The organism is Plantactinospora sonchi (assembly GCF_036422035.1).
Classification (GTDB): Bacteria; Actinomycetota; Actinomycetes; order Mycobacteriales; family Micromonosporaceae; genus Plantactinospora; species Plantactinospora sonchi.
This window is the reverse complement of record NZ_JAZGQK010000023.1, coordinates 1-57,012: the sequence shown is the minus strand read 5'-3', so window position 1 is coordinate 57,012 and position 57,012 is coordinate 1. Positions and strand designations below refer to the sequence as shown.

At 72.3% G+C, this 57,012-nt stretch carries 53 protein-coding genes (1 of these 53 only partly in view); 28 read left to right on the top strand and 25 right to left on the bottom strand.

Features of this window, described 5'->3' with window-relative positions; translation table 11 throughout:
- The 8 genes from V1633_RS25195 to V1633_RS25160 form a co-directional block, all read right to left on the bottom strand.
- Window positions 1-1,045 carry the 5' portion of an MFS transporter gene (locus tag V1633_RS25195; protein WP_331216875.1) on the bottom strand. Its footprint begins 146 nt before the window's first position, so the window shows 1,045 of its 1,191 coding nt (coding positions 1-1,045); the start codon lies at window positions 1,043-1,045; the stop codon falls past the left edge of the window.
- A gap of 460 nt (window positions 1,046-1,505) precedes the next feature.
- Window positions 1,506-2,288 carry an alpha/beta fold hydrolase gene (locus V1633_RS25190; RefSeq protein WP_331216874.1) on the bottom strand — a complete coding sequence of 261 codons (783 nt, stop codon included), beginning with the start codon at window positions 2,286-2,288 and terminating at the stop codon, window positions 1,506-1,508.
- Between the two features lie 183 nt (window positions 2,289-2,471).
- Window positions 2,472-3,647: a carbohydrate-binding protein gene (locus V1633_RS25185; RefSeq protein WP_331216873.1), complete on the bottom strand. Its 1,176-nt coding sequence runs from the start codon at window positions 3,645-3,647 to the stop codon at window positions 2,472-2,474.
- Between the two features lie 185 nt (window positions 3,648-3,832).
- Window positions 3,833-4,726, bottom strand: a complete 894-nt coding sequence (locus V1633_RS25180) for a carbohydrate ABC transporter permease (RefSeq protein WP_331216872.1) — start codon at window positions 4,724-4,726, stop codon at window positions 3,833-3,835.
- Window positions 4,723-5,649 (bottom strand): carbohydrate ABC transporter permease, encoded by a 927-nt coding sequence (locus V1633_RS25175; protein WP_331216871.1) that lies wholly within the window; start codon window positions 5,647-5,649, stop codon window positions 4,723-4,725. The genes V1633_RS25180 and V1633_RS25175 overlap by 4 nt, the downstream gene beginning before the upstream one ends.
- An 8-nt stretch (window positions 5,650-5,657) precedes the next feature.
- The gene (gene ngcE, locus V1633_RS25170; RefSeq protein ID WP_331216870.1) at window positions 5,658-7,082 is read right to left on the bottom strand and encodes an N-acetylglucosamine/diacetylchitobiose ABC transporter substrate-binding protein; all 1,425 of its coding nucleotides are present in this window, start codon (window positions 7,080-7,082) and stop codon (window positions 5,658-5,660) included.
- A gap of 17 nt (window positions 7,083-7,099) precedes the next feature.
- Window positions 7,100-7,852 carry an SIS domain-containing protein gene (locus V1633_RS25165; RefSeq protein WP_331216869.1) on the bottom strand — a complete coding sequence of 251 codons (753 nt, stop codon included), beginning with the start codon at window positions 7,850-7,852 and terminating at the stop codon, window positions 7,100-7,102.
- Window positions 7,849-8,772, bottom strand: coding sequence for a MurR/RpiR family transcriptional regulator (locus V1633_RS25160; RefSeq protein WP_407952108.1), 924 nt, complete (start codon window positions 8,770-8,772; stop codon window positions 7,849-7,851). Before V1633_RS25160 ends, V1633_RS25165 begins: the two co-directional genes overlap by 4 nt.
- 79 nt (window positions 8,773-8,851) lie before the next feature.
- On the opposite strand from V1633_RS25160, the gene V1633_RS25155 reads away from it, so the two are divergent.
- A complete protein-coding gene (locus V1633_RS25155) occupies window positions 8,852-9,847 on the top strand; it encodes an N-acetylglucosamine kinase (protein ID WP_331216867.1) in 996 nt (331 codons plus the stop codon).
- A gap of 79 nt (window positions 9,848-9,926) precedes the next feature.
- On the opposite strand, the gene V1633_RS25150 is transcribed toward V1633_RS25155, so the two are convergent.
- The 5 genes from V1633_RS25150 to V1633_RS25130 form a co-directional block, all read right to left on the bottom strand.
- Window positions 9,927-10,343, bottom strand: coding sequence for a hypothetical protein (locus tag V1633_RS25150; protein WP_331216866.1), 417 nt, complete (start codon window positions 10,341-10,343; stop codon window positions 9,927-9,929).
- Window positions 10,344-10,352: 9 nt separating this feature from the next.
- A complete protein-coding gene (locus V1633_RS25145; protein ID WP_331216865.1) occupies window positions 10,353-10,919 on the bottom strand; it encodes a TetR/AcrR family transcriptional regulator in 567 nt (188 codons plus the stop codon).
- 31 nt (window positions 10,920-10,950) lie between these two features.
- Window positions 10,951-12,159, bottom strand: a complete 1,209-nt coding sequence (locus V1633_RS25140; RefSeq protein ID WP_331216864.1) for a low temperature requirement protein A — start codon at window positions 12,157-12,159, stop codon at window positions 10,951-10,953.
- A 39-nt stretch (window positions 12,160-12,198) separates the two neighbouring features.
- Complete coding sequence (locus V1633_RS25135; protein ID WP_331216863.1) at window positions 12,199-13,275, bottom strand: NAD-dependent epimerase/dehydratase family protein; 1,077 nt, start codon at window positions 13,273-13,275, stop codon at window positions 12,199-12,201.
- Between the two features lie 165 nt (window positions 13,276-13,440).
- Complete coding sequence (locus tag V1633_RS25130) at window positions 13,441-14,412, bottom strand: SDR family NAD(P)-dependent oxidoreductase (protein ID WP_331216862.1); 972 nt, start codon at window positions 14,410-14,412, stop codon at window positions 13,441-13,443.
- 85 nt (window positions 14,413-14,497) lie between these two features.
- Here V1633_RS25130 and V1633_RS25125 point away from each other — a divergent pair, with 85 nt between their 5' ends.
- Together V1633_RS25125 and V1633_RS25120 are read left to right on the top strand one after the other, a co-directional pair.
- On the top strand, window positions 14,498-15,412 hold the full coding sequence (locus V1633_RS25125) for an AraC family transcriptional regulator (protein ID WP_331216861.1): 915 nt from the start codon (window positions 14,498-14,500) through the stop codon (window positions 15,410-15,412).
- Between the two features lie 328 nt (window positions 15,413-15,740).
- Window positions 15,741-16,472, top strand: coding sequence for a class I SAM-dependent methyltransferase (locus tag V1633_RS25120; protein ID WP_331216860.1), 732 nt, complete (start codon window positions 15,741-15,743; stop codon window positions 16,470-16,472).
- 106 nt (window positions 16,473-16,578) lie between these two features.
- Here V1633_RS25120 and V1633_RS25115 read toward each other — a convergent pair whose 3' ends face one another.
- The 4 genes from V1633_RS25115 to V1633_RS25100 form a co-directional block, all read right to left on the bottom strand.
- Window positions 16,579-19,914, bottom strand: coding sequence for a S8 family serine peptidase (locus tag V1633_RS25115; protein ID WP_331216859.1), 3,336 nt, complete (start codon window positions 19,912-19,914; stop codon window positions 16,579-16,581).
- Window positions 19,915-20,079: 165 nt separating this feature from the next.
- The gene (locus V1633_RS25110) at window positions 20,080-20,310 is read right to left on the bottom strand and encodes a hypothetical protein (RefSeq protein ID WP_331216858.1); all 231 of its coding nucleotides are present in this window, start codon (window positions 20,308-20,310) and stop codon (window positions 20,080-20,082) included.
- Window positions 20,311-20,336: 26 nt separating this feature from the next.
- Entirely contained in the window at window positions 20,337-21,452 is a 1,116-nt protein-coding gene (locus V1633_RS25105; RefSeq protein ID WP_331216857.1) for a DUF4037 domain-containing protein, read from the bottom strand.
- Window positions 21,453-21,561: 109 nt separating this feature from the next.
- On the bottom strand, window positions 21,562-21,975 hold the full coding sequence (locus V1633_RS25100; protein WP_331216856.1) for a YchJ family protein: 414 nt from the start codon (window positions 21,973-21,975) through the stop codon (window positions 21,562-21,564).
- Window positions 21,976-22,247: 272 nt separating this feature from the next.
- On the opposite strand from V1633_RS25100, the gene V1633_RS25095 reads away from it, so the two are divergent.
- Entirely contained in the window at window positions 22,248-22,469 is a 222-nt protein-coding gene (locus tag V1633_RS25095; RefSeq protein ID WP_331216855.1) for a hypothetical protein, read from the top strand.
- Window positions 22,470-22,596: 127 nt separating this feature from the next.
- Here V1633_RS25095 and V1633_RS25090 read toward each other — a convergent pair whose 3' ends face one another.
- On the bottom strand, window positions 22,597-23,580 hold the full coding sequence (locus V1633_RS25090; RefSeq protein ID WP_331216854.1) for a transmembrane transport protein: 984 nt from the start codon (window positions 23,578-23,580) through the stop codon (window positions 22,597-22,599).
- Window positions 23,577-24,512 carry an ABC transporter ATP-binding protein gene (locus V1633_RS25085; protein ID WP_331216853.1) on the bottom strand — a complete coding sequence of 312 codons (936 nt, stop codon included), beginning with the start codon at window positions 24,510-24,512 and terminating at the stop codon, window positions 23,577-23,579. The genes V1633_RS25090 and V1633_RS25085 overlap by 4 nt, the downstream gene beginning before the upstream one ends.
- A 117-nt stretch (window positions 24,513-24,629) precedes the next feature.
- Here V1633_RS25085 and V1633_RS25080 point away from each other — a divergent pair, with 117 nt between their 5' ends.
- From V1633_RS25080 to V1633_RS24985, 20 genes are all read left to right on the top strand, one after another.
- Entirely contained in the window at window positions 24,630-25,799 is a 1,170-nt protein-coding gene (locus V1633_RS25080; protein WP_331216852.1) for a sensor histidine kinase, read from the top strand.
- Window positions 25,796-26,452: a response regulator transcription factor gene (locus V1633_RS25075; RefSeq protein WP_331216851.1), complete on the top strand. Its 657-nt coding sequence runs from the start codon at window positions 25,796-25,798 to the stop codon at window positions 26,450-26,452. The genes V1633_RS25080 and V1633_RS25075 overlap by 4 nt, the downstream gene beginning before the upstream one ends.
- Before the next feature lie 129 nt (window positions 26,453-26,581).
- A complete protein-coding gene (locus tag V1633_RS25070) occupies window positions 26,582-27,526 on the top strand; it encodes a DMT family transporter (protein WP_331216850.1) in 945 nt (314 codons plus the stop codon).
- A gap of 38 nt (window positions 27,527-27,564) precedes the next feature.
- The gene (locus V1633_RS25065; protein WP_331216849.1) at window positions 27,565-28,041 is read left to right on the top strand and encodes a PH domain-containing protein; all 477 of its coding nucleotides are present in this window, start codon (window positions 27,565-27,567) and stop codon (window positions 28,039-28,041) included.
- Between the two features lie 407 nt (window positions 28,042-28,448).
- The gene (gene infC, locus V1633_RS25060) at window positions 28,449-29,069 is read left to right on the top strand and encodes a translation initiation factor IF-3 (protein WP_331216848.1); all 621 of its coding nucleotides are present in this window, start codon (window positions 28,449-28,451) and stop codon (window positions 29,067-29,069) included.
- Window positions 29,070-29,089: 20 nt separating this feature from the next.
- Window positions 29,090-29,284 (top strand): 50S ribosomal protein L35, encoded by a 195-nt coding sequence (gene rpmI / locus V1633_RS25055; protein ID WP_331216847.1) that lies wholly within the window; start codon window positions 29,090-29,092, stop codon window positions 29,282-29,284.
- Window positions 29,285-29,313: 29 nt separating this feature from the next.
- Entirely contained in the window at window positions 29,314-29,706 is a 393-nt protein-coding gene (gene rplT, locus V1633_RS25050; RefSeq protein WP_331216846.1) for a 50S ribosomal protein L20, read from the top strand.
- Between the two features lie 29 nt (window positions 29,707-29,735).
- The gene (locus V1633_RS25045) at window positions 29,736-30,632 is read left to right on the top strand and encodes a TrmH family RNA methyltransferase (RefSeq protein ID WP_331216845.1); all 897 of its coding nucleotides are present in this window, start codon (window positions 29,736-29,738) and stop codon (window positions 30,630-30,632) included.
- 421 nt (window positions 30,633-31,053) lie between these two features.
- Window positions 31,054-32,115 (top strand): phenylalanine--tRNA ligase subunit alpha, encoded by a 1,062-nt coding sequence (pheS, locus tag V1633_RS25040; protein WP_331216844.1) that lies wholly within the window; start codon window positions 31,054-31,056, stop codon window positions 32,113-32,115.
- Between the two features lie 59 nt (window positions 32,116-32,174).
- The gene (pheT, locus tag V1633_RS25035) at window positions 32,175-34,748 is read left to right on the top strand and encodes a phenylalanine--tRNA ligase subunit beta (protein WP_331216843.1); all 2,574 of its coding nucleotides are present in this window, start codon (window positions 32,175-32,177) and stop codon (window positions 34,746-34,748) included.
- Between the two features lie 136 nt (window positions 34,749-34,884).
- A complete protein-coding gene (locus tag V1633_RS25030; RefSeq protein WP_331216842.1) occupies window positions 34,885-36,081 on the top strand; it encodes an outer membrane protein assembly factor BamB family protein in 1,197 nt (398 codons plus the stop codon).
- A gap of 86 nt (window positions 36,082-36,167) precedes the next feature.
- Complete coding sequence (gene argC, locus V1633_RS25025; protein WP_331216841.1) at window positions 36,168-37,172, top strand: N-acetyl-gamma-glutamyl-phosphate reductase; 1,005 nt, start codon at window positions 36,168-36,170, stop codon at window positions 37,170-37,172.
- A 19-nt stretch (window positions 37,173-37,191) separates the two neighbouring features.
- Window positions 37,192-38,358, top strand: a complete 1,167-nt coding sequence (argJ, locus tag V1633_RS25020; RefSeq protein ID WP_331216840.1) for a bifunctional glutamate N-acetyltransferase/amino-acid acetyltransferase ArgJ — start codon at window positions 37,192-37,194, stop codon at window positions 38,356-38,358.
- 67 nt (window positions 38,359-38,425) lie between these two features.
- The gene (gene argB / locus V1633_RS25015) at window positions 38,426-39,328 is read left to right on the top strand and encodes an acetylglutamate kinase (protein WP_331216975.1); all 903 of its coding nucleotides are present in this window, start codon (window positions 38,426-38,428) and stop codon (window positions 39,326-39,328) included.
- The gene (locus V1633_RS25010; RefSeq protein WP_331216839.1) at window positions 39,325-40,605 is read left to right on the top strand and encodes an acetylornithine transaminase; all 1,281 of its coding nucleotides are present in this window, start codon (window positions 39,325-39,327) and stop codon (window positions 40,603-40,605) included. The genes argB and V1633_RS25010 overlap by 4 nt, the downstream gene beginning before the upstream one ends.
- Window positions 40,605-41,534 (top strand): ornithine carbamoyltransferase, encoded by a 930-nt coding sequence (argF, locus tag V1633_RS25005; RefSeq protein WP_331216838.1) that lies wholly within the window; start codon window positions 40,605-40,607, stop codon window positions 41,532-41,534. The genes V1633_RS25010 and argF overlap by 1 nt, the downstream gene beginning before the upstream one ends.
- Window positions 41,531-42,046: an arginine repressor gene (locus V1633_RS25000; protein ID WP_331216837.1), complete on the top strand. Its 516-nt coding sequence runs from the start codon at window positions 41,531-41,533 to the stop codon at window positions 42,044-42,046. The genes argF and V1633_RS25000 overlap by 4 nt, the downstream gene beginning before the upstream one ends.
- The gene (locus V1633_RS24995; protein WP_331216836.1) at window positions 42,043-43,245 is read left to right on the top strand and encodes an argininosuccinate synthase; all 1,203 of its coding nucleotides are present in this window, start codon (window positions 42,043-42,045) and stop codon (window positions 43,243-43,245) included. The genes V1633_RS25000 and V1633_RS24995 overlap by 4 nt, the downstream gene beginning before the upstream one ends.
- A 67-nt stretch (window positions 43,246-43,312) precedes the next feature.
- Window positions 43,313-44,776 (top strand): argininosuccinate lyase, encoded by a 1,464-nt coding sequence (gene argH / locus V1633_RS24990; protein ID WP_331216974.1) that lies wholly within the window; start codon window positions 43,313-43,315, stop codon window positions 44,774-44,776.
- 185 nt (window positions 44,777-44,961) lie between these two features.
- Entirely contained in the window at window positions 44,962-45,699 is a 738-nt protein-coding gene (locus tag V1633_RS24985) for a hypothetical protein (protein WP_331216835.1), read from the top strand.
- A gap of 27 nt (window positions 45,700-45,726) precedes the next feature.
- On the opposite strand, the gene V1633_RS24980 is transcribed toward V1633_RS24985, so the two are convergent.
- From V1633_RS24980 to V1633_RS24970, 3 genes are all read right to left on the bottom strand, one after another.
- The gene (locus V1633_RS24980; RefSeq protein ID WP_331216834.1) at window positions 45,727-46,038 is read right to left on the bottom strand and encodes a hypothetical protein; all 312 of its coding nucleotides are present in this window, start codon (window positions 46,036-46,038) and stop codon (window positions 45,727-45,729) included.
- On the bottom strand, window positions 46,035-46,205 hold the full coding sequence (locus V1633_RS24975; protein WP_331216833.1) for a hypothetical protein: 171 nt from the start codon (window positions 46,203-46,205) through the stop codon (window positions 46,035-46,037). Before V1633_RS24975 ends, V1633_RS24980 begins: the two co-directional genes overlap by 4 nt.
- A 229-nt stretch (window positions 46,206-46,434) precedes the next feature.
- On the bottom strand, window positions 46,435-47,199 hold the full coding sequence (locus V1633_RS24970; RefSeq protein ID WP_331216832.1) for an SDR family NAD(P)-dependent oxidoreductase: 765 nt from the start codon (window positions 47,197-47,199) through the stop codon (window positions 46,435-46,437).
- 85 nt (window positions 47,200-47,284) lie between these two features.
- On the opposite strand from V1633_RS24970, the gene V1633_RS24965 reads away from it, so the two are divergent.
- From V1633_RS24965 to V1633_RS24955, 3 genes are all read left to right on the top strand, one after another.
- Window positions 47,285-47,737 carry a MarR family winged helix-turn-helix transcriptional regulator gene (locus tag V1633_RS24965; protein WP_331216831.1) on the top strand — a complete coding sequence of 151 codons (453 nt, stop codon included), beginning with the start codon at window positions 47,285-47,287 and terminating at the stop codon, window positions 47,735-47,737.
- 76 nt (window positions 47,738-47,813) lie between these two features.
- On the top strand, window positions 47,814-48,440 hold the full coding sequence (locus V1633_RS24960; protein WP_331216830.1) for a DNA-3-methyladenine glycosylase: 627 nt from the start codon (window positions 47,814-47,816) through the stop codon (window positions 48,438-48,440).
- A gap of 114 nt (window positions 48,441-48,554) precedes the next feature.
- Window positions 48,555-49,511, top strand: a complete 957-nt coding sequence (locus tag V1633_RS24955; RefSeq protein WP_331216829.1) for a sulfotransferase domain-containing protein — start codon at window positions 48,555-48,557, stop codon at window positions 49,509-49,511.
- Between the two features lie 70 nt (window positions 49,512-49,581).
- On the opposite strand, the gene V1633_RS24950 is transcribed toward V1633_RS24955, so the two are convergent.
- From V1633_RS24950 to V1633_RS24940, 3 genes are all read right to left on the bottom strand, one after another.
- Window positions 49,582-51,147 (bottom strand): PstS family phosphate ABC transporter substrate-binding protein, encoded by a 1,566-nt coding sequence (locus V1633_RS24950; RefSeq protein WP_331216828.1) that lies wholly within the window; start codon window positions 51,145-51,147, stop codon window positions 49,582-49,584.
- A gap of 318 nt (window positions 51,148-51,465) precedes the next feature.
- Window positions 51,466-53,697: a discoidin domain-containing protein gene (locus tag V1633_RS24945; protein ID WP_331216827.1), complete on the bottom strand. Its 2,232-nt coding sequence runs from the start codon at window positions 53,695-53,697 to the stop codon at window positions 51,466-51,468.
- Window positions 53,698-54,179: 482 nt separating this feature from the next.
- Window positions 54,180-55,382 (bottom strand): ROK family transcriptional regulator, encoded by a 1,203-nt coding sequence (locus tag V1633_RS24940; RefSeq protein WP_331216826.1) that lies wholly within the window; start codon window positions 55,380-55,382, stop codon window positions 54,180-54,182.
- 244 nt (window positions 55,383-55,626) lie between these two features.
- On the opposite strand from V1633_RS24940, the gene V1633_RS24935 reads away from it, so the two are divergent.
- Window positions 55,627-56,928 (top strand): ABC transporter substrate-binding protein, encoded by a 1,302-nt coding sequence (locus V1633_RS24935; protein ID WP_331216825.1) that lies wholly within the window; start codon window positions 55,627-55,629, stop codon window positions 56,926-56,928.
- Window positions 56,929-57,012 lie beyond the last annotated feature (84 nt).

Here is a 57,012-nt window from a genome sequence, read left to right as displayed (position 1 = left end):
CGAACCCGACATAACAGACGATGTACAGCAGGGAGAGCACGCTGGCCCGTTCGTGCGCCTCGACCAACGGCATGACCGTCATCAGACTGCCCTGGAACCCGGCGCCGAACCCGGCGCCACCGAGCGCGATGCCGACGAAGAAGCCGGCGACGACGTCGGTGGTGACCGACACCAGGGTGATGATCATGCCGATGATCAGCGCGGTGATCCCGATGAGCATCACGGTCCGGGCGGGGGCCCTGCGCAGCAGGAGGACGGTGATGGAGGAGGAGATGGCGAAGACGAAGAGGGCGACGCCGCCGACCACGATGGAGGTGGGCCCGAGGGCGCGGACGAGCGCCGGGCCGAGCGCGCCGTAGAAACCCGCGAGTGCCCAGACGGCGAAGAGCACCGGCAGCACCACCAGCACCGGCCGGCGTACGGCCCGGGGCAGCCTGACCTCCGGCCGCAGACTCCGCAGCGCCCCTCGCATCGGTGTGACCGTCTCCGGCATCAGCATCACCCCGATCGCCTGGACCAGCAGGATCACCAGCAGGACGACGTAAACCAGTCGGGTCGGGGCGGGCAGGAACTGGATGAACAGGGCCGAGAGCAGGGCTCCGGTACCGGTGCCGATGCCGGGGGCGATGGCGTTCGTGAGTGTGCCCCGGGCGCGGTTGACGTCGAGCATGCCGGCGCCGACGGCACCGGTGGCGGTACCGGCCGCGAGCCCCTGGACGGCGCGGGCGGCCAGCAGCGTGGGTACGCCGTCGGCGAAGACGAAGATGACCAGTGCGACCATCTGCACCGCGATCGCGACGAGCAGGACCGGTCGGCGCCCGACATGGTCGGACAGCTTGCCGACGGTGAGCAGGGCCACCAGTACCGCGACGGCGTAACTGGCGAACACCACGGTGGTGGTGATCGGCGAGAAGTGCCAGCGCGCCTGGTAGATGCCGTACAGCGGGGTCGGGGCTGACGACGCGGCCAGGAACGACACGAGGATCGAGGCGAGCAGCAACAGGGACACTTCCGGCGAAAGACGCCGTTGTCCGGTGATACCCATGTCGTGGCCCCTCGGGTGCTGCCGCGCGTCACCTGGCCGCACGCTGCGGTCAGGGCGGGGTGGCATACCCGATGTGCCGCGATACACGCGACCCGGACGCTCGGCAGGGCCGTCAACCCCCGGGTGTGCCGGAGTTCCCCGAACCCGGGATCACCCGGTGTGGGGCGGGCGGATGAGCCGGTTGGTGACGCCGAGGAAGACCGCGGGCGATCACGACGAAGCCCCGGGCCCGGACAACCCGGCGCCGCACCGCGTGGGCGGTGATCACGCCTACCGACGCCGTCGTGCCGCCCACGCGGCGCCGACGACCGTCGCGACGACCGGCACCAGACAGCAGAGCGACAGGACGAGCAGATGCCACGGTTTGACCGCTACCATGGCCGGCGACCCTACCGGTCGGTCGCCCGGGAGCGCTGCGGCGGGTCGCATGATGCTGCCCCGGCGGCCGCCGGGATACCGGTCAGTCGCCGCCCTGACCCTTCGGCGCGCGGCGGATCGGGGCCACGGTCGGTACCGGATCGTTGGTCAGGAAGTCCAGCACGATCGTGTTGACCAGCGCGGGCTTCTCCTGGGTGAGGAAGTGCGAGGTGCCGGGTACGACGGCGAACTCGCCGTTCGGCAGCGCGTGGTACAGCTCGACCAGGTGCGACATCGTCATGATGTCGTCGTCGGCGGCGACCACCAGGGTGCGGTGCGGGACCCTGGCCACGTCGGAGGTCTCCAGCGTCGGCTCCTTCGCGGCCATCTCGCCGACCTTCGTCGCCACCACCTTGAAGTGGTCGATGCCGTCGGGGGACACCTCACCGTACGACGGACCGAGGAACTCGAAGATCAGATCGACGTTCCACTCCACGTCCGGTGCGGCCTCGCCGCGCTTGTTGAAGCCGCTGCTGATCAGCACCAGGCGCTTCACCAGCTCGGGCCGCTGGATCGCGACCAGCATCGCCACCACACCGCCGTCGCTGTGCCCGACGAGGTCGGCGGGCTCACCGACGACCGTCTCCAGGAACGCGATGGTGTCGTCCGCCATGAGCTGGTACGTGATCGGACCCTCGACGTCCGGGGTGTGCCCGTGTCCACGGCGCTCGGGCGTGAACACGTGGAACCTCTCGGCCAGCGGGTCGATGTTCGGCGCGAAGAACCGGGCGTCGACCAGACCGCCGTGCATCAGGACCAGCGGTTCACCCGTGCCGTGCTCGTCGTACCAGGTCTTCACCGCACCGAGTTGGACGTACGTCCCCATTCGTCGGTCACCTTCCCCCGTTCGGCGGTCACGGACGTAGATCCTGCCGTGGCTCCGGCGGCACCGACAATCCCCTGTGTATCCGGAACAACGGCCGGACCGTGGGAGCGGGTCGACGGCCGTCCGCCGCCGGTCCCACGGTCCGGTGGACCGGTCGTGGGACCGACGGCGGCGTGTCTGCGGTCAACAGGTGCCGATCTGCCGCCACTGGGCGGTCAGCCCGGGCTCCGAGCCCTGGGTCCACCAGTTGGCCTGCCAGAGCCTGCCGTTGTGCCGTACCCGCTGGCCCTCCAGGTAGACCGTGCCCCAGTCCCAGGCCGGCACACCGGCGCAGCCGACCGGTGGCGGTGAGGTCGGCGTCGCCGTCGGCGAGGGGGTCGGGGTCCGGGTCGGCGTCACCGTCGGTGAGGGGGTCGGGCAGCCGCCTCCGGCGCCGACCGTGTCGACGTGGCCGGTGCCGGCCGCCCGGTAGGCCGCGACCCGGTTCTTCACCTCGGCGGTCGTGAGTACCTCCCGGTCGGTGTGGTAGAGCCAGTCCACCTGCTGCTGGTACGTGGCCTGGCCGGTGCCGGTCCGTCCGGTCAGGTCGATGAACCAGAGGTTGAAGTTGATCGACATCGAGGTCTCCGGGTAGTACCGGTCGCCGTGGTCGGCCACCTGTTGGCCGTCCACGTAGTACCGGACCCGGCCCTCCGAGACGGTGAAGACCAGGTCGTGCCAGCCGGCGAAACTGGTCCGCTGGGCGGTGTGCGTGTTGTCGGCGACCCAGGGCTCGTTCTGGTACGTCTCCCAGGTGGTCTGGTAGAAGATCGGTCCCTGCTCGCCCCAGCCGCCGTTCGGCAGGTACTCGAAGTCGATCTCGCCGTAGTTCGGGTCGAGCGGACGGTCCAGCGGGGTGATGGTGAAGAAGGTCTCGACCAGGTGGTCGCCGTCCGGACCGGCGGTCGGGGCGTCGGTGAACCGCACCCGGGCGGCGTACGTCCCCTCGAAGAACTTGCGCTGGTGGAACAGTTCGGCGTGGCTGGTGCCGCCGGCCGTACCGTCGGTTCGGGCGGTCAGCTGCAGGACCTTCTGGCCGGCGTCGGTGGGGAACGAGACGTTCGACGCCGGCCACGCGGCACCGGGTACACCGGGACCGCCGCTGTTGGTCCGGACCGTCCAGTTGCGGGCGGCCAGCGCGGGGTCGCTCGACGACGTGTAGCCGAAGTCGTCGAAGAGGGCGCCGCAGCTGGCGGCGGCGATGCCGGGCGAGGTGGTGGCGTTGGCGGCGGTGGTGGCGGTGACGGCGACCACGGCGCTCGCGGCGAGCAGGGCGGCCGCGCCGGCCGCGAGCGCTCGGGTGGGAGGTGTGCGGGACACGGGGTTCTCCTCACAGTGGGACAAACGGGGGTACGCGTGGCCGGGCGGCGTCGGCCGGCCGCACGAGAGGTGCCCAGGCGTGGAGTGGCGGCGCTGGCCTACCGGGTCGACGGTGGCGCTGGCCCATCGGGTGCCTCGTGGCGCTTGACGTCGGCGTGCGCGGGGTGGACGGGCGGTACGACGGGCTACCTGATCGCCCCGGCGGTGAGCCCGGTGCGGATCTGGCGTTGGAAGAGCACGTACGCGGCGAGCACGGGCAGCATCGCGATGGTGAGTCCGGCGAACAGACCGCTCCAGTCGCTGCGGTAGCCCTGGCTGACCGAGAGCGCGGCCAGCCCCTGCGCGAGCACGTACCGGTCGGGGTCGGGGTTGAGGACGAGCGGAAGCAGGTACTGGTTCCAGAGCCCCAGGAAGTTGAAGATCGCGATGCTGACCAGCCCGGGGCGGGCCAGTGGCAGCATCACCCGGAAGAACACGCCCCAGTGGGAGCAGCCGTCGAGGAAGGCGGCCTCGGCGAGCGCCGTGGGCAGCCCACGGAAGAACGCGTGCAGGAAGAAGACCGTGAACGGCAGCGCGTACGCGGTGTAGACCAGGATCAGTCCGGGATAGGTGCCGAGCAGCCCGAGTTGCTCGACGACGAAGAACAGCGGCACCAGGGCGAGGAAGACGGGGAAGAGCATCCCGGCGACGAACAGGTGGTAGACGATCCGGTTGCCCGGGAACGGGTAACGGGCCAGCGCGTACGCCAGCAGGGCGCCGAGCAGCATGGTGAGCACCAACGCACTGCCCACCACGATCGCGCTGTTCAGGAAGTAGCTGCCGATCGACGCCTGACTCCAGGCCCGCGACCAGTTGTCGAAACGCGGTACGGCCGGCAGGGTCCACGGACTGGTCAGGATCTCCCGGTCGGTCTTGAGGGAGCTGACCACCGCCCAGAGCAGCGGGAGGGTGACCAGCAGCCCCCAGCCGACCAGGAAGAGATGGGCGGCGGCGGGGTGGTCGCGGGTCGGCCGGGCGACCTGCGGGTGACTCCCCGGACGAGGTGGGGTGCGGGTCGTGTGGTCGGCCACCGTCGTCATGACAGCTCCACTCGCTCACGGCGGCCCACCCGCAGCGCGAGGACCGCCAGGGTCAGGGTGAGGAGGAAGAGTGCGACGCCCATCGCGGCGGCGTAGCCGAACTTCCCGTAGGTGAACGCGTTGCGGTAGAGGCCGAGGCCGATGACCTCGGTCGCGCCGTCCGGCCCGCCGGGACCGACCGTCATGATCTGCACGACGGCGAAGCCGTCGAGGGCGAGGACACCGAGATAGACGAACGCGACCTGCACGTTCTCCCAGAGCAGCGGCAGGATCACCAGCCGCAGCGTGGCGAGGCGGCCGGCGCCGTCGAGCACCGCCGCCTCCAGCACGTCACGCGGGACCGACTCCATCGCGGCGGAGAAGAGCACCAGGTAGAAACCGACCGACGACCAGATCAGGACGGCCATCACCGCCCAGAGCGCCAACCGGGGCTCGCCGAGCCAGGTGCGGGCGAGCCCGTCGAGGCCGACACCGCGCAGCAGGCCGTTGAGCAGTCCCTCGTTGGGATGGTAGATGAACTGCCAGAGCAGCGCGATGATCGGCAGCGAGAGCAGTTGCGGGAAGAAAAACGCGATCTTGTAGAGCTCGGCACCCCGGACGGCGGTGAGCCCGGGCCGACCACCGCGTCCGCCGAAGTTGACCCCGGCGGCGAGCAGCAGCCCGAGTCCGATCGTGACCAGCGGCACGACCAGCAGCATCAGGCCGTTGTTGCGCAGCGCGGCGAGGAAGAGCGGATCGTCCAGGAGCCGGCCGAAGTTGGCCAACCCCACGAACGAGACCTCACCCGACACCCCGGTCCAGTCGGTCAACGCCAGGTAGAACGCCTGCGTGTACGGCGAGAGCACAAAAACCGCGTACAACGCCAGTCCGGGCAGGATCGCGCCGGCGAGGAAGCCGTACCTGCCGTGCCGGGTGGCCGCCATCGCCGCGACTACCGGGTGTACTTGGTGACGCCGCTGTCCCGGGCCACCGCGTCCGCCGCCCGCTGGATGCGGTCGGCCCACTGGCCGGGGTTGATCCGCCGGGTGGCGAGTTCACCGGTGGCGTCGTCGATCGCCTTGGCCAGTGGCGCGTACCAGGTGCGGAAGCGGTAGGTGAAGGTGTTCGTGCCGGCCGCCGTCACCGCGTCGCGTACCGAGCCGAGTCCGCTGCTCACGGTCATTCCGTCGGTGGCACCGACGACGCTCGGCAGCGTGCTGTTCAACTCGGCGAACCGGCGGGCCACCCGCCGGGAGAAGAGGACCCGGAGGAACTCCAGCCCGCCCCGGGGGTTCTTCGCCCTCGCCGGTACCAGGAACGACTCGCTGCTGGCCGCCTGCAGCGCGCTGACCGGCAGTTTGTCGGCCGGGTCGAGCGCGGGCACCGTACCGAGCACCATGTCGAAACCGGCCGGTGTGACCCCCTTCTGCTCGGCCTCCAGCCACGACCCGCAGGGGATGATCGCCACCTTCCCCTGCGACCAGGCCGCCTGCGCCTCGGTGTGCGACAGCGCGTCGGAGCCGGAGAGCAGGTGGCCCCGGCCGGCCAGTTCGTGGATGGCGGTCGCGGCGTCGACCAGCGGTGCCTGCCTCCAGGCGCCCGGCTCCAGGTTGTCGACGGCTTTGACCAGTTCCGGGCCACCGGCCTTGGCCGCCATCGCCAGCAGCGGGTCGTTCAGGTACTCCGGATACTTGCCCTGGTACGTCCAGGGCGCGAGACCGGCCTTCTTGATCTGCTCGCAGAGCGCCAGCATTTCGTCCCAGGTCGTCGGCCAGGTCCAGCCGTGGCGGGCGAAGAGCGGCCGCGAATACCACAGCCCCCAGACCGTGTAGGTGAAGTTGAGGGTCTGCACCCGGCCGTCGAGCGTGCCGTCCTCGACGACGCCGGGCAGCAGCGTCTGGCGTACGGTCTTCGTCGGGTCGTCCAGCGCGGGCGCGTCGAGCAGCTCGCCGAGGTCGGTGAGTTTCTTCGCACCGACCAGGGTGGCCAGGTCGAGGCGGCCGGCGCCGGTGTTGTCCACCACGTCCGGCGGGGTGTCGGCGACGAACCGGGGTTGCAGCGCCTCACCCACCTTCTGGATCCCCTTGTGGTCGACGGCGGATCCGGGGAACCGCTCCCGGTAGATGTTCCCGGCGTTGATCGCGTACTCGTCGCCGTAGCCGCCCTTGAAGACGACCACCTCCAGACCGGCGTCGGCCGGGGCGCCGAGCGGGTTCTCGGCGCTCTTCTCTCCGGTGACGGCCGGGGTGTCGTCGCGTCCACCGCTGGTGACGCAGCCGGTCAGGGCCGGTGTGGCGAGCGCCGGCACGGTGAGTCCCACGGCGCGCAGCAGGCCGCGCCGGGTGGGGTGGTGTCGGGGCGGGGGAGCAGAGTTCATCGGGTCCTCGCTCTCGCTCAGGCGGTACGTCGGATCCGGCCGGCGTACCGGGCCTCCAGTTCGTGGTTGTGCGCGTCGCCACCCGGCACGTTCGCCGAGCGGTAGATGGGCGGGGTCTCGCCGGCCGCGACCAGCCGGGCCACCACCTCGCAGACGAGCTGCTGGGCGAGCAGCGCCGCGGTGATCGAGGAGATGGCGCCGACCGCACCGCCGCCCGGCACCGGCAGGGCCGCGTCGCCGTACGGGGCGCCGTTGTCGAGTACCACGTCGGCGATGTCCGCCAGCCGTCGGCCGGAAGGGTGCCGGGACTCCACCCGTGAGCTGTGGTCGAGCGAGGTGATCGCGACGAGCCGGTGACCCCGGTCGCGCAGCAGCAGTGCGAACTCGACGATCACGCCGTTGACCCCGGAGTTGGACGCGACCACGAAGATGTCGTCCGGCTTGACCGGGGCGAGTTCGTAGAGGCGGTGGGCCACCTCGGGGTCCCGTTCCAGGAACGGATCCTCGAGTACGGCGCGGGGGGCGCCGCCGTACAGCACCAGGTCGCGTAGCGCGATCTTGTTGGTCGGTACCAGGCCGCCGGCCCGGCCGGCGATCTCCATCGCGAGTGCCTCGGAGTGGCCGCAGCCGAACGCCTGGACCACGCCGCCGTCGCGCAACGCGGCGGTGACCAGGTCGGCGGCCCGCTCGATCCCGGGCCGCTGGGTCCGGTGGACCCGGTCGATGGCGGCTGTCACCGCGTCGAGGTAGTGCTCCGCGCCGATGCTCATCGCCCCTCCGTCAGGTTGGCGCGCCGCCGGGTGGCGCGGGTCGGTTCCTCGGGTAGCCGGTGGGCGTCGACCGCTCGCGCGGTCACCTCGAACGCCTCCAGGGTCCGCTGGTGGGTGCGCTGGGCGACGGCCACGTAGATCAGGTCGAGGACGAGCAGTTGGGAGTGCAGCGCGGAGAGTGCCGCCACCCGGAACGTGGTCTCCTGCACCGCCGTGGTCAGCACCACCTCCGCCGCCTCGGCCAGCGGCGAGCGGGGGAACGAGGTGACCGCGACGGTCAGGGCGCCGTGGTCGGCCGCCTCGGCGAGCACCTCGATCACCTCCCGGGTCCGGCCGCTGTGGGAGAGCCCGATCGCCACGTCGCCGGGGGCGAGCAGCGCGGCGTTGGTCAGCGCGGTGTGCGGGTCGGGCCGGTGCCAGCAGGGGATCCGGATGCGTTCCAGCCGGAACGCCATCTCCCGGGCGGCGTTGCCGGAACTGCCGAGCCCGAACAGCTCGACCCGTTGCGCGGTGGCGACGGCGGAGGCGACCCGGTCGACCGCGTGGAGGTCGACCTGGCCGGCGGTGTCCTGGATGGCCCGCGAGTCCGCGCCGGCGATGACGCCGAGGAGATGGTCGAGGGGATCCTCCGGGCCGATCTCCCGGTCGATGTCGGTGTCCCACCGGGCCTGGGCGGCGCGGCCCGTCTCGGTCGCGACCGCGACCCGCAGCTCGGCGTAGCCGCGGTAGCCGAACACCCGGCAGAACCGGGTCACCGTGGCGGTGGAGGTGCCGGCGCGCTCGGCGAGGTCGATGATCGTCGCCCGCGCGGTCTCCTCAGGCGCGATGAGGATCTGTTCGGCGACCCGCTGGAGGGCGACCGGCAGGGTCGGTAACTCGGTGCGCAGCCGCCCGAGCAGTCCGCTCTCCGGCATCAGCATTCCTTTCACGTTCGCTCGTTGGTGAAAAAAACTATGACCACTATGGCCATCACGTCAATAGTTTTGACATTATCGATCGGTGTCCTCGTGGCCTGGGCGGCCGGAGCCGCACGATGTCGCTGTACCCGCACCCCTGGTTCTCGGCGCCGACTGCGGCGGCACCACCAGTCGGATCGTCGTCGCGACGCTGGACGGGCGGGTGGTCGGGCGGGCGAGTGGTGGTCCGGGCAACCCGGTCGCCGGCCCACCCGCCGAGACGGCCGCCGCGCTGGGCCGGGCCGTCCGGGCCGCGCTCGCCGACGTCGACCCGGCCCGGGTCGTCGCGGCCACGGTCGGGCTCGCCGGAGTCGCCCGGCTCGCCGAACCGGCTGCCGCCGCCCCGTACGCGGCACAGTGGTCCGCCACCGGCCTGCGCTGCCCGATGTGGACGGTCGGCGACGCCGTCGTCGCGTTCGCCGCCGGCACCCCGGAGCCGTCCGGCAGTGTCCTGATCGCCGGCACCGGCGCGGTCGCCGCCCGGATCCGCGACGGCGGCACCGTCCAGGTCGCGGACGGGCTCGGCTGGCTGCTGGGCGACGAGGGCTCGGGTTACTGGCTCGGCCTGCGCGCGGCCCGGCTCACCGCCCGGGCGCTCGCCCGGGACGCGCCGGCCGGCCCGCTCGTCCGGGCGGTCTGTACCCGGGTCGGCGCGACCGACCCGGACGGCTTCGTGACCCGGGTGTACGACCTCGGCCGGCACCGGCTCGCCGGGCTCGCCGACACCGTCACCGAGGCGGCCGGGGCCGGTGACCCGCAGGCGGTCGCGCTCGTCGCCGAGGCCGCCGACCGGCTCACCGACACCCTCGCCGAGGTGCATCCCGCCCCGGGACCGGTGGTGCTCGCCGGCGGGGTCCTGACCGGGGCGGTCGAGATCCGTGCCGCCGTACAGCGGCGTCTTCTGGCGCGGCTCGGTCGACCCGGCCTGGTCGCCGGCGACGGCGCCGCCGCGGCGGCCTGGCTGGCCGCCCGGGAACTCCGGCCCGGGCCGTCCGGTGCTGGCGTCGCGCTGCACACCCGGTTGATCGCCGGTACGTGACGACCCGTACCTCCGGTCGTCGGGCCCGGGGTGACCCCGGACCCACCCCGCCCTGGAGTCGCCGGAAGTCGACCGATGTTCACCACTGACCGGATGGCGGGGCGGGTCGGTCGGCCCGGGACGGCGCCCGCAGTTCGGACAGTCGGGGGACGAGCAGGGCTGTGCCGAGCAGGATTCCGGCGACCTCGGGCGCGAGCAGGATCCACTGCCGGGCGGTGGCCGCGTCCCCGATCGCCATCTCGGCGGTACGGACGCCGGCGAGGCCGGTGACCGTGAGGGTGGCGAGCAGCAGCCCGGCCAGGTGCAACCGGCAGAGGGCGAAGATGAGGATCGACGCTCCGACGGCCAGGTGCAGGCCGACGATCACTGCGTTCAGCTCGGCCAGCGTGTCGCGCTCGGTGAGGTGGACGCCGTACGGGGTCCGGACGAGCCAGGCCGCCACGCCGATCAGTAGCAGGCCGAGGCCGAACACCCAGGTGCTGATCCGGAGGATCACTCCGCCTCCTCAGGTCGATCGGGTCAGTGCGTGGACGGTGAGCGTGACGAGTTGCCGGAGCCGGCGTTCCAGCGTCTCCGCCGGGGCGTACGCCTGCTCGATGCCGGTCGTCGCGTCGAGCAGCAGGACCGCCAGGTCGCGGGTGGGCACCAGGTCCGGGTCGAGATCGTCCCTCTCCGCGAGCAGCTCGGTGAGGATGTCGCACAACCGTCGGTGGAAGTCGGCCAGCAGGTCGGCGGCGACGGTGGCGGCATCGGCCAGCAGCTCGGCCCGGACCTCGTCGCCGGCCTGCCCGACCACCAGTCGGAACTTGGCGTACAGCACCGCGTGCAGGCGTTCCGGCAGCGGGTCGTCGCCACCGGCGGCCGCCTCGGCCTCGGCGACGGCCGCGTCCAGCAGTCGGGCACCGACCGCGCGGAAGATCTCCTCCTTGCCCCTGAACCGTTGGTAGACGGTGGGTCGGGAGACGCCGGCGGTCTCGGCGATCCGCTCGATCGAGGTGTGCCGGAACCCGTGGCGACCGAAGCAGACCAGCGCGGCGTCGAGGATCCGGTCGACGGGAACGGCGGGCACCATCTTTACAGCCTTTACAAAAAATGTATATCTGTCAAGATGCTGCCGTCGGCCCCGGCGGCCGGGTCAGCCGTTCGAAGCCGACCGTCCCGACCAGCACCGTGGCGACCAGCGCCAACGCGGCCAGCGCGGGCAGCATCCGGCCCACCGGCAACAGGAGCAGGATCACGACCACCACGACGAGCTGTGTCGGCGGCGCCGAGCGGACGGAGAACCAGCCGAACAGCAGCCGGCCGGAGAGATAGAGCGCCGCGCCGCCGAAGAGCGCGGTCGCCGAGGCCCAGTCCAACGACTCGCCCCCGAAGGAGTCGGGCCGCCCGTGCGCCAGGTGCTCGACCACCTGCTCGATGCCGAGCGCCAGATAGATGATTCCGCTGACCAGGAGCAGGTACGCCAGGCTGTACGCGTCGCTGGCGATCCGGTCCCGCCGCGCTCCGGTCGCCTCGGCCAGGGCCCGGGCCGCGGCCGGCCCGATCCGGTCGAAGTAGAGCCACCAGAGGCAGACCGTCACGGTCAGCCCGAGCAGTGCCGCGAACAGGACCGGAGCCCGGGTCACCGCCGTACCGGCACCGGTCCCCACCGAGATCAGCGACTCACCGAAGGCGATGATCAGTGCCAGCGCGTTGCGCTCACTGAAGTGGTTCGGGCTGCGCAACTGCCAGCCGCCGGCGACGGCGAAGGCGGTCCGCTGGCCGCCGATGTCGATGAGTGACGACGCCACCCAGAGCAGGGTCTGCGCGGTGCCGCCGTACACGGCGCCGAGGACGAGCGGTATCCAGGCGAGCACGATGGGGATCGCGATCAGCCGCAGCCCGGCACGTACCCGTGGATCGTGCGCCACCACCAGGTAGTAGAGGAGGAAGTGCACCAGCCGGAGTGCGACGTAGGCCCCGACCAGGATCAGCGGTGCCGTCATCCCGGTGTGGGCGGCACGCCACGCGTCCGGTATCACCAGTGCGGCGACGAAGAGCGCCGCCATCGCCAGCAGCGTCCCGGCCCGGATCACGCCCACGTCCGCCCGGACCTGGTTGGCCAACCAGGTGTACGCCGCCCAGGAGAACCAGATCAGCACCAGCAGGACCAGTCCCTGACCCATGCTCCGGAAGGTGGGCGGATGGCCCATGAAGTCGATGATCCGGGTGAGGGCGAAGACGAAGACCAGATCGATGAAGATCTCGAACGGGGTGACCCGGTGCGTCTCGGCACTGGTCGGCACCGCGCGGGGCCGGACGAGCCGTCTCATCGGTCCCCGTTCCCGCCGCGCCTTCCGTGTGTACGGCGGTCAGGGCCGTTCGCCGACGCCGGTCCCGACCTCCGCCAGCCGCCCCCCGCTGAGGCGGGACGCCAGCGGCGCGGTCGGCATGCCACCGCTCGTCCGCAGGCCCACCAGGAACTCCTCGATCGCCTCCCGCGCGCTGTGCCGGGGCGACCAGCCAAGCTCGGTCCTGGCCCGGCTGGTGTCCATCACCGGAACCCGCAGCACCGCCTCCAGCAGTTGCGGCGAGGCCGGCACCAGGTGCAGGTGCCAGGCGGCGGCCAGCGCCGCCCGCGCCAGGCCGGCGGGCAGCCGTACCGTCCGGGCCCGCAGACAGTCGGCGAGCAGCCGCCCGTCCACCACCGGCTCCGCGGCGACGTTGAACGCGCCGCGCACGTCCCGCAGCACCGCCAACCGGTACGCCTCGGCGGCGTCCGCGCTGTGCAGCGCCTGGAACCTCAGCCCGGGCAGGTCGGGCATCACCGGTACGACCCCGGGCCGGACCAGCCGCCCGGGCAGCAGCGGGCCGGTGAAGAGGCGACGCTGCTGGCTGGCGGCCTCCCGCTTGAAGATGAACCCGGGGCGCAGCCGGACCACCCGGATCCGCGGATGTGCCCGCTCGAAGGTGTCGAGAACACGTTCGAGGTACGCCTTCTCCCGGGTGTAACCGGCCGTCGGCCAGCCGTCGGTCGGCCAGCTCTCGTCCACCGGCCGGTCCTTCGGCCCCGGCGAGTACGCCCCGACGCTGGAGGCGTGCACCAGGGCCGGTACGCCGGCCCGGGCGACCGCGTCGAAGACCCGCCGCCCACCGACGACGTTGACCCGCCAGGTGGTCAACGGCTGGTGCGTCGGCTGGAACAGCCAGGCCAGGTGCAGCACGACGTCGGCACCGTCGAAGATCTCGACGAGATCGGACGTGACGATGTCCGCCTCGACCCATTCCGTCTTCGGCGCGCGCCAGCGGGGGCGGCGGCGGGCCACTCCGACTATCGCGCCCACGGCCGGGTCACCGCCCAGCGTCTCGACCACACTCGTCCCGACGTTGCCGGTCGCTCCGACCACCACGACCCGCAGGCCCGTCCCGGTACCACCCGTCGGGCTCATCGACACACCTCCCGGCAGTCGGGGGCCGTCCCCGGTGGCCCGGCCCGGTCGCGAGCCGGCCCGCCGAGGACCGGACACCGGCAACTCGCGGGAAAGCTCATGACCGGGCCCATTCCCGACGATCGGGCCGGCAAACCTCCTCGGGATGTGTCGCGGCGACGGTCGTCATTCCGGGCGGGCGGCCAGCGCCGTTTCCGCGTACGTCCAGAGCCGGTCGGCGGCGGCCGGGTCCAGGGCGTGCCTGGCCACCCCGCCGGTGGCCTCCGGCCCGCCGACCACCACCTCGGCCTCCTGGTTGTCCTCGAAGTAGCGACCGGTGACCCCCTCCACCAGCGGCGACGCGGCCAGCAGGACCGGGGTGGCGGCGCCCTGCGCCGGGGTCTTGTAGTAGTCGAGTTCGATCCGGTTGCCCGCCTCGTCCAGCACTCCGAAGGCGCGGAGCGTCTCGTCGTCCATGTGGCGTTGCAGGTTGGTCATGATGTAGCCGGGGTTGAGCGCGTTGGCGACGATGCCGTCGGCGGCCCAGCGTCGGCCGATGCCGACCGCGAGCAGCACGTCGGCGGTCTTCGAGCGGCCGTACGCCGACCAGCGGTCGTACGGCTGCCGCTCGAACTGCGGGTCGTCGAAGTCGAACGCCTCCCGCAGGTGCGCCCCGGAGCTGACCACCACCACCCGTGCCGAACCGGCGGCGCGCAGGCTGTCGTGCAGCCCCCGGACGAGCGCGAAGTGACCGAGGTGGTTGATGGCGAGCTGAAGCTCCCAGCCCTGTGGGCTGACCTGACGGGTGGGAACCGCCATGACGCCCGCGTTGGCGACCAGGGCGTGCACCGGGCCCTGCCAGGCGGCCACGAACGCGTCGACCGACGTCAGGTCGGCGAGGTCGAGCGCGGCCGTACGGACGCTGCCCGGACCGGTGCCGGCGAACTCCGTGACCAGCGGTTCGGCCAGTCCGGGGTCCCGGGTGGCGACGGTGACCTCCGCCCCGGCGCCGGCGAGGGCCCGGGTGGTCTCCAGACCGATGCCGGAGGCGCCGCCGGTGACGATCATCCGGCGGCCGGTCAGGTCGACCCCGTCGAGGATCTCGGCGGCGCTGGTACGGGCGGTGAACGGGGTGGTCAGGCGTGGTGCTTCTGTCATGAGGCCAACGCTATGCGTCACTCCACTGGACTGTCTGTAGTCTGGAGTCCGTCACTCTTTAGCAACAGTCCAACCCGAGGTTGCCGTGGACCCCCTGGACGAGGTGCTCGCACTGCTCGGCACCACGAGCCGGCTCTCCGCCTCCATGGTCGCCGGCGGACGCTGGGCGGTCCGGTTCGCACCACCGGCCGGCGTCAAGTTCAACACCGTACGACGGGGTCGCTGCCTGCTCCGGGTCGACGGCGTACCGGATCCGGTGGCCCTCGGGCCGGGTGACTGTTTCCTGCTGACCCGACCATGGCCGTTCACCCTCGCCAGCGACCCGGACGTCCCGGTCCAGCCGGCCCAGCCGATCTTCGAGACGGCGGTCGACGGGGTGGCCCGGGCCGGCGAGGGTGACGACGTCTTCCTGACCGGCGGCGCCTTCTCGTTCACCGAGCGGGCCCGCGCCCTGCTGCTGGACAGCCTGCCACCGGTCGTCCACGTACCCGCCGCGGCACCGGAGGCGGCGAGCATCCACTGGGCCGTGGCGGAGATCGACACCGAACTACGTCAGGCGCGACCCGGCGGGCAGGCGGTCACCGAGCACCTCGCACTGGTCATGCTGATCCGGATCCTGCGCCTGCACCTGGCCCGTGGCGCCACCCGAGGCTGGCTGGCGGGTCTGGCGGACCCGGTGGTCGGCCCGGCGCTGCGGGCGATGCACGGCCGGCCGGAGCGGGCGTGGACGGTGGCGGAGCTGGCGGGTACCGCCTCGGTGTCCCGGTCGACGATGGCCGCCCGATTCAAGGAGGTGGTCGGGCGCGGCCCGCTGGAGTACCTCACCAGCTGGCGGATCGAGCTGGCCGCCGAGCGTCTCCGGCGTGGCGACGAGACGGTCGCCGCCATCGCCCGGGCCGTCGGCTACGGCTCGGAGAGCGCGCTCAGCGTGGCCTTCAAACGCACCACCGGCCTCTCGCCCCGCGTCTACCGCAACCAGCGGGACCCGGTCGTGCGGTGACGGCCCGGCCGGCCCGGGGACCGTCCCCCGGGGAACTGGCCGACCCGCACCGGCCCGGGCTGGACGGGGCCACCCCGCCCTAATCCGGTTGCCGTCGCCCCGGAGGTCTGTTGGGGTGGGGGAGTCCAGGGAAGCCCACGAGGGGAGTCGTCCGATGCGTCCGTCGTCGCCGCACAGCCAGCACGCAACGGTCAACCACCCACAGGATGTGAGGCTTCATGAGTACGTCGATCTTCGTGATCGTGGCGCCGGCGGGCGCCGGTAGCAGGAAACCACAGGACGGCCCGTCGGTCGTCTGCCCGTCCGGTCGGCTCGGGGAGGGTGACTGATGTCCCTTCTCGACGATCCCGGACTCTTCGGCCGGCAGTGGGCCGAGGGCTACGACGAAGGTGCCAACCCCGACCCGGGACCGGCCGTCGACTTCCTCGCCGACCTGGCCGGCGGCGGCCGGGCGTTGGAACTCGCGATCGGCACCGGCCGCGTCGCGGTGCCGTTGGCGGCCCGTGGCGTGACCGTCGAGGGCGTCGAGGCGTCCGAGGAGATGGTGGCCCGGCTGAGGGTCAAGCCGGGCGGCGACCAGATCCCGGTGGTCGTTGCCGACATGGCGGACGTGCCGGTCACCGGTCCGTTCCACCTGGTGTATCTCGTCTACAACACCCTGTTCAACCTGGTGAGGGCCGAGCGGCAGGCGGACTGTCTCCGCAACGTCGCCCGGGTGCTGGCGCCGGGTGGAGCCTTTGTGGTCGAGGCGTTCGTGCCCGATCCGGCCGACTTCGACCGGGACGAACAGCTCGAGGTGCGGCAGGTGACCGAGGAGTCGGTGACACTGCGGGTACACCGGTACGACCGGACCGCGCAGACGTTCCTCCGGCAGACGATCCGGTTCAGCAACGACGGCGTCTCGGTCAAGCCGTTCGGCATGCACTACCGCTGGCCGGAGCAGATCGACGAGCTGGCCGAGCGGGCCGGCCTCCGGCTCGCCGAGCGGTACGCCGACTGGCGCCGGACGCCGTTCGGCCCGGACAGCCGTAGCCACGTCTCGGTGTACCGGGCCCCGTAGCCAGGACCGGCGCCCCAACGGCCGGAGGGCACCCGGGGTACGTACCCCGGGTGCCCTCCGGCACCGGTGGTGCGGGCCGGCCACCAGGCGGCGGACGGCCGTCGGGTTACCGCTGACCCAGGAGGTTGACCTTCACGTCGTCGGTCACCACCGTGGTCCCCGGCACGATCGGTGTGGTCATCGTGCTGGTGACGGTGCCGGTACCGGGGATCAGGCCACGCACCCTGACGGTGTACGAGGCGGTGCCGCCCGGCGTCGGGTCGGTGCTGGTGACCCGCAGGTCACCGGTGGGCAGGGCACCGGCCGGCAGCGAGGCGCCCCCGCTGCCGTCGGCGTTCTCCGCCCCGATCAGGTACGGCTGGCTCGGGTTGGCCGGCAGCGCGGCCGGGTCGTAGGCGAAGGCGATGTCCTGGGTGCCGTTGAGCCCGATCCAGACCTGGAAGTGTCGGTTCGACGTGGTGCCCCAGACGTTGACCTGCCATTCCACGACCAGCCACCGGCTGGTCCCCGAGCTGAGCAGGCCGACGTAGAGGCCGGGGGCTCCGGTACCGTCCAGGTCGGTCCAGAACGGTGCCAGGACGTTGTTCGGACGGTCCGGGTTCGGCAGCGACGCCGGCAGGTTGCAGCAGTTGTTGTCGTCGGCCGTGGTCGGCCCGGCCACCAGGTATCCGTTGGAGTCCACCCCGATCGAGGTGTATCTCACCCCGTTGAAGACGAACTCCGGCACCGGGAAGTTGATCAGATCCTCGTCACCGACCGCCTGCGGGGTGATGCCGAACGAGGCGAGCGGCAGCCACTCACCGGCGACGGTGCCCGGCCCGAGGGACGGGACGCCGGCCCGCTGACCCGCCAGGCTGACGTTCTTCTTCTCCGCCTTGAACGGGCTCCGCACGGTGGCACCGGACGCGGACTCGATCGGCAGGTGCGGGGTGGTGCTGGTGGTCAGGTCCGCCGTGGTGGCGGTCGACGAGTTGTTCTGCGCGGTGACCGTGCAGGTGCTGCTGCCCAGCCAGCTCACCTGGTCCGGCGTGCAGGCGGTGGTCAGCGACACGTTGCCCTGCTGCGGCACGAAGGCCACCGGCAGGTGCAGCGCCGGCAGCTTCTTCGACGACGGCACCAGCTGGATCTCGCCGAAGTACTGCCCGCTCGGCGCGCTCGACGACACCGTGACCCTCAGCGCCACCGACTTGCCGGCCTTGAGGGTGAACCGGCTCGGCCAGACGCTGATCCTGCTCCGCGTCGGTGCGCTCGTCTTCACCGTGTACGTCTGCGTGCTGCCGCTGACGTTCGTCGCGGTGCGGACGGTGCTGACGCTGCCCGGCATCACCTTGGCGTCGATCGACGGGAGGTTGAGGTGGATGGCGTTGATCGGGTCGGCGCCCAGTTCGAGCATCCGGTCCGCGGTCTCGTCGAAGGTGAGGCCCGGCTCGTCGGCAGTGGTGAGGTCGATCCGCCCGGCGCCGTAGTCCAGCGGGTCCGCCTTGGTGGTCTCGTCCTCCTTGACGACCCCGCTGGTCTTCGCCGTGGTCATCATCGCCGACTTGATCTGACCCGGCGTCCAGCCCGGGTGCAACGCGGCCAGCAGCGCGGCCGAGCCCGCGATGTGCGGCGCGGACATCGAGGTACCCGCGATCGCCTGGTAGTACTGGCCCTCGGGGCCGCCGTCGACCGCGTCCGGCGTCGGCGTGTTGCCGGCCAGGATCTGCACACCCGGTCCGGTGATGTCCGGCTTGAGCACCAGACCGCCCGGTCCGCGCGAGGAGAACGCGGCCATCACGTCACCCTTGGCGGTGGACTTCGTGCCGCCGGTGAACGACGCCGTCACGCCGCTGTGGGCGGCCATGAACGCCTTGAACTGGGTGCCGTCCGCCAGGTGCACGGTCGGCAGGAAGTGGTTGTCGGTCACCACGTCCTGCAGGGCCGGGTTGTAGAGGATCATGCCGGCCGCGCCGCCCTGGGCCACGTGGTGGCCCTTCTCGATCCGGCCGTTGCCGCCCCGCTGGCAGGCCACGATCTTGCCGGTGAGGCTGCCGGCCGCCGCCGGAGCCTGGCACAGCGCGCCGCCGGTGTAACCCGGCACCGACTCGGCCATCACCACGGGTGTGGCGGTGGGGACGCCGGCGGTGATCGAGGCCCCGGTCAGGGTCAGTGTCTGGCCGCCGCCGGTGAGGGTCAGCGTCGAGCTGAACTGCCGGGTCTGCGTGGAGGCCGCCACCGTGGTGACCCACGGGACGAAGTTGTCCACCGTGCCGGCGCCCGGGCCGGAGTTGCCGGCCGAGGCCGAGACGAAGACGCCGGCCGCGTACGCGTCCCGGAACGCCTGCATGCTCGGGTCGGTCGCCCCGCCGCCGCCACCGCCGATGGAGTAGTTGAGGACGTCCACGCCGTCCTTCACCGACTGCTGGATCGCGGCCACGATGTCGGAGGTGAAGCCGCCCTGCGGGCCGAGCACCTTGTAGACCGAGAGCCAGGCGCCGGGCGCGATACCGGCCACCGGCCCGCGTTCGACGCCGAAGACCGGGGCGGAGGAGACCACGTTGCCGACCGCAGTGGAGGCGGTGTGCGTACCGTGGCCGCCGCTGTCCCGGGCCGAGTCGTACACGTCGTCGTCGGACACCAGGTCGTACGTGTCGAGGAACCGCTCGCCGCCGATCAGCTTCTTGTTGCAGACGAAGACGTCGGTCGCCGGGGTCAGCGGGTTGTCGCCGAAGTCGCAGGTACGCGGCGTGCCGTCCGGCTTGGCCGGCGGGGTGCCGAGGTTGCCCTGGTCGGCGAAGGAGGGGTGCTCCGGCCAGGCGCCGGTGTCGATGACCCCGACGACGACCCCCTTGCCGGCGTTACGGGTGCCGCCGAGCTGCGGGTAGAGCGAGGTGGCACCGATGAAGGCGCCGCTGGAGTCGGTCAGCGGCTGACGCAGGGTGTCCTGCTGGACGGCGACCACACCGCCGATCTTCAACAGCTCGCCGATCCGGTTGGCCGGCACGACCGCGGAGACACCGCCGTACACGGTGCGCAGGCGCTGCCCGACCCGGGCGGTCGGCACCCGCCTGGTCAGCTCACCGACAAATGCCTTCTCCCGACCGGCGAGGTAGTCCGTGTACCGCTGCTCCGCCGCGGAGCCGGAGAGCTTGCGGCCGGTCTTCGCCGGGCTGGTCGCGGCGTAGCCGCTGACGCCGCCCTTGTAGGCCGCCACCGCGTCGTGGTCGAGCTTCACCAGGACCGGCGTCGGCGTGCTGTCGTTGCGGCCCAGCAGCGCCGGATCGGTACGGGCCAGGCTGCTGCTGGGTGCCTTGGTTCCGCTGATCGTCGAGGCCGGGCTGAGCCCGGTCGCGGTGAACGACGGTGACGGCTGGGCCATACCGGGGCTGGCGGTCGTCACCAGTGCCAGCGGCGGGACAAGCGCGGCCGCGAGTCCGAGCCGCAGCCACAAGGGTTTTCTCATGGTTCCCCTCTCGATCACCTGGAGTCGTGCGCATCGTCGCACCCTGTTGATCGAGACACCAGACGCCCAACGCCCGTCTCTTACCAGCCAAAAGGGGAACTTGACGCCGGCCCGGAGAGCGGCACGGTGTGACACGCACGTCGGGCCGGCCGACAAAACCGCTGGTCAGGGCAGGTAGAGGAGCGAGCCGGCCGGGACGTCGCCGATGCTGGCAGGCACGCCGACGATGATCGTCCCCGGTCGGGTGTGTGCCTCCACCGTGCGCACGGCGGTCCGAAGTGTCCCTCCGGCCGGTGTCCGGATCACGACAGTGTCCCCGACCGCGAGGTGGCCACCGGCTCGCGGCCCGGTGAGCAGCAGCAGATCCCGTCCGGTGAGCCGGTGGGTGTACACCACCCGCAGCCCGGCACGTTCGTCGCCGGTCAGCAGGACTCACCGCCGTCAGGGTCCGCGCCGGTCCGGTGGACCGCCGCCGTCACCGCCCGGGCCAGCCGGGGCCGGCAGAGTACGGCGGTGCTGTCCGTCCACTGGTCGGCGGCACCGACCGGCGGCACCGCGACCAGCCGCGGGTCGGTGATCCGGGCGACCAGCGCGGCGGCGAACCGCCCGGCGTCGAGCACCGGGTACGGCCGGTCGTGGAACGGGCGGCGGGTCGAATCGACGGGATCGGCGAGCGTGAGCCGGTTCTGCCACGCGCCGACGAGCTCGTAGGCGTCACAGAGCGCGGCCTGTCGCCGGTCGGCGTCCCCGTCCAGCACGTCGCCGAGCCGGGCCGCGATCCCCGTCGCCTCCGGTACGGCGGCGAACGCGCTGCCCAACCACTTCTGGTACGGCGGAAACCGGCGGGCCAGCAGCAGGCAGAGCCGCATCAGCTCCCGGACCAGCCGCGCCGCCACCACCCGGCTGCCCAACTCGTCCCCGGCCTCCGCGGCCCGTCCGACAAACGCCTCCTCCTCGGCGATCCGGGTCCACTGTGCGGCCAGCAGGTGACGCCAGACGTCGTCCGGATACCAGCGGAGCCGGTCCCGCAGCCCGGTCAGCTCTCCGGTGCTGTCGTGGAAGACCGCCCCGCCGGTGAACTCGGCCAGCCGCTGGGCGGGTACGGCCAGCCAGTCCAGGGTGTCGACGCCCTGGCGTGGGTCGAAGCCGAGTTGGTCGGTGCACCAGGCGCCGAGTTCGGCGACCAGCACCCGGTGCGCCACCGGTCCGTCGGTCGGGGTCATCACCCGGACCCGTGCCCCGGGCGGGGCGAAGTGGGTCGGCCAGCCGTGGAAGACCTTCGGCAGTCGTACGGCCAGCAGCGTCCCGATCGGCTCGGCGTGCCGGGCGAGGTCCTCGGCCGACAGGAACAGGTCCAGCCGGGGGCCCCAGTCGTGGTCGACGGAACGTCGCGTGTCGAAGCCGAGCACCTCGGAGCCCGGGCCGAGCCGCCCGGCGGCGTACCCCAGTCCGGGAAAGGACTCGTCCAGGAGGGGACGTACCGCCTCGACGTAGAACCGGCGGCACAGCTCCAGCCCCGGCACGAACCGCCCTCGCATCCGCCGAGGGTAGAACCGTCGACCCGGCCGGGCCAGCCGTTATCGGGGCCGCCGGTGTGCGCTCTCCCTCGACGCGGCCGACCGGGCGGCCGTACCGGCCCACGCGACGCTATTCGGCGTCGAGATAGCACCAGTGGCCGTCGTGACGGAGAAAGCGGCTGCGTTCGTGCTGCTCACCGGCGTGTCCGGCGTGCCGGTAGTGGGCCCGGAACTCGACCGTGCCGGTGGTGTCGAACAGCCCGCCCCGGTCGGTGTCCAGGATGTCGAGCCGGGTCCACCGCTGCCCGGGGTCGAGGGTCAGCCGGGCCGGTCGGGTACGCGGATGCCAGGTCCGCAGCAGGTATCCGGTGTCGCCGAGCGCGAACGCGGTGAACCGGGACCGCATCAGCGCCTCGGCGGTCGCCGCGCCGGCCCGGCCCTGGTGCAGCAGCCCGCAGCAGTCCGGGTACGGCTGCCCCGAGCCGCACGGACACGGCCGCGCGGGGTCCGGGGCCGACCGGCCCCGACGGTCGCGTTTCGCCATCCGACCATTCTCCCCACCCACCCCGAGCCGGACCGCGCACCCCGGCCGGCTTGTGCCGACGCGCTGCATGGCGGCACGGCGGAGGGATTCGAGACGCGACTGGGCGCGGCGGTCGAGGCGGCACGTGAGCACGAGGCGGTCAGCCGCCGGGTGGGCGACTGGCAGCGCCGTCCTCGACGAGCGCGAGCGCCATCTGCGGAGACCGGTGACCCACGCCAGACAACGTTGCTCGAACTCGCCGCCGAACGTGGCCGACTGACACCGACCCCCCGTTGGCGATCGGCGGGCTGACCCGGTTCGCGGGCATCTGGTTCGACAACCTCTTCACCGATCTCTCCGTACGGGAGCGGATCAGGCAGGTTCGGTACAACGTCGACCAGGCGAGCCGCCGGGTCGACGAGCTGAGGGACGGGTTGCGCGGCCGGGCGGCCCAGCACCGGAACCGACTCGCCGTCCTCGCCGGCGAACGGCGCGACCTGCTGGCCCAGCCGTGACGGCCGGGTACCGGAGACCCGGCCGTCCCGGGGACGACGGAGCGGCCGCCGGCGGCACCGCGGTCGGTGCCATCCGCCAGGGAACGGCGTGCCCCCGCTCCGTCGTCGACCGCTGCTGGCGGAACAGCTAGCCGACCCGCCGCCGGACCAGCCACAGGCCCAGGGCCGCCAGCAGCAGGCTGGCCGCCAGGTAGAGCCCCGACTCCCGCCACTGGAAGGTCCAGTACCGCTGCCCCGGCTGGTACGTCACCTCGACGTGCAGGTCGAGGCCGCCCAGGCAGTCGGCCACCCCGTCGAACCCGCCGCCCAGGCAGCGGTCGTACCGGCCCTGGTCGACCTGCCGACCGTCGGCGCCGAGCAGTTTGCTGTGCGACACCACCCACGCGTCGGGAATGCGCAGTCCGCCGATGTCGGCCTCGCTGCCGAGGAACGTCAGGTTCCGCACCGTCTCCGCCGTCACCGGGTACGCGGCGACCACCGGCGGGACCAGGTGTGGCCGGACCACGGTCGGCACCAGCACCTGGACGGTCACGACGGCCACGAAGGTGAGGGCCATCGCCGGCACGGTACGGCGGACCAGCAGACCGAGCACCGCGCCGAGCACCATGGTGAACAGGGCGTACCCGAACGGTGCGAGGTTGCGGGCGCCGAACAGCAGCGCGCTGAACCGGTCGCCGGCGACCGCGTCGTACGGGCTCGCCGCCCAGGTCAGCACGATGCTGGACAGCCCGACAACGGTCATCCCGGCCAGCCCGGCCAGCAGCAGTTTCACGGCCAGCCAGCGCCGCCGGGTCACGCTCTGGTTCCAGACCAGCCGGTGGGTGCCGGTCTCGAGTTCCCGGGCGACCAGTGGCGCGCCCCAGAACATTCCGACCAGGGCCGGTGCGACGACCACCAGGGCGTCGAGCAGGTAGAGCGGGTTGCGGTAACTGTCCCGGAACTGGGCCAGCTGTGCCACACATCCGGTCGGGCCGGAGCAGTGTGCCACCGCGGCGTCGTATTCCTGCCGGAGGTGGAGGCCGAACACCACGAGACAGGTCGCCAGCGCGGCGAGCACGACGGCGGCCACCACCGCCTGGGTGCGGAACTGTCGCCAGGTCCACCAGATCATCGCCGGACCTCCCGCGCCGTCGCCGCCGATCCGGATCCCGCCGGCCCGTACCCCGCTGTCGCGGCGGCGGCCCGGCTCAGGTAGCTCAGCACCAGTTCCTCCAGTGGCAGCGGCTCGACCCGCCACGGCCCGTCCGGCAGCGGCCCGGTGCCGCGTACCACGGTCGCGCGGTGCCGGTCGGTGTGCGCGGACCAGACCGGTTCCACCCGGGCGGGCAGCCGTTCGGGTCCACCGGGTGGCGTGACCAGCCGGTGGTGGGTGGCGAGCAGGGCACGGACGTCCCCGGCGAGCTGGACCCGACCCCCACCGAGTACGACCAGGTAGTCGCAGACGCGTTCGACGTCGGCCAGCAGGTGGGAGGAGAAGACCGCGCTGGCGCCGAGCTGGGTGACCAGTTCGGTCAGGTCCCGGAGGAAGCCGCTGCGGGCCAACGGGTCCAGCGCGGCGGCCGGTTCGTCGAACATCAGCAGCTCGGGCCGTTTGGCGGCGGCGATGGTCAGGGCCAGTTGGGCGCGCTGCCCACCGGAGAGCCGGCCGGCCCGCTGGCCCGGGTCCAGGTCCAGCCGGGCGATCCGCTGACCGGCCAGGGCGGCGTCCCAGCCCGGGTTGAGCCGGGCGCCCATCCGCAGGTGGTCGGCGACGCTCAGGCCGGCGTACACCGGCATGTCCTGGGCGACGAAACTCACCCGGGCCAGGTGGGCGGCGTCGGCCGCGGGTGGCGCACCGAGCACCCGCAGGCTGCCCGAGGTCGGCGTGATCAGACCGCAGGCCAGCTGCAACAGCGTCGACTTGCCGGCCCCGTTGGGACCGACGAGCCCGATGATCCGGCCGGCCGGGATCTCCAGTTGGCAGTCGGTCAGTGCGGGGCGCCGGCCGTACCGCTTGGTCAGGCCCTCGGCGTGCAGCGCCGGGGCGGAGTGGTGTCGTGGCATCGGCTCATCGTGCGGACCGTGGACGGCGCCGGCATCGGTCCGCGGCACGGTTCGCGCCGCCGGCGACCGTACTTTTGACCGGTCCGGTGTCCGGTCGGGTTCCGTAGCCTGAACCGGGTGAACGTTCGGGACCGGTTGACCAGGTGGCCGGTGGTCGCGGCCGAGCTCGGCCTCGGCGCCGTTCTCGTCGTGGCGCTCGTCGGGCAGGCGGCCGCGATCGTGGTGACCTGGGGTGGCGCGTACTGGCTCTTCGACAGCGTCGTCGGCCTGGTGGTCGGCGTGGTCGCGCTGCTGCGTCGACGGCACCGGGCCTGGGCCGTGGCGGCCGGCCTGGCCGTCGCGGTGGCCGCGCTGCTGACCGCCGCCGCGGCCGGGCTTCCCGCCGAGCCCGGCCTCGCCCCGACGCTGGGGCTGGCCGTCCTGGTCGGATCGGCGGTCCGGGCACTGCCACCCGTGCCGGCGGCCATGGTCGTGGCCGCCGGGGCCGGCGTGGTCGCGGCCACCGCGTTCGCCTTTCCGGCGTCCACCGGCGGGGTCGGCGGCGTGACGGTGCTGAACGCCGCCGGCCTGTGCACCGCCCTCGCCACCGGGCTGCTGCTGCGGGTGGTCGACGCCCGCCGCCGGGCGATCGCCGAACGGGTACGCCGTGACGAGCGGCTGGCCCTGGCGCGGGAACTGCACGACGTCGTCGCCCACCACGTCACCGGCATCGTGCTGCAGGCCCAGGCCGCGCAGCTCGCCACCCGCCGGCACGCCGACACCGGCACGCTGGCGTTGGTCACGGCGTCGCTGGCCGGGATCGAGACCGCCGGCTCCGAGGCGTTGGCCGCGATGCGCCGGGTCGTCGGGGTACTGCGCGACACCGATGACGCGCCGCCCGCCAGCCCCTCGCCGGAACACCTCGACGAGCTGGTCACCCGCTTCGCCGTGCCCGGCCGGCCGGTGGTCCGGCTGGACCGCCCCGCCGGCGCCACGAGCTGGCCGCCCGAGGTGACCAGCACCGTCTACCGGGTCGTCCAGGAGTCGTTGACCAACATCTCCCGGCACGCCCCGCAGGCGAGCGAGGTGACGGTCCGCGTCGCGGAGGACCGGCGGCAGCTCACCGTCGAGGTGGTCGACGACGCCCCGCCGGTGCCGGCCCGACGTCGTCCGCACGGCGGCTACGGGCTGGTCGGCATGCGGGAACGCGTCGAGACGCTCGGCGGCACGATCCGATTCGGTCCACGTCCCGGAGCCGGCTGGGCGGTCCAGGTCACCCTGCCCGTCGGAGCCCGGGAGCCACGGTGACGATCAACGTGCTGCTCGCCGACGACCAGGCGATGGTCCGGAGTGGGCTGCGGTTCATCCTCGAGGACCAGGCCGACATCCGGGTGGTCGCCGAGGCCGCCGACGGGGTCGAGGCGATCGACCTGGCCCGGCGGCTGCGTCCGGACGTCTGCCTGGTGGACATCCGGATGCCCCGAATCGACGGCATCGAGGTGACCCGGGCGCTGGCCGGCCCCGGCGTGCCACGCCCGCTGCGGGTGGTCGTGGTGACCACCTTCGACCTCGACGAGTACGTGCACGGCGCGCTGCGCTGCGGGGCGGTCGGTTTTGTCCTCAAGGACGCCGGCCCCGCGCTGCTGGTCGAGGCGGTCCGGGCCGCGTACGCCGGTGACGCCCTGATCTCGCCGTCGGTCACCCTGCGGCTGCTGCGGCACCTGACGTTCGCCGCGGCGCCGGTCGGGACCGGGCCGACCCGGCCGCTCTCCGCCCGGGAGACCGAGGTGGTCCGGGCGATCGCCCGGGGGCGGAGCAACCAGGAGATCGGCGCCGAACTGTTCATCTCACTGAGCACCGTCAAGAGCCACGTCTCCGGCATCCAGACCAAACTCGGGCTCCGTAACCGGGTCGAGATCGCCGCCTGGGCCTGGGCGAACCACGTCGTCGGGGCCGACTGAGGCGCCCTGGCGCGATCTTGGTCACTGACAGTGCGCCCGTCGGTGCGTGAAGGTGGACCGACGGAGCGCGGAGCGGGTCGAACGGCGACCGCCCGGCGGCCGTTCGAACGGAGTGTCGCGGTGGTGAGGGTGCCGGTTCGACCGGTGGGGAAGGTGCTGCCCGGCTGGGCGGCCATCGGGCTGACCGTCGGCGCCGGAGTCGGTTCGGCGGCACAGAACCTGGCCAACGCCGAACTGGGGCAGCGGACCGGTCATCCGGTCATCGGCGGCCTGGTCAACAACACCGGCGGGCTGGTCGTGGTCCTGCTCGGGTTCGTCGCCCTGCCGTCGATGCGTACCGGGCTGCGGGCGCTGCGCCGGGCCCGGCTGCCCTGGTGGACGTACCTGGGCGGGCTCTGCGGGACGTTTTTCATCGCGGCCGGCACGTACGTCGTACCGGTGCTCGGGGTGGCGGTCTTCACCATCGCCCAGGTCGCCGGGAACAGCGCCGGTGGGCTCGCGGTGGACCGGACCCGGCTCGCCCCGGCGGGCCGGCTCGGGCTGACCGGGCCCCGACTCGCCGGCGCGCTGCTCGGCGTCGGCGCGGTGGCGTTGGCACAGTTCGGGCGGCCGATCGGTGATCTGGCGCCGGGACTGGTACTGGCCGGTGTGCTCGGTGGGGTGCTGCTCGCCTTACAGGGGGCGCTGAACGGCCGGCTCGCCGCCACCGGCAACCCGGCCGCCGCCACCGCGGCCAACTTCGCGGTCAGCGCCAGCGCGATGGCGGTTCTGGCCGCGGTGACCGGTGCGCTGGTCCGGCTCGGCAGTGTCGACTGGCCGGCGGGCTGGTACCTCTACGTCGGTGGTCCGCTCGGGGTGGGGATCATTCTGGTGGTGCTGCTCGGGATCCGGTCGGTGGGGCTGCTGCGTACCGGGTTGGCCCTGGTCGCCGGGCAGCTCGGCGGGGCACTCCTGCTCGACCTGCGGCCGGGCGGGCCGGGCGCGAGCGCGGCGGTGCTGGCCGGCGCGGTGCTGACCCTGCTCGCCGTGGTGGTTTCGGGCCGGGCCGTGCGGAGCGCGCCGACCGCCACCTGACGACCGCCGTTTCCGCCCCGGATGGCAGACTGGGCGCCGTGACCGACCCCGCCGTCCGCAGAGAACCCGCCGCCGTCCAGGTACGGCCGCACCGCATCCGGGTGGTCTGCTGGCTCCTGGCACCCGCGCTGGTCGTGATGTTCACCCTGCTCAGCATCGGCCTGCACGGGTCGACCGGCAGCGGTCAGGCGACCTTCCAGCGCGGCGACCAACTGGCCATGATCGGCCTGGGCCTGCTTGGCGCGGGCGTGGTGCTGCTCTTCACCCGGCCCCGGGTGTCGGCGGACGACCGGGGGATCCGGGTGCGCAACGTCTTCGGTGGTTACGAGCTGCCCTGGGACGCGGTCCGGGGGATCCGGTTCAACCGGGGCTCCGCCTGGGCCAGCGTGGAGCTGGACGACGACGAGCTGCTGCCGATCCTCGCCCTGCAGGTCGTCGACCGGGAACGGGCGGTCGACGGGGTACGCGCGCTGCGCGCCCTGCACGTCGCCCACCGGGAGTCGACGACCGTCTGATCAACCGGGCGGGCCGGTGGCCCGGCCGGGTCGACGGCGCGCCGCCGGGGGCGTGGCCCGACAGCGTGCCCGTTTTGGCATTGTGCGGGCTGACCTGCTAGTCTTTACCAGTCGACCACTGTCTTGGGCTACGTCAGTCGCCTTACGCGGCACACGCACCCGAAACAGTCACGAAGCGGAGCGCCTGCTCCCACCCGAGTCACCGTCCTGTGGTGGCCGGGTCCGGTCACCGGTTCGGCTATGCCGATCCGGGTTGTGACCCTCCGGGGTCACCATGTGACCGGTCGAGCGGGCCCTGGCATGCGCCGGGGCCTTCTGCTTTTGGTCGCACACCGTAGGGCCGGCCACCGCTGACGCGGGGCCGGTGAGGATCACCACGAGGAGGCCCCATCAGCGTCGAGCCACGCGTGAACGAGCAGATCCGGGCACGTGAGGTCCGACTGGTCGGCCCTGAGGGCGAGCAGGTGGGCATCGTCCCACTCGAGCGCGCTCTCCAGCTGGCCGCGGACGTCGACCTGGACCTGGTCGAGGTTGCGCCCATGGCGCGCCCGCCGGTGTGCAAGCTCATGGACTTCGGCAAGTACAAGTACGAGAGTGCACTCAAGGCGCGCGAAGCCAGGCGTAACCAGCAACAGACCGTCATCAAGGAAATGAAGCTCCGCCCGAAGATCGACCCGCACGACTACGAGACCAAGAAGGGTCACGTGGTGCGGTTCCTCAAGGCGGGCGACAAGGTCAAGGTGACGATCATGTTCCGGGGTCGTGAGCAGAGCCGACCGGAGCTGGGCTACCGGCTCCTGCGCCGACTCGAATCCGAGATCTCGGAACTGGGATACGTCGAGGCCGCTCCGAAGCAGGACGGCCGTAACATGATCATGGTCCTGGCTCCGCATCGGGCCACCAAGGCCGCCGCCACGGCGGCCAGGGCGGGCTCGCCGCGCGAGCGGGAGGCCGGTGCCGACGAGGCGCCGCCGGCCGAGGGTGCGGCGCAGACCGCGGCCGGATCCGCCGGGACCGCCGGCGAGTAACAGGGGAGAGACGCACCAAGATGCCGAAGATGAAGAGCCACACCGGGATGGGCAAGCGGGTCAAGGTGACCGGCAAGGGCAAGATCGTTGCCCAGCAGGCCGGGCTGCGCCACAACCTGGAGAAGAAGGCCTCCACCCGGACTCGCCGGCTCACCGGCACTGTCGAGGTGGCCAAGGCCGACTTCAAGCGGATCAAGAAGCTGCTGGCCCGCTGACGCGCGCCTGACCTGAAGGAGTAGTTGAGATGGCACGCGTCAAGCGGGCAGTGAACGCTCAGAAGAAGCGCCGTACGCTGCTGGAGACCGCCAGCGGCTACCGGGGCCAGCGCTCCCGGCTCTACCGCAAGGCCAAGGAGCAGGTGCTGCACTCGATGCAGTACGCCTACCGGGACCGGCGGGACCGCAAGGGCGACTTCCGGCAGCTGTGGATCACCCGGATCAACGCGGGTGCCCGCGCCAACGGGATGACCTACAACCGGCTCATCCAGGGCCTCAAGCTCGCCGAGGTGGAGGTCGACCGCAAGATCCTGGCCGACCTCGCGGTCAACGACCCGACGGCCTTCGCGGCCATCGTCGAGGTCGCCCGCGCCGCCGTGGCGGCCGAGGGCACCGGCGGTGCGTCGGCTCAGGCCGCCTGACCTCGCCACACCCGATCGAGGCGTCCCGCATGTCGGTCAACCCGCAGGTGGGACGCCTCGACCATGTCCACCCCCCGGAGCAGCAACTGTTCACCCCCCGTACCCCGAGGGTCGTCGCCGCCCGGCGGCTGCAGCGCCGTCGGGAACGCGAGCAGACCGGCCGGTTCCTGGCCGAGGGTCCACAGGCGGTCCGGGAGGCGCTGGCCGTCCCCGACGTCGTCGCCGAACTCTTCGGCACCCCGGCCGGCCTCGACCGGTACGCCGACCTGGCCGACACTGCCGCCTCCGCCGGGATCCCGGTCTCCGCGCTGACCGACGAGGCGCTGGACGCGCTGACCGAGACCGTCGCCCCGCAGGGCATCGTCGCCGTCTGCCGGCAGCTCGACGTACCGCTGGCCGAGGCGGTGCGGCGGGGCCCGCGACTGGTCGCCGTCCTCGCCGAGATCCGTGACCCGGGCAACGCCGGCACGGTGCTGCGCACCGCCGACGCGGCCGGCGCGCAGGCGGTGGTCTTCGCCGGGGAGGCCGTCGACCCGTACAACGGCAAGTGCGTCCGGGCCTCCGCCGGCAGCCTCTTCCACCTCGACGTGGTCCGGGCCGCCGACCCCGCCGAGGTGGTCGGCACGCTGCGCGCCGCCGGGCTGGCCGTGCTGGCCGCCTCCGGCTACGGCGAGACCGACCTCGACGACCTCGCCGACGCCGACACCCTGGCCCGGCCCACCGCCTGGCTCTTCGGCTCCGAGGCGCACGGCCTGCCGGCCGAGCTGGCGGAGGCGGCCAACCACCGGGTACGGGTGCCGCTGCACGGCCGCGCCGAGAGCCTCAACCTGGCTGCCGCGGCGGCGGTTTGCCTGTACGCTTCGGCCAGAGCACTGCGTCCCGGGCGTCGACGGACCGATTCGGCCGCCCCGGGGACGCGGACATGACCGGGGAGATGTCGACCTGATGACCGGGTGCGGAGAGTCGGGCGTGCGAGACGCGCGACGCCACTCGTTTAGCCAGCCCGCCGGTGTCGGCGGGCGGCAGGGCTGACACGCCTCCCTGCGTACCTCCCCACCAGCGGGCTGCGGCCGAGCCGCCCGTCCGTAGACTCTGGTGGCCGCCCGTGAGGGTCGCCCACCGACCTGTCCGCACACGTCGCCGGTGCCCCCGGCGCCCGCCGCGCGGGCCGGGGACCGTCGCAGCATCGGGTCACCGCCCACCAGGGCCGTGAACCGCCGTCGCGAGCGGGTCCGGCCGGCGTCCGCCGAGGCGGTGCCGCAGGGGCGACCAGCACGGCGCAGCGGGACATTCGACGCGCCAGGCAGCGGGGGACCGCCCGCGACGCAGAGGGAGTAGCTGCACGTCATGACCTATCGCAACGACCCGTACGACCCGAAACAGGTCGCCCTGCTCGCCCCCGAGGCGCTGGCGGCGGCGGTCGCCGACGCGACGGCCGCGTTCGACGCCGCCACCGACCCCGAGACCCTCGCCGAGCTGCGCCGACAGCACCTGGGCGACCGGGCCCCGGTCTCGCTGGCCCGTCGGGAGATCGGCGCCCTGCCACCGGCCGCCAAATCCGACGCCGGCAAGCGGGTCAACGAGGCCCGCCGGGAGATCGAGGCGGCGTACGCCGAGCGTCTCGTGGTGGTGCAGGCCGCCCAGGCCGAACGGATCCTGGCCGAGGAGCGGGTGGACGTCACCCTGCCGTACGACCGACGCCCGCGCGGTGCCCGGCACCCGGTGAGCACCCTCGCGGAACGGATCGGCGACCTCTTCGTCGGGATGGGCTACGAGATCGCCGAGGGTCCCGAGGTCGAGTTGGAGTGGACCAACTTCGACGCGCTGAACATCGGCCCGGACCACCCGGCCCGGGGCACGATGGACACCTTCTACCTGGACGTGCCCGGCATCGTGCTACGGACCCACACCTCGCCGGTGCAGGCCCGTACCATGCTGGCCCGCAAGCCGCCGATCTACGTGGTCTGTCCCGGCCGGGTCTACCGGACCGACGAACTCGACGCCACCCACAGCCCGGTCTTCCACCAGGTGGAGGGCCTCGTGGTGGACGAGGGCATCACCATGGCCCACCTGCGGGGCACCCTGGACCACTTCGCCCGGGCGCTGTTCGGTGCCGAGGCACGGACCCGCTGGCGCCCGCACTACTTCCCGTTCACCGAGCCGTCCGCCGAGTTCGACGTCTGGTTCCCCCAGCACCGGGACGGCCCCCGCTGGGTCGAGTGGGGCGGCTGCGGCATGGTCAACCCCCGGGTGCTGACCGCCTGCGGCATCGACCCGGACGTCTACTCCGGATTCGCCTTCGGCATGGGCATCGACCGGAGCCTGATGTTCCGGCACGGCATCGGCGACATGCGGGACATGGCCGAGGGGGACGTGCGGTTCACCCGTGCCTTCGGGGTCGAGGTGTGACGGCGGTGCGCGACGACGTGACGGATGCGGCGACATCAAACGGAGCGGTGGTCTGAGTCATGCGAATTCCTGTTTCCTGGCTGCGTGAGCATGTCGAGCTTCCCCCCGAGCTGAGCACGGAGGAGCTGGACCGGGCGCTGGTCAACCTCGGTATCGAGGTCGAGTCGATCGTGGACCTGCGGAGCACGGTCACCGGGTCGCTGGTGGTCGGCGAGGTGCTCGAGATCGAGGAGCTGACCGGCTTCAAGAAGCCGATCCGGTTCTGCCGGGTCGACGTCGGGGCCGCCAACGGCACCGGCGAGCCGCAGGAGATCGTCTGCGGGGCGACGAACTTCGCCCCCGGCGACCGGGTGGTGGTGATCCTCCCCGGCGGTGTGCTTCCCGGCGACTTCGCCATCTCGGCCCGCAAGACGTACGGGCGGAACTCCAACGGGATGATCTGCTCGGTGCGGGAACTCGGCCTCGGTGACGACCACGAGGGCATCCTGGTGCTGCCCGAGGACGTCCAGGCCAAGCCGGGCGACGACGCCCGTCCGGTGGTCGGGCTCGACGACGTGGTGGTCGAGGTGGAGATCACCCCGGACCGTGGGTACGCGATGTCGGTGCGTGGGCTGGCCCGGGAACTGGCGCACGCCTTCGACGTACCGTTCCGGGACCCGGCGCGGGTCGCCGCGCCCGGGGCGACGCCGGCGCCGGCGTACCCGGTGCGGGTCGTCGACACGGTCGGCTGCGACCGGTACGCGGCCCGGGTGGTCCGGGGTGTCGACCCGAGTGTCGAGTCGCCACAGTGGATGCGGAAGCGGCTCACCGTGGCCGGCATCCGGAGCATCTCGCTGGCCGTCGACATCACCAACTACGTGATGCTCGAACTCGGCCAGCCGATGCACGCCTTCGACCTGGACGCGCTCCGCGGCGAACTGGTCGTCCGGCGGGCGGTGCCGGGGGAGCGGCTCACCACCCTGGACGGGGTCGACCGGGCGCTGGACCCGGAGGACCTGGTGATCTGCGACGCCGGGCTGACCGGTGGGGCGGGTCAGGACGCCGACGGGGTGCCGGTCTCGCTCGCCGCGGTGATGGGCGGCGAGACCAGCGAGGTCGTCGCCAGTACCACCAATGTGCTCTTCGAGGCGGCGCACTGGGACCCGGTGGTGGTGGGCCGTACCGCCCGCCGGCACCGGCTGTTCAGCGAGGCGGCGAAGCGCTGGGAGCGGGGCGTCGACCCGGCCCTGCCGCTGGTCGCGCTGGAGCGGGCGGTGACGCTGCTGACCACGTACGCCGGTGGGGCCGGTGGTGCCGAGGTGCTGGACATCGACCACACCACCGCACCGGCCCGGATCGTCCTCGACGCGGACCTGCCGGCCCGGCGGGTCGGCGTGCCGTACGAGCCGGAGCGGGTGACGACGCTGCTGGAACGGGTCGGCTGCACGGTCGCCCGGGGCGACGGGCGGGGCGCCGGGAACGTCGGTGGCCGGCACGCGAGCGGGCCGCCGACCCTGGTCGTCACCCCACCGACCTGGCGGCCCGACCTGACCGACCCGGCCGATCTGGTCGAGGAGGTGGCCCGGCTGGACGGCTACGAGCGGGTGCCGTCGCTGCTGCCGCTCGCCCCGCCCGGGCGGGGACTCACCCCGACCCAGCGGCGCCGTCGTACGGTGAGCCGGGCGTTGGCCGAGAACGGTTACGTCGAGGTGCTCACCCACCCGTTCGTCGCGCCGGAACTCTTCGACCGGCTCAACCTGCCGGCCGACGACCCACGACGTCGGGCGATGCGGCTGGCCAATCCGCTCTCCGACACCGATCCGCTGATGCGGACCACGCTGCTCGGCACGCTGCTCGGCGCGCTTCGTCGCAACGTCGGCCGGGGTCAGCGGGACCTCGCGCTCTACGAGATCGGCCTGGTCTTCCAGCCCCGGCCGGAGACCGGCCCGCCGCCCGCGATGGGCGTCACACACCGGCCCAGCGACGAGGAGTTCCAGGCCGCCGACGCGGTCCTGCCGGTGCAGCCGTGGCATGTCGCCGCCGTCCTCAGCGGCGAGGTCGAGCCGACCGGCTGGTGGGGCCCCGGCCGGCCGGCAGGTTGGGCGGACGCGGTCGAGGCGGGCCGGATCGTGCTGGCCGCCGCCGGCATCCCGGAGCAGCGGGTCGTGGTCCGGCAGGCGGAGTACGCCCCCTGGCACCCGGGCCGGTGCGCCGAGTTCGTCGTGGACGGGGTGACCGTCGGGTACGCCGGCGAACTGCACCCGGCGGCACTGGCGGCGTTGGAGCTGCCGCCCCGGACCAGCGCCCTGGAACTCGAACTGGACGCGCTGCCCCCCGCACCGGTGGTGCCGGCGCCCCGGGTCTCCGGGTACCCGCCCGCGTTGATCGACGTCGCGCTGGTGGTGGACTCCGGGGTACCGGCCGACGAGGTGCGCCGGGCGCTCGCCGAGGGCGCCGGGGAGTTGCTGGAGTCGGTCCGGCTCTTCGACGTCTACACCTCGGAGCAGCTCGGTGCGGACCGCAAGTCGCTGGCGTACAAGCTGGTCTTCCGGGCACCGGAGCGGACGTTGACCGGCGAGGAGGCGGTAGCCGCCCGGGACGCGGCGGTGGCTGAGGCCGCCCGCCGGTTCGGCGCGGTGCTCCGCGGCGCCTGACCTGCGCCGGGCCGGGACCGAGGCGGTTCCGGCCCGGCACCGTCTTCTGCGGTGCGCCGTGCGCGGCTAGGCTCGGACCGCCGGCCCGGTCTGGTCCGGCCACGGTACGGCGGGCCGGCCGGATCAGGAGACTCGGGTGGAGAGCCGGACGATCGCGGTCATCGAGCTCGGCGACGATCGTGGCCTGCCGGACGACGATTCGCCACCTTCGCCCGGGTCGCGGCGTACCGCGGCCCGCTGGCGCGCCGGACTTCTGCTCGTCCTACTGCTGCTGCTCTGCGTGACCGCCGCGAGCCCGCCGCGCGGCGCCCTGCTGCCCGGCGGCACGGTCGACGTACCGGCCGGCAGCACGTTTTTCGTCGCCGGGGACCTGCTGCTCGTGTCGGTGGGTGGCAACGGCCCCGATGGTGGGAGTCCGAATCTCACCGCGTACGAGCTGCCGACCGGTGCCCGGCGGTGGACGGTGCCGGCGGATCCGGCGGGCCGGCACTTCGCGGACCTGGTCGGTGACGTCCTGCTCATCGCCGAGGTCGGCGCGGTGGGTCGGGGCCCGGTGACCACCGCGCGGTCGGTTCGGACGGGGGAACTGCGGTGGCGTCGGCCCGGACGGGTGCTGCGGATGCCGGACAGCACCATCGGGTTGGGAGTGTGGGAGGTACGCAGTCTGTCCGGAGCGGGGCGCCGGGTGGAGGGTGCGGTGGAGGCGGTCGATCTGGTCACCGGGAGGGTGCGGTGGCGGCTGCCGCTCTCGTCGACCGCCGTGGTGCAGCCGGTCTCCGGTGATCCGCCCCGGGTGCTGGTGGTGCACGACAACGTGACGGCCGAGCTGTACGACCTGGATACCGGGCGGCTGGTCGGCGTCGGTCGGCTGCCCCCGGCGGACTACGCGCAGAACAATCCGCGGGTGATCGGCGAACGGCTGGTGCTGCGACACCCCCACCGGGGCGGCTTCGCCGTCACCGGCTACGACCTGCCGGGGTTCACCACCCGCTGGAGTCGACCCGGCGGTCGGGCCACCGAGGCGATCCGGGACTGCGGCGGGCTGGCCTGCCTGGACGGCGAGTCACAGGTCATCGCCCTCGACCCGGAGACCGGCGCGGAGCGCTGGACCCGGGCCCGCCCGATCGGCTGGCATTCGATCGTCTGGTCCCCGGACGTCATGATCCGGCCGGATGCGTACGAGGGTCGTACCCTGCTCGCGGTGGCGGACGGGGAGGCGCTGCGGATCATCGGCACCCTGCCGACCGACGTGGTGGACTGCCGGGCCGGTGCCACCGCCCTGGCCTGTCGGACCGCCCCGAATCAGCTTGGCCTGTGGCGGTTGCGGACATGATCGTGTGATCATTCGGAGGACCGTATAGTCTTGCAGCCTGGGTGCCTCGCTGATACAGTCCTCTGCATAGAGATGCGGAGGTGGGCATGGGGATTCGAGTCGCGGTGGTCGGCGCGAGCGGCTACGCCGGTGGGGAACTGCTCCGGCTGATCGCGGGGCATCCCGAGTTCGACCTGGTCGCCGCCACCGCACACCGTCAGGCCGGTCAGCCGGTCGCGGCCGTACATCCGCAACTCGTCGGTCTCGACCTCGTGCTCGCCCCGACCGAACCGGCCGCCCTGGCCGACGCGGACCTGGTCTTCCTGGCCCTCCCGCACGGCGAGTCGGCGGCGTTGGCCGCCAGCCTGCCGGAGAATGTCCGGCTCGTCGACCTGGGCGCCGACCACCGGCTCACCGACGCCGCCGCGTGGACCCGCTACTACGGCGGCACCCATGCCGGCCCCTGGACCTACGGCCTGCCCGAACTGCCGGGCCAGCGGGCGGCCATCGCCGACTCCACCCGGGTCGCCGCCACCGGCTGTTACGCGGTGGCCACCATCCTCGCCCTGGCACCGCTGCTGGCAGCCGGAGTCGCCGCACCTGACGACGTGGTGGTGGTCGCCGCCTCCGGCACCTCCGGCGCCGGCCGGGCGGCCAAGCCGCACCTGCTGGGCAGCGAGGTGATGGGTGACCTGTCGCCCTACAAGGTCGGCGCCCACCAGCACGTACCCGAGATCAAGCAGGCCAGCGGGGCGCGGAGCCTGTCGTTCACCCCGGTGCTGGCGCCGATGCCACGCGGCATCCTGTCCACTGTCACCACGGTGCCGACCGGTCCCGGTGTCGACCCACGGGCGGTACTCGCCGAGGCGTACGCGGAGGCGGCGTTCGTGCACGTCCTGCCCGAGGGCGCCTGGCCACACACCGCCGCCACGCTGGGCAGCAACTCCTGCCACCTGCAGGCGACCGTCGACGTCGACTCCGGCCGACTGATCGTGGTCAGCGCCATCGACAACCTGGGCAAGGGCGCCGCCGGCCAGGCGGTGCAGTGCGCGAACCTGATGCTCGGCCTGCCCGAGGCCACCGGCCTGCCGGTGTACGGGGTCGCGCCGTGAGCGGCGGGAAGGGAAAGCTGTGAGCGTCACCGCACCGAGAGGGTTCCGGGCATCCGGTGTTCCCGCCGGGCTCAAGGCCAGCGGTGCACCGGACGTCGCCCTGGTGGTCAACGACGGCCCCGCGGCGGCGGTGGCCGGGGTCTTCACCGCCAACCGCGTCAAGGCGGCCCCGGTGCTCTGGAGCCAGCAGGTGGTCCGAGGTGGACAGGTCCGGGCGGTGGTGCTCAATTCCGGCGGTGCCAACGCCTGCACCGGCGCGCCCGGCTTCCAGGACACCCACGCCACGGCCGAGCACCTCGCGGCGGCGCTCACCGCCGTCGGGCCGGAACTCGGTGCCGGTGAGGTGGCGGTCTGCTCGACCGGCCTGATCGGCGAGCGGCTGCCGATGGACCGGCTGCTGCCCGGGGTCGACGCGGCGGTCGCCGCACTGGCCCTCGACGGCGGTGCGGCGGCGGCCCGGGCGATCATGACCACCGACACCCGCCCGAAGACGACCGAGGTCAACGCCGAGGGATGGACCGTCGGTGGCATCGCCAAGGGAGCCGGCATGCTGGCCCCCGCGCTCGCCACCATGCTCTGCGTCCTCACCACCGACGCGGTAGCCGAGCCGGACGCGCTGGACGAGGCGCTCCGCGCCGCCTGCCGGGTCAGCTTCGACCGGCTCGACTCGGACGGCTGCCTCTCCACCAACGACACCGTGCTGCTGCTGGCCAGTGGCGCCTCCGGGATCGCGCCGGGTCGGGCCGAGCTGACCGCCGCGGTCACCACGGCCTGCCGGGACCTGGCCCGACAACTGCTCTCCGACGCCGAGGGGGCGACCAAGGAGATCGCGATCGAGGTCGTCGGTGCCGCCGACGAGGACGACGCGGTCGAGGTGGGCCGGGCGGTGGCCCGGAACAATCTGGTGAAGACGGCGCTGTTCGGCAACGACCCCAACTGGGGCCGCATCCTCGCCGCCGTCGGCACCACGCGGGCCGCCTTCGATCCGGACGCGCTCGACGTCGCGATCAACGGCGTCTGGGTCTGCCGGGCCGGCGGCGCCGCCGAGGACCGGGCCAAGGTCGACCTCACCGGCCGGGACGTGGACATCCGGATCGACCTGCACGCCGGCCCCGCCACGGCCACCATCTGGACCAACGACCTCTCGCACGCCTACGTCCACGAGAACTCGGCCTACTCATCATGAACGCGAGGAACGCGGCGGGGCGGAGTCCCGCGGTCGCGAACGGAAGGCAGAAGCGGTCGTGACAGACATGCTGACCCGTGACCTGACCGAGGCACAGCGGAAGGCCGCCGTGCTGATCGAGGCGCTGCCCTGGCTGGCCCGGTTCTACGGCGCCACCGTCGTGGTCAAGTACGGCGGCAACGCGATGATCGAGCCCGAACTGCAGCGGGCCTTCGCCGCCGACATGGTCTTCCTGCGGTACGCCGGTCTCAAGCCGGTCGTGGTGCACGGTGGCGGTCCGCAGATCTCGGCGATGCTGAACCGGCTCGGGATCACCAGCGAGTTCAAGGGCGGGCTGCGGGTCACCACGCCGGAGGCGATGGACGTGGTCCGGATGGTCCTGGTCGGCCAGGTCGGCCGGGAACTGGTCGGCCTGATCAACGAGTACGGGCCGTACGCGGTCGGGCTCTCCGGCGAGGACGCCCGGCTCTTCACCGCGGTCCGCCGCCCGGCGTACGTCGACGGCGAACCGGTCGACATCGGGCAGGTCGGCGACGTGGACCAGGTGAACGTCTCGGCGGTCGCGGACCTGATCTCGGCCGGCCGGATTCCGGTGATCTCCACCGTGGCGCCGGACGCCGAAGGCGTACTGCACAATCTCAACGCCGACACCGCCGCCGCCGCGCTGGCGATCGCGCTGCGGGCCCGCAAGCTGGTGGTGCTGACCGACGTACCCGGTCTCTACGCCGACTGGCCGGACACCTCCAGTCTGATCTCGGAGATCACCGCCGATCAGCTCGCCGAGCTGCTGCCGACGCTGGAGTCGGGCATGGTGCCGAAGATGGAGGCCTGCCTGCGTGCCGTACGCGGTGGGGTCCCGGCGGCGCACGTGGTGGACGGCCGGGTGGCGCACTCGACCCTGCTGGAAGTTTTCACATCGGAAGGATTCGGCACGATGGTGGTTCCCGACCCGGCGGCGGTCACGTCATGACGACTCTGCTCGACCGCTGGTCGCACGCGATGATGAACAACTACGGCACCCCGCCGTTGGCGCTGGTCCGTGGCAGCGGCGCGGTTGTCGTCGACGAGGCCGGCCGGGAGTACGTCGACCTGATCGGCGGTATCGCGGTCAACGTGCTCGGACACGCCCACCCGGCGGTGGTCGAGGCGGTCACCCGGCAGATCTCCACCCTCGGGCACGTCTCGAACCTGTTCGTCGCCGAGCCGCCGGTGGCCCTTGCCGAGCTGCTGCTCGCCCTGGCCGGCCGGGCCGGCCGGGCCTTCTTCGCCAACTCCGGCGCCGAGGCCAACGAGGCGGCGTTCAAGCTGTCCCGGCTGACCGGGCGGACGAAGGTCGTGGCGACCGAGGGCGGATTCCACGGCCGGACCATGGGCGCGCTGGCGCTCACCGGCCAGCCGGCCAAGGCCGACCCGTTCCGCCCACTGCCCGGCGACGTCACCCACGTCCCGTACGGCGACGTCGACGCGCTGGCCGCGGCCGTCACCGACGAGACCGCCATGGTGATCCTGGAGCCGATCCAGGGCGAGAACGGCGTGATCGTGCCGCCACCCGGTTACCTGGTCGCGGCCCGGCGGATCACCGCCGAGCACGGGGCGCTGCTCGTGCTGGACGAGATCCAGACCGCGATCGGCCGGACCGGGTACTGGTTCGCACACCAGGCCGACGGCGTCGAGCCGGACGTGGTCACCCTGGCCAAGGGACTCGGCGGCGGGCTGCCGATCGGTGCCATGCTGGCCTTCGGCCGGGCCGCCGAGCTGCTGCGGCCGGGCATGCACGGCACCACCTTCGGTGGCAACCCGGTGAGCTGCGCGGCCGGCCTGGCGGTGATCGCCACGATCGCCCAGGAGGGTCTGCTCGACCACGTCAAGCGGGTCGGTGAGCGGCTGCGGCGTGGCATCGAGGCGCTGGGGCACCCACTGGTCGCGGAGGTCCGGGGCGCCGGGCTGCTGCTCGGTATCGGGCTGCGTACCCCGGTGGCCGCCGAGGTGGCCGGGGCGCTGCGTGACGCCGGATTCCTGACCAACCCGGTGCAGCCGGCCGCGATCCGGCTCGCCCCGCCGCTGATCCTGACCCTCGACCAGGTCGACGCGTTCCTCGCCGCCCTGCCGGCGGCGCTGGACAGCGCCGCCCCGGACCCGTCGGACGGCTCCGCGGCGACGGGCGTGGACGTCGTCGGGTCGGCTCCGACCCAGGCCACCGGCTCGGCCCCGGTGCCGGCCGCCGGGTCGGTCGGAGGTGAGCACTGATGGTCCGGCACTTCCTCCGGGACGACGACCTGACACCCGCCGAGCAGTCGGCCGTACTCGACCTGGCCGCCCGGATGAAGGCCGACCGGTTCGCCCTGCGCCCGTTGGCCGGTCCCCGGTCGGTCGCGGTCCTGTTCGACAAGCCGAGCCTGCGGACCCGGTTCTCGTTCGACGTCGGCATCGCCGAGCTGGGCGGCCATCCGGTCGTGGTCGACACCCAGGTGACGCACTTCGGCCGGGGCGAGTCGCTGGTTGACGCCGCCCGGGTGCTCTCCCGGTACTCCTCGGCGATCGTGGTGCGGACCTTCGGCGACGACCGGATAGCCGAGATCGCCGCCGGAGCGCACGTACCGGTGGTGAACGCGCTGACCGACGGCTTCCATCCCTGCCAGCTCCTGGCCGACCTGCTCACCATCCGCGAACACTGCGGCGGCACGGTCGGCCGGACCCTGGCGTACGTCGGCGACGCGGCCAACAACATGGCGCACTCCTACCTGCTCGCCGGCGCGACCGCCGGCATGCACGTCCGGGTCGCCGGACCGTCCGGCTTCGACCCGGCGGCGGCGGTGGTGGGCCGGGCCGCCGAGATCGCGGCCTGGACCGGTGGCTCGGTGCAGGTGCTGCGCGACCCGCTGGAGGCGGCGGACGGCGCGGACGTGATCGCCACCGACACCTGGACCTCGATGGGGCAGGAGGGCGACGGCCGGGACCGGGTCAGCGCCTTCCAGGCGTACCAGGTGAACAAGACGCTGCTGGCCGCGGCCCGGCCGGACGCGATCGTGCTGCACTGTCTGCCGGCGCACCGCGGCGAGGAGATCACCGACGAGGTTCTCGACGGCCCGCACAGCGCGGTCTTCGACGAGGCGGAGAACCGGCTGCACGCCCAGAAGGCGCTGCTCGCCTGGCTGCTGGAGCAGAGCGAATCATGAGCAACCCGTTGACCCGTACCGCCCGGCACGCCCGGATCGTCGACCTGATCCGGAACAGGCCGGTCCGGTCCCAGACCGAACTGGCCGAGTTGCTCGCCGCCGACGGTGTACAGGTCACCCAGGCCACCCTCTCCCGCGATCTGGAGGAGTTGAGCGCGGTCAAGGTACGCGGTGGTGACGGGCCGGCGGTGTATCTCATCCCCGAGGACGGCCAGCGGCCGCTGCGGGACGCCGAACAGGCGCCCGCCCGACTGGTCCGGCTGCTCCGGGAACTCCTCACCGGGGTCGACTCCAGTGGCAACATCGCGGTGCTGCGTACTCCGCCCGGTGCCGCCCACTACCTCGCCAGCGCGGTCGACCGGGCCGGGCTGCCGGAGGTGGTCGGCACCATCGCCGGCGACGACACCATCCTCGTCGTGGCCCGGGATGCCGACGGCGGCGCCGCGTTGGGTGCGCAGCTGTCCGCCTGGGCCGGCCGGGAAGAACATGCCGAAGGGAACACCACACCATGACCGAGCGTGTCGTACTGGCGTACTCCGGCGGCCTGGACACCTCGGTCGCCATTCCGTACCTGGCCGAGCGGACCGGTGCCGAGGTGATCGCGGTGGCGGTCGACGTCGGGCAGGGCGGCGAGGACCTGGCCGCCATCCGCCAGCGGGCGTTGGACTGCGGCGCCGTCGAGAGTGAGGTGGTCGACGCCCGCGAGGAGTTCGCCGCCGACTACTGCCTGCCGGCGATGCGGGCCAACGCCCTCTACATGGACCGCTACCCGCTCGTCTCGGCACTGTCCCGACCGCTGATCGTCAAGCATCTGGTCACGGCGGCGAAGAAGCACGGCGGCACGATCGTGTCGCACGGCTGTACCGGCAAGGGCAACGACCAGGTTCGCTTCGAGGCCGGTCTGGGTGCCCTCGCCCCCGGGCTGAAGGTGATCGCGCCGGCCCGGGACTACGCCTGGACCCGGGACAAGGCGATCGCCTACGCCGAGGAGAAGGGGCTGCCGATCGACGTCACGCACAAGTCGCCCTACTCCATTGACCAGAACCTGTGGGGCCGGGCGGTGGAGACCGGGTTCCTGGAGGACATCTGGAACGCCCCGACCGAGGACGTCTACGCGTACACCGCCGACCCGGCGGAGCAGCGTGACCCCGACGAGGTTGTGATCACGTTCGACGCCGGGGTGCCGGTGGCGATCGACGGTGAGACCGTCACGCCGTACCAGGCGATCGTCGAACTGAACCGGCGGGCCGGGGCCCAGGGCGTCGGTCGGCTCGACATGGTCGAGGACCGGCTGGTCGGCATCAAGAGCCGCGAGGTGTACGAGGCACCGGGCGCGATCGCCCTGATCACCGCCCACCAGGAGCTGGAGAACGTCACCGTGGAGCGGGACGTGGCCCGGTTCAAGAAGGGCGTCGACCAACGCTGGGCCGAACTGGTCTACGACGGGCTCTGGTTCTCCCCGCTCAGGCACGCGCTGGACGCGTTCGTCGACGACACCCAGCGGCACGTCACCGGTGAGGTCCGGCTCGTCCTGCACGCCGGTCGTGCCGTGGTCACCGGTCGCCGGTCCGAGGCCAGCCTGTACGACTTCGGCCTGGCCACCTACGACACCGGCGACACCTTCGACCAGTCCCTGGCCAAGGGTTTCGTGCAGCTGTGGGGCCTGCCGAGCAGGTTGGCGGCGGCCCGGGACGCCCGGTTGGACGGCTGAGCCCGTGCCCAGTGCGAGCGCGGCGAGTGGGCCCCGCAGTCGTGAGCGAAAGGTCAAGTCAGCGATGATGAGCGGCGTGGACGACAAGAGCCTGACCGAGAACAGCGCCGGCACCAACCGTACGAGCCTGTGGGGTGGTCGGTTCGCCGGCGGTCCCGCCGAGGCGCTGGCGAGACTGTCGGTCAGTGTCCAGTTCGACTGGCGGCTCGCCCCGTACGACCTGGCCGGCTCGCGGGCGCACGCCCGGGTGCTGGCCTCCGCCGGCCTGCTCGACCCGGACGAGCTGGGCCGGATGCTGGCCGCCCTGGACGACCTGGAGGCGGCGGTCCGCACCGGTACGTTCCGCCCCACCGTCGAGGACGAGGACGTGCACACCGCGTTGGAGCGGGGGCTGCTGGAGCGGCTCGGCACACTCGGCGGCAAGTTGCGGGCCGGCCGGTCCCGTAACGACCAGGTCGCCACCGACCTTCGGCTCTACCTGCGGGACCACGCCCGTGGGTTGGCCGCCCGGATCGTCGGCCTGGCTGACGCCCTGGTCGAGCAGGCGGCCCGCAACCTGGAGACCCCGGCCCCGGGCATGACCCACGTGCAGCACGCCCAGCCGGTCACCTTCGGGCACTGGCTGCTGGCGCACGTCCAGCCGTTGCTGCGGGACCTGGAACGGCTGCGGGACTGGGACCACCGGGCGGCGGTGAGCCCGCTGGGCGCCGGTGCGCTGGCCGGCTCCGGGCTGCCGCTGGATCCGGTCGCGGTCTCCAAGGAGCTGGGCTTCCGGACCTCGTTCGCCAACTCGATGGACGCGGTCGCGGACCGGGACTTCGTCGCCGAGTTCCTTTTTGTCACCGCGCTGCTCGGGGTGCACCTGTCCCGGCTCGGCGAGGAGGTGGTGATGTGGACCTCGCAGGAGTTCGGCTGGGTGGAGCTGGACGACTCGTTCGCCACCGGTTCGTCGATCATGCCGCAGAAGAAGAACGCGGACATCGCCGAGCTGGCCCGGGGCAAGTCCGGTCGGTTGATCGGTGGGCTGGTCACCGTGCTCACCATGCTCAAGGGTCTGCCGCTGACGTACGACCGGGACATGCAGGAGGACAAGGAACCGGCGTTCGACGCTCTCGACACCCTCGACCTGGTGCTGCCCGCGCTGGCCGGCATGATCTCGACCATGACGGTCCGGGTGGACCGGCTCGCCGCCGCCGCCCCGGTCGGCTTCTCGCTCGCCACCGAGGTCGCCGACTGGCTGGTCCGCAAGGGAGTGCCGTTCCGGGAGGCGCACGAGGTGACCGGGCAGCTGGTGGCGCTCTGCGTGGCCCGGGACTGCGAGCTCGACGAGGTTTCCGACGACGATCTGCGTGCGGTGAGTGACCACCTCGACCCGGGGGTGCGGGACGTGCTGTCGGTCCGTTCGGCGCTGGCCGCCCGGATCACGCCCGGGTCGACCGGGCCGGGGCCGGTCGCCGACCAGCTCGCCTCCGCCGCCGACCAGTTGGACAGCTGGCGGGAGTGGTCGACCGAGCAGGTCATTCCTCGGTGAGCGGTCGGCGGTCCGAAGCCGTGGCAGGTGGTTCCGGTGGATCAGGTCACCGACGGTCGACTGGGTTTTTCCGGCCGGTCCGGCCCCCACACACCCTCCGGATCCGCAGCTCTGGCTTGCTGTAAACCAGTGGTTCACAGTGCTAGGCTTCCGGTGTAAACCACTGGTTGTCAGGAGCGTGGACCATGGATGCGCCGGAAAACCCGTTCGACCGCCTCGCCGCGTCCGAGTACGCGGACCTCGTCGCCCGCGCGGAGCGGGCGGTGCGGGAGATCACCGGGACGTTGGCCGGGCATCCGGCCTTTGACGTAGCGCGGGGTGAGCCGAAGGCCGGCGACGTCGACGACGAGACGACCAGCCGGACCGGGGCGCTGCGTCGGGTCCGCGCCGGGCGGGCGACCCAGGCGTTGCTCGCCGAGGCGGCCGCCCGGTGCGCGGCCGAGGACGCGGCGGACGCGGTCTGGCTGGGCGCCAGCCTGGCCGACCTGGGCGAGGTCGTCGGCAGCACCCGGCAGGCGGCCCGGAAGCGTTGGCCTGACCTGGGCCGCGTCCATCGGGCCCGCCGGTGGGTCGCCGGCCATGCCGACGACCTGGTGACCGTGCTGGGCATGGTGCGGGACGAGGCGGCGGGCTACACCGCGCCGGAGGGTGCCGACGAGGCCCTCGACCGGGCTGTCCGGGCCCTGGACGACGCGCTGCGGGCGGTGCTGCGTGATCGTGACTCCGGCTCGGTGTGTGATCCACGGACCGGCCGGCCGGTGCGGTGGCGCCGGTTGGCGGAGGTGGTGGACGGCGAGCTGCGTACCCTGGTCGACCTCGCGGTGCCGACGACGCCGCGGTCCGACACCGCGCTGGCGGCCGGGCGAGGGGTGCTGGCACACCACGACGCGGTGCTCGCCGAGCCCGCGTCCGCGACCGCCTGACCGGTCGGGTGCGATGGCCTCCGGAGGTCACTCCGTCCGACGACGCCGGAGGCCACGCCCGTTCGGGTGCGCCGCCCGCTTGTCTGCGTGACCGTCGCAGGTCTGCGGCGCGGGTATGGCGGAAACCTTGACCAGCGCGTCCAGATGCCCCATCGGAGTGCCGTCCCGGGCGAGCCGCTGGCCGCTGATCCACACCCACTGGTTGTCGTAGTACCGGGACAGGTCGAGGCGGACGAACTCGACCAGCAGCAGCAGCGCCTGGTCGCCGTACCGCCAGTCGTCCTTGCCGAGGGCGAGCACCGTACCGGGGGCGATCTCCGGCGGCTCCTGTCGGGTCACCGGAACCGCCGGGCCGCGGTGTTGCGTCGTACGCCCACGCTGGCGCAGGCCGTGCAGCTGAGGTTGCTGCCGCACGCCGGACACCAGCGGCGGGACGTCCGGTAGGCGCAGAGGCCGGCGATGAAGCCCAGGACGATCCCCGCGATCGCTGCCGCGGTGACATACATGGCAGGCCCTCCGTTCGGCGACTGAAAGTAACCTTTGCGTCGCCCGTGGCGGGCCGCAAGGCCGGACGGCGAGATCGCGAGCGAGTGAGCGATTGAGAACGGTGAATCACCGATGGGAATGCGTCGATGCGTGTAGGTGGGTCGCCTCGCCGCTCGGTCGGCCGCTCAGGGTGCGGCTCGGGCCGCCGGGCGGGACCGCGACTCGGCTCGGGGCGGCCGTTCCGGCGGCTCAGGCTGGCGTCAGGAAGTGTCCGTCGGCCCGGATCAGTTCGCCGGTGACGTGTCCGTTCGCCGACGAGCAGAGGAAGACGACGAGGTTGGCGACCTCGACCGCCTCGGTGGTCCGGCCGGTGGCGGCGGCCGCGGCGGCCTGCCGCAGCAGATCGTCCGGGAGTCGGCGGTCGCCGACCACGAAGCCCGCCATCACCAGGTTGGTCAGGATGCCGGCGGACGCCAGTTCCCGGGACATGGTCCGGGTGAGTCCGTGAAGTCCCGACTTCGGGGTGACGTACGCGGCGGCACCGGACCTCCCGTCCTCGACGAGACCGGTCGAGACGTGCACGATCCGTCCCCAGCCGTTCGCCCGCATCGACGCCACCGCCGCCTGGGACAGCAGGTAGTGCCCGAGCAGGTTGGTGGCCAGGGAGCGGCGCATCCGGTCCGCCGGGGCGGTCTCGAACATCTCGTCGGGGGCCGGGGGACCGGGGAAGGCGACCGCGTTGTTGACCAGTACGTCGATTCCGCCCAGTTCGGTCAGTGCCCGGTCGGCGCCGTGGCGCAGGCGCGCCTCGTCGCCGAGGTCGAGTCCGATCACGAGGGGCCGACCGCCGGCCTGTTCGACAAGTGTGGCCGTGTGTGCGGCGCCGGCCTCGTCGCGGTGGTAGCCGATCGCGACGGTGGCTCCCTCCTCGCCGAAGGCGACCGCGATGGCCCGACCGATGTTGCTCGAGGCGCCGGTGACCAGGACGCGCTTCTCCCGAAGACCGAGTTCCATCTTCCTCTCCTTTCGTTAGCCGGCTAAATAATTAGCTAGCCGGCTAACGAAGTCAAGTCGCCGGGGGTCGCTATAGGGTCGGCGCATGGCGCATGAGCGGGAGTTCCGGAACGTGCTCGCCCTGGTCTCCCGGGGATTGAAGGGCACCTCGGCGACCGGGCTGCGACGGCTCGGCCTGCACGTCGGGCAGAACTTCCTCCTTGAGGAGCTGTGCCGGCAGGACCGGCAGACGCCAGGCGAGCTGGCCCGCCGGATCGGGGTGGAGGTGCCGACTGTCACCCGGACGGCCCAGCGTATGGAGGGCGCCGGACTGGTCGTCCGGACGCCGGACGAGAGCGACCGTCGCGCGGTCCGGGTCGGGTTGACGGACCGGGGTCGGGCGCTCTGCGGTGAGCTGCCCGAGATGCTCGACGAGGTCGCCGGTCAGGCGCTCACCGGACTGTCCGGGACCGAACGGCGACAGCTGGTCGACCTGTTGCGGCGGGTTGCGGCGAACCTCGGCGCCGCCCCGTCGGACGACCCTCCCGGCCGCCGCTGATGACGGTGCCCACGGTCACCCGCTCCGGCGGCGGACGGCGCAACGGGTACCGGCGTCGCTCCGCCCGGGTACGCCGATGACCGAGCTCGACGACCTCGCCGCCCTGCTGGCCGGGCCGGTGCTGCCCGCCGCCCGGGGACTGCTCGGTGCCACCCTCGCGGCGAACGACGTCACCGTCCGGATCACCGAGGTCGAGGCGTACGCCGGCAGTGGCGGGGACCCGGCGTCGCACGCGCATCGGGGTCGTACTCCGCGCAACTCCGTGATGTTCGGTCCGGCCGGGTACGCGTACGCGTACTTCACCTACGGGATGCACTGGTGCGTCAACGTCGTCACCGGGCCGGACGGGGAGGCGTCGGCCGTACTGATCCGGGCCGGCGAGGTGGTGGAGGGGCTCGACGTGGCCCGGAGCCGTCGGGTGGCGGTACGCCGGGACGTGGACCTGGCCCGCGGACCCGCCCGGCTCTGCGCGGCCCTCGGCCTGGACGGCGCGGTCTACGGCCGCTACCTGCTCGGCGACGGGCCGGTACGACTCCGTCCGCCGGCCGGTCCGGTGCCGCCGTCGATGATCGCCACCGGTCCCCGGGTCGGCGTCACCGGCGCGCACGACCTGCCGTGGCGGTTCTGGATCGCCGGCGATCCGACGGTCAGTGACTACCGCCGCCACGTGCCCCGTCGGGCGCGGCCGGCCCGCCCCGCCTGACGGGATGGTCGACGGGGCGGTTACCCCCTACGATTGACTACGGTCAATCATCGGTCGTGTGCGCTCCGCAGTGGGTTCGCGCCGACCGGACGCCGATTTCGGGGGAGGCGGCCCATGCGGCAACCGACGGCTCGATACCAGAACTTCCTGATGGACAGCGACCGCTGGACGGGTTTCCCGTTCCGGGCCGGAGACATCGTGATCTCGACGCCGGGCAAGTGCGGTACGACGTGGACGCAGATGATCTGTGCCCTGTTGATCTTCCAGTCGACCGACTTTCCGCAGCTGCTCAGCGTCATGTCCCCCTGGCCCGACGTGTTCACCCGTAGGCGGGAGGAGATCCTGGCCGATCTGGAGGCGCAGGACCACCGCAGGTTCGTGAAGACCCACACACCGCTCGACGGACTCCCCTTCGACGAACGGGTCACCTACGTGACGGTCGGACGGGACCCTCGGGACGTCGCGATCTCCTTCGACAACCACATGGCCAACACCGACTTCGACAGTCTGATGAGTCTGCGTGCCACCGCGATCGGCGAGCCGCTCCCGGCCACCACGACCGGACAGGTTTCCGGCGACGCCGGGCCGACCATGTTGCCGCCCGGTGTTCCCCAGCCGGACCAGTCGCCCCACCAGCGGTTCTGGAGCTGGATGGAGGCCGAGGACGACTTCGTCGGACTGCCGACGATGCTGCACCATCTGGACACCTTCTGGCAGGCCCGACACCTGCCCAACGTTGTCCTGCTGCACTACGACGAGATGAAGGCGGACCTCGACGCGGTGATGCGTCGGCTCGCCGACCGGCTCGGCATCGAGGTGCCCGGTGACCGCTGGTCGGCCCTGGTCCGGGCGGCCGAGTTCACCGAGATGAAGCGCCGGGCGCAGGAACTCGCACCGGAGGCCGTCATCTGGCGGGACCCGGACCGCTTCTTCAACCGCGGTGTCAGCGGCCAGTGGCGGGACCTGCTCGACGACGACGACCTGCGGCGCTACCGGGAGCGGGTGTACGCCGTCGTCGAGCCCGAACTGGTGGCCTGGATCCACCAGGCGGCGCCCCTCGACCCACCGTGACACCGGGCCACCGTGAGCACGTCGCCGACGGGCGCGGCCCGGCGGGCGGGCGTCAGCGGGCGGGTGGACGTCAGCGGCGGGCGCAGATCTCGGTGTGGTGGGCACAGGCCGGATACCCGGCCGCGGTCAACACGTTCGCCTGGGCGTCGCCGGTCAGGTAGTCGACGAGGGCCGACGCCAACGAGGCCGCACCGGTCGACTGCTGCCGGCGGTAGACGTACTCCACCGTCCAGAAGGGATACCCGGCACCGAGGTCAGCGGGAGCGGTGTCCCGGCCGTCCAGCCGGACCGGCAGCACGGCGGGCAGCGCCTGCCGGGCGTCGGGGGCGTCGGCGTACCCGATCGCCCCCGCCACCTCGGCGACCCGGCGGAGCAGGCTGGCCGTGGTGCTCTCCTCGCAGAGGATGGTCGCCTCGCTGGCGTACGTCCGGTTCATGCAGTCCGACGAGGTCCGTTCCCCCTGGGACCGTGGTGTACGCCCGTCGCCGAGCACGTACCGCTCGAACGTGACCCGACTGCCCGACTGGCCACGACCGACGATCTTCACCGGGATCGGTGCCAGCCGCGGGTCGACGTCCCGCCAGGTCTTCTGCCGGCCGTCGAAGATCCGGCGGATCTGCGCGGTGCTCAGGGTGAGTGAGTCCGCGCCCGGACCGGTCACCGACGGGTGCACCACGATGCTGAACGGCACGATCGCCACCGCCCGCTCGACGAGCCCGGGGAAGGCGTTCGGGTCCGCCGCGCCGTCGGAGAGCGCGACCCGGCTCTGGTCGCCGTCGGGAAGGTCCCGCAGCTGTTCCAGCCCGTGCTGGCTGTTCGAGACCGACAGCCGGATCGTGGCGTCCTCGCAGTAGGCGGTGTAGGAACCGACCACCCGGCTGGCCGCGGTGCCGAAGGCGCTCGACCCGCCCACGTCCAGGGTGCCCTCGACACACCGGGGCGCGCCCGGCGGGGTGGGACGCAGCCCGGCGGAGTTGACCAGCCAGACCACGATCAGCGCCCCGGCGCAGAGCGACGCGGTCACCGTGGTCGCCACCCGCCAGTTCCGGACGTTGCGCTGCTGCTGCCGACGGGCGTCGACGATCTCGCCGCCCTTGAGCACGCCGCCGACCCGCACGACGTTCTCCTCGCTGTGTCCGGAGAGCAGGACCAGCAGCTTGAACCGGCTCGCCGAGTTGAGGTGCTCGGCCGGCAGCACCACCCGGTTCTCGTCGGCGGTGACCTTCGGCGCGACCACTCTGACCAGGTCGGGCGGATGCGCCTCGGTCACGTCGACGGTCTTCACCGTACGACGCCCGAACTCCAACTCGACCGGGAGCTGGTAGTCGTCGTTGGTGATGTCGGTCCGGCCCTCGTTGGTGATCCGGACAACCACCATGGACGGATCGGCGATCACCTCGTCCTGCCGGTCGTGCAGCCGGACCAGTTCGCCGGCGTCCGGCGGGTCGAGACCGAGCCGGGAGTTGAACAGGACGTTGTAGGAGAGGACCTTCCGGCCGGCCTGGCGGGCCCGGACCTCCTTCCAGACGCCCCACCCGGCGGAGAGCACCAGCCCGAGGAAGAGGGTCCAGACGCCGCCCTGGGCCAGCAGGATCTCCGCCACCACGTCGACGACACTGCCGAGCGATTTCGACATCGGTACCTCCCCCGAGGGTTGGCAGTGCACCAGGGGAAGCTGACCGTGGCACGCCGGTCGGGCATCGGCGACGACTCCGGTTGATGACGTACGGGTGAACTCGGTCGTCGCGGCGTCGACCCGGCCGATCCGTTTGGGCCTCCCGCGCCGTCGACGTCCACCCGGGCCGGTCCAGCGGCCTGAGCCACCCGGGCCGCTCCGAGCCGGCAGTGGTCCACAGGGGCCCGTCCATGCCGGTCGTGGTCCACGTGGGCCGGCCCGCGCCCCGGCGGTCAGCCGGAGACGCGGGCCGGTGGAGACGGACCTGGGCGCCGGTCGTTACGGGTAGTTCGTCAGGTACCGCTGCTGGTTCGCCAGGTTGGCCGGCTCGCCGGTGTTGTTGATGATCCGGTTGATGGTGCCGACGCCGCCCAGGGAGACGGTCACCATGTTGTGGAACCGGACCCCGGAATTGTTCGGTACCTCGAACGACCGTTCGTTCACCACCGCCGGGTTGACGTTGAAGTAGCAGTAGCTGCCCAGGCCCCACGCCTCGTGACTGGTCACCGAGTCGGCCACCTTGTAGGCGGCGTAGCCCCGGGTCGACCCGTTCATCCAGGCCGCCTGGTTCGGCGGGTCGTACGGCTTCTCGTTCTGGAAGAAGTACGTCCGTCCGCCGTTGCCGTTCCAGATCACCTCGTACTTCTGGTAGTGCTCGACGAAGAGGCCGTACATCGTGACGTTGTCGCCGTTGACCACCAGCCCGGTGTCGGCCGGGTTGACCGTCCAGCCGTACGTTCCGGGGTCGCCGTGGTCGGCCCGCCACAGCCACATGTGGTCGCCGATCACGTTGTCACTGTTGATCCGCAGGCTGGTGGTGGCCTTGCCGGCGACCGCGCCGCCGATCCGGAAGAAGACGTCGTGCAGCGAGGTGGGGTTGGCGGCGTGGTTCGCCGACGACCCGGCCGGGCCGACCTCCATCAGCACCGAGGAGTTCGTCGCACCGGCCTCGAACATCAGACCGGCGACCTTGACCCCGTCGACGTCCGCGACGGTCATCGCGGTGACCCCGTTCTGCGGCTCGATCGTCGCCAGGCCGAGGCCGAGGACCACCGTGTCGGGGCGGGTGACCCGGATGGTGTCGTTGAGCCGGTAGAGGCCGGGGGTGAAGAGCAGGTTCTTGCCCTGGGCCAGGGCGGCGTTGATGGTCGCCGCGGTGGCACCCGGGCGGACCACGTAGAACGTGCTCAGCGAGAGCGACGAACCGACCGGGGTCTTGTTGTACCAGCTGGTGCCGGTCGAGTTGGCGCGCAGGCCGGGGACGAAGACCCGGTACTCGCCGTTGCCGGCGACGTACAGGAAGGGCTTCTCCCGGACCACCGGGGTCTGCGGGATCACCGTGTGCGACGGGTTGGGGAAGTGCGGCGGCGGGGCGCCGGTCACGCCCTGGAACACCATGTTCCACACCGAACCGGTCCAGCTGCCGAACTCACTGTTGCGGGAGTACCACTGCTGCTGCGAGCCGGAGACGACCATTCCGTCGATCTTCGTATCGGCCATCAGGCCGCCGCTGGACCAGCCGTCGCCGCCGTTCCAGAGCTGGATCTGGTTGCCCGCGCCGCGCAGGTGCATCCGACGGTACGGCGCCGCCTGGGAGACCGCCCAGCGTTCGACGATCGTACCGGCCGGCAGGGTCACCGAGAGGTTCTCGGCGGACCGCCAGAAGTTCTGCGTGGCGTTGCCGCCCATCCAGAACGCCTCGACCCGGACGTGCCCGTTCAGGTTGACGTCGTCCGGGGACATGCCGAGCCCGGCGACCTGGGTGAAGAAGCCGAGGTTGACGTCGGCGGTGTAGGTGCCGGGCTTGAACAGCACGGCGTAGCGCCGGGGGGCGAACTGCGCCGTCTCCTGCTCGGTGAAGAGCGTGTTCAGCCGGCTCTGGATGGTCGACGTCGGGGTCGACGGGTCGAAGACGAAGGTGTTCGGGCCGAAGTTCGGGTTGAACGGGTCGGTCGGTTCGACCGTGCCCGGGTTGCCGCCGCCGCCGAACTCGCCGATGACCTGGAACTCCCAGAGCGAGTACCCGTAGCCGGTGGCCCGGGCGGTGCCGTACATCCGGACGTACCGGCCGGTGCCGGTGACGTTGAGGGTCTGGTTGCCACCGGTGGCGCTGGTGGTGCTGTAGACGTTGCTCCAGGTGGAGCCGTTCTCGGAGGTCTGGATCTGGAAGGCGGTGGCGTAGGCGGCTTCCCAGCGGAGCACCACCTGGCTGATCGCGGCGGTGGCGCCCAGGTCGACCTGGAGCCACTGTGGATCGCTGAACGCGCTGGACCACCGGGTGCCGTTGTTGCCGTCGACCGCCGCCGAGGCCGGAACGCCGGCGTTCTCGACGGACGAGGCGGTGGCCGGCCGACCCTGGGAGATGAGGGTGGGTGCGGCCTGCGCCGCCGGTGTCGGACCGGTGAACGGGGCTGCGGTCAGCAGGAGCGTAGCGGCCACGGCGAGCGCGAGGGGACGGCCGCGGCCACGGCGTCCGGACGGTGTCCGACTGGAAATACGATGAAAAATCATCACGGTACCTGTCCATGGGGGATCGTCCGACGTCGCCCGTCAGGTGCGGGAAGGAACGACGACGGTGGGGACGGTGTGGTGTGACGGAGCCGGACCGGTACGGCGAGGTACGTCGTGCGCCGGGCCGGCGTGGGACGGGTGGGGGACGGGGGAGAGGGGTTGGGGGTCGATGCCGGAGAGCGCTCTCCCGACGGGCAGAGTCTTGCGCCAGCGCTCCGCAGCCGTCAAGACATCAATCTATTACAACGTAATTTATCCTGATTGCCGGATTACGCGGATTCGTCGGGACGGACCGGTCCGGCAGCCCGCCGGGCCGCGCCGTCATCCGGCCTCCGGCCCGGCCCCGGCCCGGGCTCGCCGGCCGTTCCGGCCCACGTCAGCCCACGGAGGCCCGCCGCCGACGTCAGCCCACGACACCCTCGGCCGACGTCAGCCACGGACGCCCGGCCCACCTCAGCCCGCGGATTGACCCCGGGCCGACGTCAGCGGCGGATGCCGCCGGCCGCGAGCAGTTGGGCGACCGGCAGGGTGGCGGCGCCCAGCGCGACCGCGTCGACGCCGAGCTGGCCCAGCTCGATCTCGGCCTGCTCGTACGGCTGGCGCAACGCCTGGCCGGCCGCCGCCTCCCGGATCGCCGGGAGTAGTCGGGCGCCGAGCGCCACGCCGGCCCAACCCCCCAGCACCACCCGTTCCGGGTTGAACAGGTTGATCAGGTTCGCCACCCCGGCACCCAGGTAGCCGGCCGTCTCGGTCAGCACTCGACGGGCGGTCGCCGAGTCGTCCGCCGCCTCGATCAGGGCGTTGAGCCGGGTCTCCTCGTCGGCACCGGGAACGGCGCGGCCACGCCGGGCCTCCCGGTAACGGTCGAGGATGCCCTCCGCCCCGACGTACGCCTCCAGGCAGCCGCGCGCCCCGCACCGGCAGGTACGGCCGCCGTACACCAGGGTGGTGTGTCCCCACTCGCCGGCGCTGCTCGACGAGCCGCGGTACATCACCCCGTTGGTCACCACGGCGGCGCCGACGCCGGAGCCGACCAGGGCGAAGACGGCGTGCCGGCTGCCCCGGCCGGCACCGAACCACATCTCCGCCTGGCCCAGTGTCTTCGCGCCGTTGTCCACGTGGACCGGTAGGTCGATCTCGGCCCGGACCAGCCGTTCCAGCGGTACCCCGTGCCAGCCGAGGGTCTGCGCGTGCACCAGCGCCTCGCTGCCCTGCACCACCACGCCGGAGACGCCGATGCCGACGCCGAGGATGTCCGAGCGGGAGACGCCGGCCTGTTCGGTGACGGCGGCCAGCCCGGCCAGGATGTGCCGGACCACCGCCTCCGGTGCCGGCCCGGCCGAGTCGAGCGGGTAGTCCGCGCTGGCCAGCAGCTTCATCGCCAGGTCGAAGAGTTCCACCCGGACCCGGGTCTCCCCGACGTCGACCCCGGCCACCACGGCGAACCGGGGAGCCACCCGGAGCATCATGCTGGGCCGCCCGCCGTCGGACTCGACCGCGCCGGCCTCGACCACCAGGCCGGCCCCGATCAGGTCGCCGACCACGTTGCTGACCGCGGGCTGGCTCAGGCCGGTGCTGCGGGCCAGGTCCTGCCGGGTCAGGGGGCCCTCGAGGAACAACTTCGAGAGCAGGGCGGACCGGTTGCGCTGGCGCACGATCCGGTTCGTCGTCCGTTCCAGGTCCACCCACCACCTCGATAAACCCGGCTTGCCGGGAGTCACTGTACGGCCAGTCCTTGACGGCCGGCCCGCCACACACTTTAATAACGGCGTTAATTAAGGCTTGATGGAACCCCCGGCGGGAGCGCTACCACCCACCGGTGCAGATCGTGCCCCACCGCTCCCACCACCTCCCGGCCGTCCGAGGACCCGCCTCCGGCGAACCCGCCGACGGGCACCCGGACCGGCCGCCGACGCAGAAGGGCAGACCGTGTCGAAGAGACACCTCGCAATGGTCGCCGCGGCCCTGCTGACGACCGCCTCCCTCGCCGCCTGCGGTGACTCGGGCGGCTCGTCGGGCGAGGCCGCGAAGACGCTCACCTACTGGGCGAGCAACCAGGGCGCCAGCATCGAGTTCGACAAGCAGACGCTGCAGCCCGAGCTCGACAAGTTCGAGAAGCAGACCGGCATCAAGGTCAACCTTGAGGTGGTGCCATGGTCGGATCTGCTCAACCGACTGCTCGCCGCCGCCACCTCGGGCAAGGGCCCCGACGTGGTGAACATCGGCAACACCTGGTCGGCGTCGCTGCAGGCGACCGGCGCGCTCGTACCGTTCGACGACGCGACGCTGAGCGCCGTGGGGGGCAAGGACCGGTTCGTGCCGGCCGCGCTCGCCGCCGCGGGCGCCCCCGGCCAGCCGCCGGCCGCGGTGCCGCTGTACAGCCTCGCGTACGCGCTCTACTACAACAAGAAGATGTTCAACGACGCCGGCATCGCCAACCCGCCCGCCACCTGGGAGGAACTGGTCGAGACCGGCAAGAAGCTGACCAAGGACGGCCGGTGGGGTCTCGCCGTCGAGGCGGCCAACCCGTCGGAGAACGCCCACCACGCCTTCACCTTCGGCCAGCAGTGGGGCGGCGAGTGGTTCGACCAGGCCGGCAAGCCGACCTTCGACACCCCGCAGAACGTCGCGGCGGTGAAGCGGTACATCGACCTGATGGCGGTCGACAAGGTCGTCAACCCGAGCAACGCCGAGTACGCCCAGAACCAGTCGGTCGCGGACTTCGCCAACCGCAAGGCGGCGATGCTGCTCTGGCAGGCCGCCGGCAACAACTTCAAGGCCCAGGGGATGAGCCCCGACGAGTGGGGCGTCGCCCCGGTGCCGTTCCCGGCCGCCACCCCGCCCGGTGGCAAGCGGATCAACAGCATGGTCGCCGGCATCAACATCGCGGTCTTCAAGCACACCGAGAACAAGGACGGTGCGCTGCAGTTCGTGAAGTTCATGACCAGTGACGAGGAGCAGACCATCCTCAACAAGACCTACGGCTCGCTGCCGTCGGTCAAGACCGCGGGCGCCGACCCGGCGTTCCAGGCCCCGGAGCAGAAGGTGCTGCAGGAGGTGCTCAACACCACCGCCGCACCGCTGCCGCAGGTGCCCGACGAGAGCGAGTTCGAGACGCTGGTCGGCACCGCGATGAAGGAACTCTTCGCCGACGTCGCGAGCGGCAAGTCCGTCACCGACGCGCAGATCAAGGAAAAGCTCAGCGTGGCGCAGCAGAAGATGGGCAGCTGAGCGGCAACACCTGAAGCGGTCCGGCCCCCCCCCCCCGGCGGCGCCCGGCCCCCCCGCCCAACCTGGCCCGGGGGGGGGGCCCCC

Coding starts and splice junctions, on each gene's coding strand:
- argF (WP_331216838.1), top strand. CDS start 40,605: ATGGTCCGGCACTTCCTCCGGGACGACGACCTGACACCCGCCGAGCAG.
- V1633_RS25135 (WP_331216863.1), bottom strand. CDS start 13,275: ATGAGCCCGACGGGTGGTACCGGGACGGGCCTGCGGGTCGTGGTGGTC.
- ngcE (WP_331216870.1), bottom strand. CDS start 7,082: ATGAACTCTGCTCCCCCGCCCCGACACCACCCCACCCGGCGCGGCCTG.
- argH (WP_331216974.1), top strand. CDS start 43,313: ATGAGCGGCGTGGACGACAAGAGCCTGACCGAGAACAGCGCCGGCACC.
- V1633_RS25130 (WP_331216862.1), bottom strand. CDS start 14,412: ATGACAGAAGCACCACGCCTGACCACCCCGTTCACCGCCCGTACCAGC.
- V1633_RS25140 (WP_331216864.1), bottom strand. CDS start 12,159: ATGAGACGGCTCGTCCGGCCCCGCGCGGTGCCGACCAGTGCCGAGACG.
- V1633_RS24955 (WP_331216829.1), top strand. CDS start 48,555: ATGCGGCAACCGACGGCTCGATACCAGAACTTCCTGATGGACAGCGAC.
- V1633_RS25000 (WP_331216837.1), top strand. CDS start 41,531: ATGAGCAACCCGTTGACCCGTACCGCCCGGCACGCCCGGATCGTCGAC.
- V1633_RS24995 (WP_331216836.1), top strand. CDS start 42,043: ATGACCGAGCGTGTCGTACTGGCGTACTCCGGCGGCCTGGACACCTCG.
- V1633_RS25175 (WP_331216871.1), bottom strand. CDS start 5,649: ATGGCGGCCACCCGGCACGGCAGGTACGGCTTCCTCGCCGGCGCGATC.
- V1633_RS24965 (WP_331216831.1), top strand. CDS start 47,285: ATGGCGCATGAGCGGGAGTTCCGGAACGTGCTCGCCCTGGTCTCCCGG.
- V1633_RS25145 (WP_331216865.1), bottom strand. CDS start 10,919: ATGGTGCCCGCCGTTCCCGTCGACCGGATCCTCGACGCCGCGCTGGTC.
- V1633_RS25190 (WP_331216874.1), bottom strand. CDS start 2,288: ATGGGGACGTACGTCCAACTCGGTGCGGTGAAGACCTGGTACGACGAG.
- pheT (WP_331216843.1), top strand. CDS start 32,175: ATGCGAATTCCTGTTTCCTGGCTGCGTGAGCATGTCGAGCTTCCCCCC.
- V1633_RS24985 (WP_331216835.1), top strand. CDS start 44,962: ATGGATGCGCCGGAAAACCCGTTCGACCGCCTCGCCGCGTCCGAGTAC.
- V1633_RS25165 (WP_331216869.1), bottom strand. CDS start 7,852: ATGAGCATCGGCGCGGAGCACTACCTCGACGCGGTGACAGCCGCCATC.
- V1633_RS24975 (WP_331216833.1), bottom strand. CDS start 46,205: ATGTATGTCACCGCGGCAGCGATCGCGGGGATCGTCCTGGGCTTCATC.
- V1633_RS25085 (WP_331216853.1), bottom strand. CDS start 24,512: ATGCCACGACACCACTCCGCCCCGGCGCTGCACGCCGAGGGCCTGACC.
- V1633_RS24960 (WP_331216830.1), top strand. CDS start 47,814: ATGACCGAGCTCGACGACCTCGCCGCCCTGCTGGCCGGGCCGGTGCTG.
- V1633_RS24970 (WP_331216832.1), bottom strand. CDS start 47,199: ATGGAACTCGGTCTTCGGGAGAAGCGCGTCCTGGTCACCGGCGCCTCG.
- rpmI (WP_331216847.1), top strand. CDS start 29,090: ATGCCGAAGATGAAGAGCCACACCGGGATGGGCAAGCGGGTCAAGGTG.
- argC (WP_331216841.1), top strand. CDS start 36,168: ATGGGGATTCGAGTCGCGGTGGTCGGCGCGAGCGGCTACGCCGGTGGG.
- argB (WP_331216975.1), top strand. CDS start 38,426: ATGCTGACCCGTGACCTGACCGAGGCACAGCGGAAGGCCGCCGTGCTG.
- V1633_RS25120 (WP_331216860.1), top strand. CDS start 15,741: ATGTCCCTTCTCGACGATCCCGGACTCTTCGGCCGGCAGTGGGCCGAG.
- V1633_RS25100 (WP_331216856.1), bottom strand. CDS start 21,975: ATGGCGAAACGCGACCGTCGGGGCCGGTCGGCCCCGGACCCCGCGCGG.
- V1633_RS25160 (WP_407952108.1), bottom strand. CDS start 8,772: ATGCTGATGCCGGAGAGCGGACTGCTCGGGCGGCTGCGCACCGAGTTA.
- V1633_RS24945 (WP_331216827.1), bottom strand. CDS start 53,697: ATGATTTTTCATCGTATTTCCAGTCGGACACCGTCCGGACGCCGTGGC.
- V1633_RS24950 (WP_331216828.1), bottom strand. CDS start 51,147: ATGTCGAAATCGCTCGGCAGTGTCGTCGACGTGGTGGCGGAGATCCTG.
- V1633_RS25105 (WP_331216857.1), bottom strand. CDS start 21,452: ATGCGAGGGCGGTTCGTGCCGGGGCTGGAGCTGTGCCGCCGGTTCTAC.
- V1633_RS25010 (WP_331216839.1), top strand. CDS start 39,325: ATGACGACTCTGCTCGACCGCTGGTCGCACGCGATGATGAACAACTAC.
- V1633_RS25090 (WP_331216854.1), bottom strand. CDS start 23,580: ATGATCTGGTGGACCTGGCGACAGTTCCGCACCCAGGCGGTGGTGGCC.
- V1633_RS25045 (WP_331216845.1), top strand. CDS start 29,736: ATGTCGGTCAACCCGCAGGTGGGACGCCTCGACCATGTCCACCCCCCG.
- rplT (WP_331216846.1), top strand. CDS start 29,314: ATGGCACGCGTCAAGCGGGCAGTGAACGCTCAGAAGAAGCGCCGTACG.
- V1633_RS25180 (WP_331216872.1), bottom strand. CDS start 4,726: ATGACGACGGTGGCCGACCACACGACCCGCACCCCACCTCGTCCGGGG.
- V1633_RS25115 (WP_331216859.1), bottom strand. CDS start 19,914: ATGAGAAAACCCTTGTGGCTGCGGCTCGGACTCGCGGCCGCGCTTGTC.
- pheS (WP_331216844.1), top strand. CDS start 31,054: ATGACCTATCGCAACGACCCGTACGACCCGAAACAGGTCGCCCTGCTC.